This is a genomic window from Brevundimonas sp. 2YAF1 (genome assembly GCF_052114745.1).
Classification (GTDB): domain Bacteria; phylum Pseudomonadota; class Alphaproteobacteria; order Caulobacterales; family Caulobacteraceae; genus Brevundimonas.
This window is the reverse complement of the sequence record NZ_JBFRFI010000001.1, coordinates 1-56,813: the sequence shown is the minus strand read 5'-3', so window position 1 is coordinate 56,813 and position 56,813 is coordinate 1. Positions and strand designations below refer to the sequence as shown.

At 67.4% G+C, this 56,813-nt stretch carries 50 protein-coding genes (1 of these 50 running past the window's edge); 28 read left to right on the top strand and 22 right to left on the bottom strand.

What is annotated here, in order from left to right:
- The 4 genes from AB4Y68_RS00250 to AB4Y68_RS00235 all read right to left on the bottom strand — a co-directional run.
- Nucleotides 1–303, bottom strand: the 5' end (the start) of a protein-coding gene (locus tag AB4Y68_RS00250; RefSeq protein WP_441453002.1) for a tetratricopeptide repeat protein. The gene continues 477 nt to the left of window position 1, outside the view; 303 of the gene's 780 nt are visible here — the first part of the coding sequence; it begins with the start codon at nt 301–303; its stop codon lies beyond the left edge, outside the window.
- Nucleotides 304–448: 145 nt separating this feature from the next.
- Complete coding sequence (locus AB4Y68_RS00245) at nt 449–868, bottom strand: hypothetical protein (RefSeq protein ID WP_441453000.1); 420 nt, start codon at nt 866–868, stop codon at nt 449–451.
- Complete coding sequence (locus tag AB4Y68_RS00240) at nt 858–1,415, bottom strand: RNA polymerase sigma factor (RefSeq protein ID WP_441452999.1); 558 nt, start codon at nt 1,413–1,415, stop codon at nt 858–860. The genes AB4Y68_RS00245 and AB4Y68_RS00240 overlap by 11 nt, the downstream gene beginning before the upstream one ends.
- A gap of 24 nt (nt 1,416–1,439) precedes the next feature.
- The gene (locus tag AB4Y68_RS00235) at nt 1,440–1,823 is read right to left on the bottom strand and encodes a DUF6249 domain-containing protein (RefSeq protein WP_441452997.1); all 384 of its coding nucleotides are present in this window, start codon (nt 1,821–1,823) and stop codon (nt 1,440–1,442) included.
- A 199-nt stretch (nt 1,824–2,022) separates the two neighbouring features.
- Between AB4Y68_RS00235 and AB4Y68_RS00230 the strand changes: the two genes are divergently transcribed.
- Nucleotides 2,023–2,262 (top strand): DUF2188 domain-containing protein, encoded by a 240-nt coding sequence (locus tag AB4Y68_RS00230; protein WP_441452995.1) that lies wholly within the window; start codon nt 2,023–2,025, stop codon nt 2,260–2,262.
- Here AB4Y68_RS00230 and AB4Y68_RS00225 read toward each other — a convergent pair.
- Complete coding sequence (locus AB4Y68_RS00225) at nt 2,259–2,609, bottom strand: ArsC family reductase (protein WP_441452993.1); 351 nt, start codon at nt 2,607–2,609, stop codon at nt 2,259–2,261. The two genes, AB4Y68_RS00230 and AB4Y68_RS00225, sit on opposite strands and share 4 nt — an antisense overlap.
- Nucleotides 2,610–2,815: 206 nt before the next feature.
- Between AB4Y68_RS00225 and AB4Y68_RS00220 the strand changes: the two genes are divergently transcribed.
- Nucleotides 2,816–3,061 (top strand): hypothetical protein, encoded by a 246-nt coding sequence (locus tag AB4Y68_RS00220; protein ID WP_441452992.1) that lies wholly within the window; start codon nt 2,816–2,818, stop codon nt 3,059–3,061.
- A 199-nt stretch (nt 3,062–3,260) separates the two neighbouring features.
- Here the strand turns inward: AB4Y68_RS00220 and AB4Y68_RS00215 are convergent, their stop codons facing one another.
- Nucleotides 3,261–4,988 carry a radical SAM/SPASM domain-containing protein gene (locus AB4Y68_RS00215; RefSeq protein WP_441452990.1) on the bottom strand — a complete coding sequence of 576 codons (1,728 nt, stop codon included), beginning with the start codon at nt 4,986–4,988 and terminating at the stop codon, nt 3,261–3,263.
- A 249-nt stretch (nt 4,989–5,237) separates the two neighbouring features.
- Between AB4Y68_RS00215 and AB4Y68_RS00210 the strand changes: the two genes are divergently transcribed.
- Complete coding sequence (locus AB4Y68_RS00210; RefSeq protein ID WP_441452989.1) at nt 5,238–5,885, top strand: glutathione S-transferase family protein; 648 nt, start codon at nt 5,238–5,240, stop codon at nt 5,883–5,885.
- A gap of 9 nt (nt 5,886–5,894) precedes the next feature.
- Here AB4Y68_RS00210 and AB4Y68_RS00205 read toward each other — a convergent pair whose 3' ends face one another.
- Entirely contained in the window at nt 5,895–7,154 is a 1,260-nt protein-coding gene (locus AB4Y68_RS00205; protein WP_441452987.1) for a hypothetical protein, read from the bottom strand.
- A gap of 78 nt (nt 7,155–7,232) precedes the next feature.
- A complete protein-coding gene (locus AB4Y68_RS00200) occupies nt 7,233–8,567 on the bottom strand; it encodes an Hsp70 family protein (protein WP_441452985.1) in 1,335 nt (444 codons plus the stop codon).
- 101 nt (nt 8,568–8,668) lie between these two features.
- Between AB4Y68_RS00200 and AB4Y68_RS00195 the strand changes: the two genes are divergently transcribed.
- The 12 genes from AB4Y68_RS00195 (at nt 8,669) to AB4Y68_RS00140 (ending at nt 24,426) form a co-directional block, all read left to right on the top strand.
- Nucleotides 8,669–9,844 carry a DNA cytosine methyltransferase gene (locus AB4Y68_RS00195; RefSeq protein WP_441452984.1) on the top strand — a complete coding sequence of 392 codons (1,176 nt, stop codon included), beginning with the start codon at nt 8,669–8,671 and terminating at the stop codon, nt 9,842–9,844.
- Nucleotides 9,845–9,875: 31 nt separating this feature from the next.
- The gene (locus AB4Y68_RS00190) at nt 9,876–13,505 is read left to right on the top strand and encodes a hydantoinase B/oxoprolinase family protein (RefSeq protein ID WP_441452983.1); all 3,630 of its coding nucleotides are present in this window, start codon (nt 9,876–9,878) and stop codon (nt 13,503–13,505) included.
- Nucleotides 13,506–13,547: 42 nt separating this feature from the next.
- A complete protein-coding gene (locus AB4Y68_RS00185; protein ID WP_441452981.1) occupies nt 13,548–14,282 on the top strand; it encodes a DUF969 domain-containing protein in 735 nt (244 codons plus the stop codon).
- Nucleotides 14,279–15,250, top strand: a complete 972-nt coding sequence (locus AB4Y68_RS00180; RefSeq protein WP_441452979.1) for a DUF979 domain-containing protein — start codon at nt 14,279–14,281, stop codon at nt 15,248–15,250. The genes AB4Y68_RS00185 and AB4Y68_RS00180 overlap by 4 nt, the downstream gene beginning before the upstream one ends.
- Nucleotides 15,247–16,272, top strand: a complete 1,026-nt coding sequence (locus AB4Y68_RS00175) for a DUF2891 domain-containing protein (RefSeq protein WP_441452978.1) — start codon at nt 15,247–15,249, stop codon at nt 16,270–16,272. Before AB4Y68_RS00180 ends, AB4Y68_RS00175 begins: the two co-directional genes overlap by 4 nt.
- 353 nt (nt 16,273–16,625) lie before the next feature.
- Nucleotides 16,626–17,594, top strand: coding sequence for a UDP-glucuronic acid decarboxylase family protein (locus AB4Y68_RS00170; RefSeq protein WP_441453793.1), 969 nt, complete (start codon nt 16,626–16,628; stop codon nt 17,592–17,594).
- 162 nt (nt 17,595–17,756) lie between these two features.
- A complete protein-coding gene (locus AB4Y68_RS00165) occupies nt 17,757–19,106 on the top strand; it encodes a glycosyltransferase family 2 protein (RefSeq protein WP_441452976.1) in 1,350 nt (449 codons plus the stop codon).
- 13 nt (nt 19,107–19,119) lie between these two features.
- Nucleotides 19,120–20,256 (top strand): NAD-dependent epimerase/dehydratase family protein, encoded by a 1,137-nt coding sequence (locus AB4Y68_RS00160; RefSeq protein WP_441452974.1) that lies wholly within the window; start codon nt 19,120–19,122, stop codon nt 20,254–20,256.
- A 93-nt stretch (nt 20,257–20,349) separates the two neighbouring features.
- Nucleotides 20,350–21,075 carry a cellulose biosynthesis protein BcsS gene (gene bcsS, locus AB4Y68_RS00155; RefSeq protein WP_441452973.1) on the top strand — a complete coding sequence of 242 codons (726 nt, stop codon included), beginning with the start codon at nt 20,350–20,352 and terminating at the stop codon, nt 21,073–21,075.
- Between the two features lie 229 nt (nt 21,076–21,304).
- Nucleotides 21,305–22,417 carry an endo-1,4-beta-xylanase gene (locus tag AB4Y68_RS00150; RefSeq protein ID WP_441452972.1) on the top strand — a complete coding sequence of 371 codons (1,113 nt, stop codon included), beginning with the start codon at nt 21,305–21,307 and terminating at the stop codon, nt 22,415–22,417.
- 123 nt (nt 22,418–22,540) lie between these two features.
- A complete protein-coding gene (locus AB4Y68_RS00145; RefSeq protein WP_441452971.1) occupies nt 22,541–24,052 on the top strand; it encodes an HWE histidine kinase domain-containing protein in 1,512 nt (503 codons plus the stop codon).
- Nucleotides 24,049–24,426 carry a response regulator gene (locus AB4Y68_RS00140; protein ID WP_441452970.1) on the top strand — a complete coding sequence of 126 codons (378 nt, stop codon included), beginning with the start codon at nt 24,049–24,051 and terminating at the stop codon, nt 24,424–24,426. The genes AB4Y68_RS00145 and AB4Y68_RS00140 overlap by 4 nt, the downstream gene beginning before the upstream one ends.
- Here the strand turns inward: AB4Y68_RS00140 and AB4Y68_RS00135 are convergent.
- The 5 genes from AB4Y68_RS00135 to AB4Y68_RS00115 are packed head-to-tail and all read right to left on the bottom strand — an operon-like array spanning nt 24,413 to nt 32,369.
- On the bottom strand, nt 24,413–25,999 hold the full coding sequence (locus AB4Y68_RS00135; RefSeq protein ID WP_441452968.1) for a phytoene desaturase family protein: 1,587 nt from the start codon (nt 25,997–25,999) through the stop codon (nt 24,413–24,415). The genes AB4Y68_RS00140 and AB4Y68_RS00135 overlap by 14 nt on opposite strands.
- 36 nt (nt 26,000–26,035) lie before the next feature.
- Nucleotides 26,036–29,506, bottom strand: coding sequence for a class I SAM-dependent DNA methyltransferase (locus AB4Y68_RS00130; RefSeq protein ID WP_441452966.1), 3,471 nt, complete (start codon nt 29,504–29,506; stop codon nt 26,036–26,038).
- Between the two features lie 57 nt (nt 29,507–29,563).
- The gene (gene hutI, locus AB4Y68_RS00125) at nt 29,564–30,775 is read right to left on the bottom strand and encodes an imidazolonepropionase (RefSeq protein ID WP_441453792.1); all 1,212 of its coding nucleotides are present in this window, start codon (nt 30,773–30,775) and stop codon (nt 29,564–29,566) included.
- Nucleotides 30,775–31,665, bottom strand: a complete 891-nt coding sequence (locus AB4Y68_RS00120) for an agmatinase family protein (RefSeq protein WP_441452964.1) — start codon at nt 31,663–31,665, stop codon at nt 30,775–30,777. The genes hutI and AB4Y68_RS00120 overlap by 1 nt, the downstream gene beginning before the upstream one ends.
- A gap of 5 nt (nt 31,666–31,670) precedes the next feature.
- Nucleotides 31,671–32,369 (bottom strand): UTRA domain-containing protein, encoded by a 699-nt coding sequence (locus AB4Y68_RS00115; protein WP_441452963.1) that lies wholly within the window; start codon nt 32,367–32,369, stop codon nt 31,671–31,673.
- 96 nt (nt 32,370–32,465) lie between these two features.
- Here AB4Y68_RS00115 and hutU point away from each other — a divergent pair, with 96 nt between their 5' ends.
- From hutU to AB4Y68_RS00100, 3 genes are all read left to right on the top strand, one after another.
- A complete protein-coding gene (gene hutU / locus AB4Y68_RS00110) occupies nt 32,466–34,133 on the top strand; it encodes a urocanate hydratase (protein ID WP_441452962.1) in 1,668 nt (555 codons plus the stop codon).
- Nucleotides 34,134–34,137: 4 nt separating this feature from the next.
- Complete coding sequence (gene hutH / locus AB4Y68_RS00105) at nt 34,138–35,670, top strand: histidine ammonia-lyase (protein ID WP_441452960.1); 1,533 nt, start codon at nt 34,138–34,140, stop codon at nt 35,668–35,670.
- Between the two features lie 67 nt (nt 35,671–35,737).
- A complete protein-coding gene (locus AB4Y68_RS00100) occupies nt 35,738–36,244 on the top strand; it encodes a hypothetical protein (RefSeq protein ID WP_441452959.1) in 507 nt (168 codons plus the stop codon).
- A 22-nt stretch (nt 36,245–36,266) separates the two neighbouring features.
- Here AB4Y68_RS00100 and AB4Y68_RS00095 read toward each other — a convergent pair whose 3' ends face one another.
- Genes AB4Y68_RS00095 through AB4Y68_RS00085 form a run of 3 tightly spaced genes read right to left on the bottom strand, consistent with a single transcriptional unit; the run spans nt 36,267 to nt 39,974 of the window.
- Entirely contained in the window at nt 36,267–37,028 is a 762-nt protein-coding gene (locus AB4Y68_RS00095; RefSeq protein ID WP_441452958.1) for a peptidase, read from the bottom strand.
- Nucleotides 37,029–37,086: 58 nt separating this feature from the next.
- A complete protein-coding gene (gene fni, locus AB4Y68_RS00090) occupies nt 37,087–38,118 on the bottom strand; it encodes a type 2 isopentenyl-diphosphate Delta-isomerase (protein ID WP_441452956.1) in 1,032 nt (343 codons plus the stop codon).
- An 8-nt stretch (nt 38,119–38,126) separates the two neighbouring features.
- A complete protein-coding gene (locus tag AB4Y68_RS00085; protein WP_441452954.1) occupies nt 38,127–39,974 on the bottom strand; it encodes a PPC domain-containing protein in 1,848 nt (615 codons plus the stop codon).
- Nucleotides 39,975–40,076: 102 nt separating this feature from the next.
- Between AB4Y68_RS00085 and folD the strand changes: the two genes are divergently transcribed.
- From folD to AB4Y68_RS00060, 5 genes are all read left to right on the top strand, one after another.
- Entirely contained in the window at nt 40,077–41,000 is a 924-nt protein-coding gene (gene folD / locus AB4Y68_RS00080; protein ID WP_441452952.1) for a bifunctional methylenetetrahydrofolate dehydrogenase/methenyltetrahydrofolate cyclohydrolase FolD, read from the top strand.
- A gap of 140 nt (nt 41,001–41,140) precedes the next feature.
- Nucleotides 41,141–41,839 (top strand): LemA family protein, encoded by a 699-nt coding sequence (locus tag AB4Y68_RS00075; RefSeq protein WP_441452951.1) that lies wholly within the window; start codon nt 41,141–41,143, stop codon nt 41,837–41,839.
- 6 nt (nt 41,840–41,845) lie between these two features.
- Nucleotides 41,846–42,688, top strand: a complete 843-nt coding sequence (locus AB4Y68_RS00070) for a TPM domain-containing protein (RefSeq protein ID WP_441452949.1) — start codon at nt 41,846–41,848, stop codon at nt 42,686–42,688.
- Nucleotides 42,688–43,374, top strand: coding sequence for a TPM domain-containing protein (locus AB4Y68_RS00065; protein WP_441452947.1), 687 nt, complete (start codon nt 42,688–42,690; stop codon nt 43,372–43,374). Before AB4Y68_RS00070 ends, AB4Y68_RS00065 begins: the two co-directional genes overlap by 1 nt.
- A gap of 74 nt (nt 43,375–43,448) precedes the next feature.
- On the top strand, nt 43,449–44,189 hold the full coding sequence (locus tag AB4Y68_RS00060; RefSeq protein ID WP_441452945.1) for an endonuclease/exonuclease/phosphatase family protein: 741 nt from the start codon (nt 43,449–43,451) through the stop codon (nt 44,187–44,189).
- Here the strand turns inward: AB4Y68_RS00060 and AB4Y68_RS00055 are convergent.
- Complete coding sequence (locus AB4Y68_RS00055; protein WP_441452943.1) at nt 44,174–45,658, bottom strand: phospholipase D-like domain-containing protein; 1,485 nt, start codon at nt 45,656–45,658, stop codon at nt 44,174–44,176. The genes AB4Y68_RS00060 and AB4Y68_RS00055 overlap by 16 nt on opposite strands.
- 151 nt (nt 45,659–45,809) lie before the next feature.
- On the opposite strand from AB4Y68_RS00055, the gene AB4Y68_RS00050 reads away from it, so the two are divergent.
- The 3 genes from AB4Y68_RS00050 (at nt 45,810) to AB4Y68_RS00040 (ending at nt 49,433) form a co-directional block, all read left to right on the top strand.
- On the top strand, nt 45,810–45,989 hold the full coding sequence (locus AB4Y68_RS00050; RefSeq protein WP_441452942.1) for a hypothetical protein: 180 nt from the start codon (nt 45,810–45,812) through the stop codon (nt 45,987–45,989).
- A 146-nt stretch (nt 45,990–46,135) separates the two neighbouring features.
- A complete protein-coding gene (locus AB4Y68_RS00045) occupies nt 46,136–48,721 on the top strand; it encodes a tipN (RefSeq protein WP_441452941.1) in 2,586 nt (861 codons plus the stop codon).
- Nucleotides 48,722–48,839: 118 nt separating this feature from the next.
- Nucleotides 48,840–49,433 carry a hypothetical protein gene (locus tag AB4Y68_RS00040; RefSeq protein WP_441452939.1) on the top strand — a complete coding sequence of 198 codons (594 nt, stop codon included), beginning with the start codon at nt 48,840–48,842 and terminating at the stop codon, nt 49,431–49,433.
- A 22-nt stretch (nt 49,434–49,455) separates the two neighbouring features.
- On the opposite strand, the gene AB4Y68_RS00035 is transcribed toward AB4Y68_RS00040, so the two are convergent.
- Nucleotides 49,456–50,616, bottom strand: coding sequence for an MFS transporter (locus AB4Y68_RS00035; protein WP_441452937.1), 1,161 nt, complete (start codon nt 50,614–50,616; stop codon nt 49,456–49,458).
- A 49-nt stretch (nt 50,617–50,665) separates the two neighbouring features.
- Between AB4Y68_RS00035 and AB4Y68_RS00030 the strand changes: the two genes are divergently transcribed.
- The gene (locus AB4Y68_RS00030) at nt 50,666–51,037 is read left to right on the top strand and encodes a DUF423 domain-containing protein (RefSeq protein ID WP_441452935.1); all 372 of its coding nucleotides are present in this window, start codon (nt 50,666–50,668) and stop codon (nt 51,035–51,037) included.
- 31 nt (nt 51,038–51,068) lie between these two features.
- The gene (gene pip / locus AB4Y68_RS00025; protein ID WP_441452933.1) at nt 51,069–52,043 is read left to right on the top strand and encodes a prolyl aminopeptidase; all 975 of its coding nucleotides are present in this window, start codon (nt 51,069–51,071) and stop codon (nt 52,041–52,043) included.
- 429 nt (nt 52,044–52,472) lie between these two features.
- Here pip and AB4Y68_RS00020 read toward each other — a convergent pair whose 3' ends face one another.
- The 4 genes from AB4Y68_RS00020 to AB4Y68_RS00005 are packed head-to-tail and all read right to left on the bottom strand — an operon-like array spanning nt 52,473 to nt 56,701.
- Nucleotides 52,473–52,961 (bottom strand): DUF6173 family protein, encoded by a 489-nt coding sequence (locus AB4Y68_RS00020; RefSeq protein ID WP_441452931.1) that lies wholly within the window; start codon nt 52,959–52,961, stop codon nt 52,473–52,475.
- Nucleotides 52,962–52,989: 28 nt separating this feature from the next.
- Nucleotides 52,990–54,141, bottom strand: coding sequence for a rod shape-determining protein RodA (gene rodA, locus AB4Y68_RS00015; RefSeq protein WP_441452929.1), 1,152 nt, complete (start codon nt 54,139–54,141; stop codon nt 52,990–52,992).
- A complete protein-coding gene (gene mrdA, locus AB4Y68_RS00010; RefSeq protein ID WP_441452927.1) occupies nt 54,138–56,186 on the bottom strand; it encodes a penicillin-binding protein 2 in 2,049 nt (682 codons plus the stop codon). The genes rodA and mrdA overlap by 4 nt, the downstream gene beginning before the upstream one ends.
- Nucleotides 56,183–56,701, bottom strand: a complete 519-nt coding sequence (locus AB4Y68_RS00005) for a hypothetical protein (RefSeq protein ID WP_441452925.1) — start codon at nt 56,699–56,701, stop codon at nt 56,183–56,185. Before AB4Y68_RS00005 ends, mrdA begins: the two co-directional genes overlap by 4 nt.
- Nucleotides 56,702–56,813: the final 112 nt, after the last annotated feature.

Below are 56,813 nucleotides of genomic sequence, written 5' to 3'. Positions count from 1 at the left end.
GATTCCCGCCTGCTGCATCAGGGCCAGCGCCTTATAGGCGCCGTTGCCCGACTGAGCGGCTTCGGCGAAGGCGGTGTCGGCGCCCGACGGATTGTTGGCCTGAAGAGCCTCCATGCCGCGATCATAGGCGGCAGAGGCCTTGTCGGCCTGGTTCGTCACATAGCTCTGCCAGCCCCACCAGGCCAGGGCGGCGACCAAGGCGACGACCAGAAGGCCCGCCAGGATCGGCAGCCAGGTGCGCGCCAGACGCTTGTATCGATCGGAGCGAAGCTCCTCCTCGACCTGTTCGAAGACATCAACCACGAAACGTCGCCCCAAAAACCGCTGCCAAGACTGGCCTCTAAACCGGCGCGACCCTAGAGGGTCGTCGTCGCGCCCGCAACGCAGGCGTTACGCCGCGACCGGCTTTTTGCAGCAGTAGGTCGCGACTTCGGCAGGAAAACGGCGGTCAGATTTCCTGAGACAGTTTCACGACGCCCGCCGCCAGCAGGGCGACCAGCACCCCGGCCGTGGCCCAGAACAGCTGCATTCCGCCCATGGAACCCAGGTCCATGCCCGTCAGGCCGAGCCGATCCATCAAGGACTGTATGGCCAGACCGCCGTCCACCCCGGCCATGGACAGCCCATGCGCAGCGGTCTGGGCCGCCGCCGGCGAGGACGGCGCCGCGAGATTGAAATCGACGCTGAGAACCTCGCGAACGGCGATGACGCCGCCGACCAGGCCCGCGACCGACAGGGCCGCCGTCCTGAACCGCGAGGTCCTGGACAGTTTCGCCGCCACTCCCGCCTCGAACTGAGCCGAATCGGCAAGGGCCGGCGCGCGCGCGAACAAGCGCTCGATGACAGGGTCGAACTCGTCAACCGACATGGGACGCGCTCCCGTGAGCAACCGGTTCCGGCTGGAGCCGGGCCCGAAGTTTATCCAGACCACGCTTGACATGAGATTTCACCGTTCCAAGCGGCAAATTAATGGCGGCCGCGATTTCGGGATGAGAGAGGCCTGCGCCATGGCACAGGGAGACGCACAGCCGCTCCGGTTCGGTCAGCCCCTTCATCGCCTCGTCCAGATCCATGCGACCGGCGCTGTCGACGTTGGGCGCGATCTCGTCATTCTCGACCTCGGCCACATAGCGGGCGTCCTTCGAGCGACGTTTCAGATACAGTCGCGCCGCGATGCGCTTGATCCAGGCGCCGAACGTCCCCTCGCCCCGAAACTCGGCGCATTTCTCGAACGCCAGCAGAAAGGCGTCCTGGGCCACGTCGTCGGCCAGGGCGGGTTGCGCCCCCATCCGACGCAGCAGACCGCGCACCGCCGGGCTGTGGCGACGCACCAGTTCCCCGAACTCGCGCCGCCCGCCCGCCGCCGACAGGGCGGCGAGTTCGACGTCGTGCAGATCGCGCAAAGCCTTGGCCATGACGGTCTCCCCTCCCCGCCGCCCTCAGCCCTTGTTCTTGTTGAAGAAGCTCAGGACGATGAAGGCCAGACCGATCATGCCCGGGATCGCGGCGACGCCGCTGATCGGATAGAAGGCGTCCATGTCGGCAAAGCTGATCGCATAGCCGAGGATGGCGATGCCCACGCTGACGGCCAGCAGGATGACGCCGACACGCAGGTCGCGGGCGGCGGTCGCGGGCGGCTTGATATTGTCCTTGCTCAGCGAATCGATGACCTCGGGCGGCAACGGCTGACCCTTTTCGATCGCGGCGCGCAGGGTCGCCTGCATCTCCTTGCGCTCCTTGCTCTTGAGCCAGGCCGGCACGACCACGATCGCGATGATCATGATGAACGGCGCCAGAGGAATGAGAACTTCGAGTCCGCGCATGGGTTTCGCCCCTTATTGAACAGTGGAGCCGAGCGTGACGCTGCGGCCTTCTGATCACAAGAGGCGATGATCGGCCCGATCAGATGCAGGATCGCGCATGAACTCTTTGTAAGGCGCGGCCCGCGTCACCACAGCGTGACTCGACAGCGCGCCGCCGCGGGTCAAGCGTCTGGCGGGCTTTCAACGGACAGGGCTTCTCATGACCCAGATCACCTATCGCATCGTTCCCCACGACGGCGGCTGGGCCTACAAGCTGGGCGACAGCTTCTCGGAGACCTTCGCCACACACGACGCCGCGCGCGCGGCCGCCGTCGCCGTTTCACGCGAGCAGCAGGTGCCCGACCGCACCTCATGGATCGAATACGAGGACGCTTCGGGCCAGTGGATCACCGAACGCGCCGACGGCCACGACCGCCCCGCGACCGGGGTCGAGGATTAGCCGAAGACTTCCGCGTAGCGTTCAGGCTTGAATCCCACCAGCGTCCGGCCGTCGCCCAGGTCCAGCACTGGCCGCTTGATCATCGACGGCTGGGCCAGCATCAGGGCGATCGCCTTGTCGACGTCGATCTCCTGACGATCCGCCTCGGGCAGCTTGCGGAAGGTGGTCCCGGCCCGGTTCAGCACCGTCTCCCAGCCATGCGCGTCGATCCACCGCTCCAGATCAGCCCGGTTCGCGCCGGAGACCTTGTAGTCGTGGAAGGCGTAATCGACGCCGTTCTCATCCAGCCAGACGCGGGCCTTCTTCATCGTGTCGCAGGCCTTGATGCCGTGAAGGGTGATGGTCATGCGGCGCTCCCTCGCTTTGCCGAGGGCCGCGATCTGACATCGGGAGACGGAGGGGTCAAATTCCGCTGTCTGGCTTGAAGCGAATATCCGCAGCGCCCCCCATGGCGGACGCTGGCAGCGTATGCTCTCCTTCCCTCATGGCCCAAAACGCACAGTCCAGGGAGGTCATTTTTGAGCACGCCGTTGGCGTCTTGCGCAGAGTTACGATGTCCGAGGCAGAGCCCATCACCGAGGCCACCGAACTGTTCTATGATCTAGGGCTCGCCGGCGAAGATTTTGCTGAAGCTGTCGAGGGTATAAGAGCGCCCTACGGGACAGACTTCAGTCAAATGGACTTACGTCGCTACGGTCCGGGCGAAGTGTACGACCCCGGTTTCGATATCGTGCGGGATTTCCGCGAATGGCGGGGGGAAACGTACCTTTCGCAGCCTGACTCTCGCCAGCTTGATTGATGCAATCCAGGCCGGATCGTGGAACGACCGCTAACCACCCCGGACCGACCTTCTAAACGCCCGCTTCCAGCCGTCGAGCTCGATGTCTGCTCTACGGCGCTAAAGTGGGCCGGACGCGACCCAAAGCTGACCTCCAACGCCACAGACGAACCGCGCAACAGTCAACGGGCTCTGCCAGCCCTTCGCGCCGGTAGGGACGTCATCCCTTGATCCTGATCGAGGACGCCCCGCGGAATTCGAGGTCGAGGCCACGCGCCCGGACCCGGAACTCAAGCGGCACGTAAGCCGGTACGTCGAAACTGATCGTGAAAGGCTGACCGTCTGTCGGTCTAGCAAACCGGCGAACTGCCAGGGTGCCAGAGGGCGAAACTACTTCAAGGACCAGCCGGGAACGGGGTTCGCCCCTGAGTTTGGAAATGTCGAAGGTGAGGCAGTATCGCCCCGGGTAGAGGGGTTTGTATGGCCCAAATACCGTCGCCTTGGGGCCCGATGTGAATGGCGCTCGCAACAACTTCAGCCACGACCGACGCGCCTTCACGCGAAAAATGTCAGGGCTTGCGTCCACCAAGCCACGAGCCTGAAATTCCCGCGGTGTGAAAGCACGGCGAGCGTCGCTCTCTTTCAAGCGCTCGGAGACGAGCGAGAGAATGGAAGTCTCGCAATCGTTTTTACAGGATGCGCAGGTCTCGATCTCGTTCCAGCGCTTATTGTTAAGAATATCTGCTGCTCTCTGTCTTCCAGCGTTAGACAGGACTTCACGAACACTTTCCTTGGTCAGATCCCCGATAATTGTTCGGCGGTGGAAATCTTGGCAGCAAGTGACCACAGTCCCGTCCCAGTCGATGACGAGATCCGCCAGAATGGTCGGCGAGCAACCTGTAGCAACGGGCGCGAGCGCCGCATCTTCGAAGGCGTCGGCCTGACCGCCCCGATTCATCAGATAGGAGTAGAATGTGGAGCCCGCTCCACGCCCCTCCCACAGATCTCTTAGAGCGGCCATCTCGTGCAGATTGCGCTTGTGCACCGGCGAGATGATTCGAACCGGCTTGCCTCTCCGGTCTTCGATAAGCTGTTCCACCCGAGGAGCCGTCCGCGCCAGCTTAAGTGGACGCATCGAGGCATTATAGACTTCAGAGGTCACGCCTTCGACGTGAACGACCACGTCGTCAGCGTAGGATAAAGCCTCTCTGTGTTTGTCGGACTCATAGACGCCGGCATTTGTCGACGGGCAGATGATGGCCCTTGGCAAGCGCCTACGCACGAGCCGCATGCGCTCAAGGAATAATGGATCTGAAAGAGGATCGCCGAATAATCCGAACACCACGCCGCCGCTGAAACCCATCTCGGCCAGCTCGTCGACGATCCTTTCAAACAAGGCCATGTCCATGAAGCCTTTGGCCTGGGTTTTTGAATAGGCCTTGTTTGTCGGGCAATGGAAGCAGTTGGCGTTACAGACTGCCGTCGTGCCAAAGATGACCGACTTGGGCACCATCTCGTCGAGATCAAACTGCGGGAAAAACCGGAAGAGCGCCTCGTTCCCTTCGTAACGTTGCACGGGGGCTTGAGTGATGAAACGAAGATGCGTCATTCGGGCGTAAGCCGAGGCTTCACCTTCCAGAAAGATGCTAGCCGCCTCACTTAAAGAGAAGGTGAGAGTCATGGCATCCGCTTTGGACGCGGCCTCCGGCTCAGAAGTATCCAATGTCGCCTGAGCTAAAATTTCTCCTGTTTCAGACACGGCTGTGAGGCTTATAAACTGACGCCCGGCCTGCCTGGGCAGCATAACCTGCATCCGCAGGGTGTTTGGACCAGTTCCTAAGTTCAGCGTCTCCCTGCAAAAAACGCCGCCCGCCGCGGCACTCTGAGCGGGTGTCAAATCGTCATTAAGGCGCGCAGATGGATTGAGGCCGCCACGAAATGACTGCACCGGTATTCTCCAGGAGATTGAGGGCGAGGTTTTCGGTAACAGTGTATTTCGAAAGAGCCAACCTTTCGATGGCCTGCCGCGCCTCTACGTCCACCGGCGTCCGATGGGTTAAGCGACCAGCAGACTTTGAAAACCGGTTCCTTTGGCGACAGCCGGGGCCGCTCTGTGAACCCGCGATGTCCGCTCCCCACCCCCGGCGGACATTTTGAACGTCTGCAGACGAGCAACAAGGTTTGGAAGGACACGCGCATGAAGCTCTACGCCCACCCCTTTTCGTCCTACTGCCAGAAGGCGCTGATCGCCCTTTATGAGAACGACACGCCGTTCCAGTTCAGACTGCTGGAGGACGAGGCGTCCTTCGCCGAGTTGGCGGCCTTGTGGCCGATCGGGAAGTTTCCGGTGCTGCAGGACGGGAAGCAGAGCGTGTTCGAGGCCACGTCGATCATCGAGCATCTGGCCGTGCTTCACCCCGGCCCGGTCCGCCTGATCCCTGACGATCCCGCCGCCGCCGTCGAGGTGCGGATGATGGACCGGGTGTTCGATAACTATGTCTCGACGCCGCAGCAGAAGCTGGTGGCCGACGTCCTGCGGCCCGAGGCCGACCGCGATCCCTACGGCGTGGCCGAGGCGAAGCGGCTGCTGGAAACGACCTACGCCTGGCTGGACGGCCGACTAGCGGGGCGGGAATGGGCCACGGATCACGGCTTCGGCCTGGCCGACTGCGCGGCGGCGCCGGCCCTCTTCTATGCCGACTGGTCGCATCGCATCGACGCGCGGTTCGAAACGCTGAGGGCCTATCGCGCTCGACTGCTGGCCCGCCCGTCCGTAACGCGGGCGGTGGACGAAGCCCGCCCCTATCGCGCCTACTTCCCGCTGGGCGCGCCGGACCGGGACTGATCTAACCGGCTAAATCTTGTCGAAACCGCCGCCCGCTGCAACCATCCCGCCGGAGATGCGCAGGCTGTCGATGGACCCGTGCTGTTCGATGGGGGCGACGCCGGCGCCGTGGGTTTTCAGTCCGCCGGCGATGTCGATCTCGCGGGCCGAGCCGCCGGGTTTGATACTCAGGGCGATGGCCGACAGCGTCACCACCACGCCCTTGACCAGGGAGGGGCCGGTTCCGCCAAAGGTCTCGATGCCGCGCCGCACCAGAAGTCGGCCGATCGGCTGGCTGATCTGGATGCCGACCGCCCCGTCCGCGCGGGTCACGACCCGGTCGAACTCGGCCGAGCCGACTGTCCCCGTATAGACGTTGAAGCCCCGCGCGCCCTGACCAAAGGTCTCGATCGTCGCATTGACCCTCAGTTCGTGCACCGTGCCGAAATTGACGAAGCCTATGCCGCTGGGGCCGTAGGAGGTGATCTTGTCGTCGGCGATCCAGCGATCGACCACGCCCCAGTTGTCCAGAACCATGTCGTTGACGCCATAGGTCACGACCGGGCCGCGATTCCGAACCAGATCGACGTGCGCGCCATAGACGGTGAAGACGCCGCCGGTGATCTGATCCGGCGTGCCGGGGGCGATGCCGCCGTCGCTATAGACGGCATTGGTCTCCAGCCGGCTGACCGCCAGACGCCCGCCGGTATCGCCGGCCCCGCTGACGAAGACGCCGCTGCCGCGCACCGGGGCGCCGTTGCGGCCCACCGAGATGCCGACCAGATCGGCGCTGACCACGGCCTCCTTGTCGACCTGCATGTTCCACAGGGTGAAGGCGCCCTGCAGGACATAGACGCCGTAACCGTGCGGCCGGTCGGTTTCGGCCCGCGCATCGGCGGCGATGATGTCCAGATCATGCACCTCGACATGGCCGCCGCGCACCTTGTCACGCGCCAGGATCTGCACCCGACCGATGGTGGTGACGCCGTGCAGTTCGATCCGGCCCAGGCTGAAGACGGAGGTGTCGTTGAAGATCGCCCGCCGATCCGGCGCGACGGTCAGGCGAATGTCGTGCACCCGGTTGCCGGTGGTCAGCCGCAGCCCGTCGGCGCCGTCAGCAAAGGTGATCGACGCGCGCCCGTCGTCCCCGCGCAGCGACTGTCCCGGCGACAGGGTGATCGAGGGCGCGTCGGTCAGTGCGCCGCTCACGACGATGTGGCGGGTGCTGCTATCTCCGGTCGCGGCGGCCAGTTCCTCGACCGTCGCGACGATCGTTTCGAAGATGCTCATCTCACGCCTTTCGATGCGGTCAGCGCCGCCCCGGCTTGCCGAAACTCACGCCCGCAATCGAAGGTTCCCGAGCGGGGATCAAGCCGCCGCCGCGACCCCGGCCCGCTCGCTCCACAGGTCCAGATCAGGCTCGCGCCCGATCAGGGCCAGGCCCGAGGCGATGGATTCGAACTCGCCGCCGGTCTCGATACGGTCAGCGCCGAAGCGGCGGATGAAGATGTCGCGCACCGCCGGCACGAAGGAGGTGCCGCCGGTCAGGAAGACGCGGTCGATCTGCGCCCCCTCCAGGCCGGACTGGGCCATGGCCTCGTCCACGGCGGTCTCCATCGCCTGCAGTTCCGGCGCGATCCAGCCCTCGAACTCGGCGCGCTTGACCGGCTTCTCGATCCGCACCGATCCGGCGAGGAAGGAGAAGATCGCCTCCTCGTCCCGCGACAGGGCCTCCTTCAGGCCGGAGACGGAGCGGTAGAGGGCATAGCCGTGGTTGTCGTCCAGCACCTCGATCAGGCGCGCGATCTTCTCGGGCTCCAGCGCCGTCGAGGCCAGGCCGCGAATGTCGCGCATGTCCTTGGACGCCCGCAGCAGGGCCAGTTGGTCCCAGCGCGCGAAGGCGCTGTAGTAGCGTTGCGGGATCGGCAGACGATTGTCGAAGGCCCGGTACAGGCTGCCCTTGCCCAGTTCTGGCGAGACCAGCTGGTCGATGATCCGATAGTCGAAGGCGTCGCCCGCCACGCCGACACCCGACCGCGCCAGCGGCGTCGAGCGCAGGGCGCCGCCCGACCGCTCGAACCGCACGACGGAGAAGTCGCTGGTGCCGCCGCCGAAGTCGGCGACGAGGACATTGGCGTCCTGTTTCAGTTCGCGCGCAAAGAAGAAGGCCGCGCCGACGGGCTCATAGGCGTAGCGAATGTCGGTGAAGCCCAGACGGGCGAACGCCGCCTCATAACGCTCCAGCGCCAGGGCCTCGTTGGGATTGCCGCCGGCGAAGGTCACGGGACGGCCGACGATGATGCGCGGCGGCAGGTCGTCCATCGCCCCGTCGGCATGGTGCTTCAACCGCAGCAGGAAGGCCGAGAGCAGATCTTCAAAACGATAGCGGCGGTTGTCGATCCGCGTCTCGGTAAAGGCGGCGCTGGCGGCGAAGGTCTTGAACGACTGGATGAAGCGGGTGTCCAGCGGGTCCTCGACATAGGCGTCGATGGCCCAGGGCCCGGCCTCGATCACCCGCTCGGGCGAGCCCCCGTCGCGCGCCTCATGCAGTTGGAAGCTCAGCGCCGAGCGGAAGGCGAACAGGTCCCTCTCGTCCGCCTGGAACCGCACCAGGGTCGCCGGGCCGTCGCCATGGGTCAGCGACACCACCGTATTGGTCGTGCCGAAGTCGATGCCGATGGTGGCGGGCGTCGCGGACGTCATGGGAGAACCTGCGGGGAGAGGGGCCGGGGTTCGTAGTCCCCTGCCCGCTGGCGTCAAGAGCGAGCGTGGAAATGGACGCCGGCCTGGGTCACAGTGCCGGGATGCGCGATTCGTCCCCCTCAGCCCCCAGCTTCTATGAGTTCTTCGCCGGCGGCGGCATGGTCCGCGCTGGTCTCGGGCCGGACTGGACCTGCCTGTTCGCCAATGATTTCGACGCCAAGAAGGGCTTCTCCTATCAGGCTAACTGGGGCACGGGCGGCGAGCTGACGGTCGGCGACATCCGCGCCCTGGACGCGGCGCAGCTGCCGGGGTCTGCCGATCTGATCTGGGGCTCCTTTCCCTGTCAGGACCTGTCGCTGGCGGGCGCTGGGGCCGGGCTGGACGGCGAGCGATCCGGCACCTTCTATTCCTTCTGGAAGCTGATCCACGGCCTGATCGCAGACGGCCGCGCGCCCCGCATGGTGGCGGTCGAGAACGTCTGTGGCGCGCTGACGTCCCATGGCGGCAAGGATTTCGAGGCCATCTGCCGCACCTTCGCCGAGGCCGGCTATCGCTACGGCGCCCTGGTCATCAACGCCGACCGGTTCGTGCCCCAGTCGCGCCCGCGCCTGTTCATCATCGGCGTCCACGCCGACGTGGAGGTCGCCCCCGAACTGCTGTCGCCTGAGCCCATCGAACCCTTCCATACCCGCGCCCTGCGTCGCGCCGTGGGGAACCTGCCCGAGGCCGTGCGCGAGCCCCTGCTGTGGTGGAACGTGCCGACACCCGAGCGGCGCATGGCTGTCTTCGCCGACATCATCGAAGAAAAGCCCGACAGCGTCGCCTGGCACACTCAGCTCGAGACGAAAAAGCTGCTCGACATGATGTCGCCGGTCCATCTGGCCAAGGTTGCGGCGGCCAAGCGCGCCGGGCGGCGCATGGTCGGCGGCGTCTATCGCCGGACCCGCGTGGATGAGACCGGCGCCAAGGTCCAGCGCGCCGAGGTCCGCTTCGACGACGTGGCCGGCTGTCTGCGCACCCCGGCGGGGGGCTCCAGCCGCCAGGTCATTCTGGTGGTCGAGGGCCGCCGCATCCGCTCGCGCCTGATCTCGGCCCGCGAGACGGCGCGTCTGATGGGGCTGAAGGACAGCTATGTCCTGCCCCGGCAATACAGCGACGCCTATCACCTGACCGGCGACGGAGTGGCGACGCCGGTCGTGCGGCATCTGGCGGAGCATATCTTCGAGCCGCTCGTTCACGGCGTGGTCGCCGCTATCGACGGCGCACAGGCCGCCTGACTGCGGCTTTCGATCGACAGGACGAGCGAACATGACGGCGTGGCGTTTCTGGATTGATCGTGGCGGCACCTTCACGGACATCGTGGCGCGCGCGCCGGACGGGGCGCTGCAGACCGGCAAGCTGCTGTCGGTTAATCCCGAGCAGTACGCCGACGCCGCCGTCGAGGGCATTCGCCGCATCCTTGGCGCGCCCGCAGGACCCCTGGCGGCGGGGCTGGTCGATGAGGTGCGGATGGGCACCACGGTGGCGACCAACGCCCTGCTGGAACGCAAGGGCGAGCCGACCCTGCTGGCCATCACCGCCGGCTTTGGCGACGCGCTGCGGATCGGCTGGCAGGCGCGGCCCGAGTTGTTCGTGCGGCATATCGTTCTGAACGATCAGCTCTATGACCGCGTGGCCGAGATCGACGAGCGGGTGACCGCCGACGGCGCGCTGGATCGCCCGCTGGACGAGGCCAAGGCGCGGACCGACTTTGCAGCGGCCTATGCGTCTGGGCTGCGGGCCATCGCCATCGTCCTGGTCCACGGCTGGCGCTTCACCGCCCATGAGACGCGGCTGGCCGAGATCGCCCGCGAAGTCGGGTTCGAACAGGTTTCGGTCAGTCATGAGGTCGGGGCGCTGATCAAGCTGATCGGGCGCGGCGACACGACCGTGGCCGACGCCTACCTGTCGCCCATCCTGAGGGCCTATGTGTATCGGGTCGGGGCCGACCTGGGCGAGGCGACGCCGCTGCAGTTCATGCAGTCGTCGGGCGGACTGACGGCGGCCGACGCCTTCCGGGGCAAGGACGCCATCCTGTCGGGACCGGCGGGCGGCGTGGTCGCCATGGCCGAGACGGCGAAATCCGCCGGCTTCGACCGCGTCATCGGCTTCGACATGGGCGGCACCTCGACCGACGTATCCCACTTCGCCGGAGACTATGAGCGGACCTCGGACGCCGTGGTCGCGGGTGTGCGACTGCGCGCGCCGATGCTGAGCATCCACACCGTGGCTGCCGGCGGCGGCTCGATCTGCCGCTTCGACGGCGGGCGGCTGCGGGTCGGGCCGGAGTCCGCCGGGGCCGTGCCGGGACCGGCCGCCTATCGTCGCGGCGGGCCGCTGACGGTGACCGACTGCAACGTCATGCTGGGCAAGCTGAGCCCCGCCTTCTTCCCCGCCGTCTTCGGTCCCCACGCCGATCAGCCGCTGGACGCCGAGGCGGTGCGAGCCAAGTTCGAGGCCATGGCCGCTGAGGTCGCGAACGCGACGGGTCGAGCCACAACGCCGGGTGCCCTGGCCGAGGGTTTCGTCACCATCGCCGTGCAGAACATGGCCGAAGCGATCCGCTCGATCTCGATCCAGCGCGGCTATGACGTGACCCGCTATGTGCTGAACTGCTTCGGCGGCGCGGGCGGACAGCACGCCTGTCTGGTAGCGGACGCCCTGGGCATGACCAGGGTGCTGCTGCACCCGTTCGCGGGCGTGCTGTCGGCCTATGGCATGGGGCTGGCCGAGGTGCGCGCCATCCGCCAGACGACGGTCGCCGCGCCGGCCACGAGTGATCAGGATGCGGGGCTGGCCGACCGCATCGCCGAACTGGCCCAGGCGGCCCGCGCCGATCTGGAAGCGCAGGGCTTCGCATCCGAGGCCGTCTCGACCCTCGCCCGCGCCGAGATCAAGTTCGCCGGGTCCGACACGCCCCTGACCGTACCCTTCGGCCCCGCCGCCGCCATGGCCGAAGCGTTCGAGGCCCTGCACCGTCGCCGTTTCGGTTTCTTCGCTGACGGCAAGGCACTGGTGGTCGAGACGCTGGAGGTTGAGGCTGTCGGACGCTCGGATCAGGCCCCGACAACGCCGCTCGCGGCCAGCGCCGCCGAACTGAGCGCCGCCGCGCAACTGACCGTCCGCATGGCCGGCGAGGATCGCGACACGCCCGTCTATCGCCGCGACGCCCTGACGCCCGGCGTCGCCGTCGACGGCCCCGCCGTCCTGCTGGAGGACACCGGCACCACCGTCGTCGAGCCGGGCTGGCGCGCCACGGTCGACGCGGCGGCCAACCTGCTGCTGGAACGGGTGGTCGCCCTGCCCGCCCGCACGGCCATCGGCACCGACGTCGATCCGATCATGCTGGAGGTGTTCAACAGCCGCTTCATGGCCTGCGCCGAACAGATGGGCGAGGCCCTGCGCGCCACCGCCTATTCGGTGAACATCAAGGAGCGGCTGGACTTCTCCTGCGCCGTCTTCGATGCGGGCGGTGCCCTGATCGCCAATGCGCCGCACATCCCGGTGCATCTGGGGTCGATGGGCGAGAGCATCCGCACGGTCATCACCTCGCGCGGAACAGCCGCCAACGGTCGCGGCATGAGGCGTGGCGACGTCTACATGCTGAACGCCCCCTACAACGGCGGCACCCACCTGCCCGACATCACCGTCATCATGCCGGTGTTTCTGGACAGCAAGGAAGCAGAAGGAGGCGACGCCCCGACCTTCTTCGTCGCGGCGCGCGGCCACCACGCCGATGTGGGCGGGATCACGCCGGGCTCCATGCCCGCCTCGTCACGCACCGTGGACGACGAAGGCGTGCTGATCGACGACTTCTTGCTGGTGGACGCTGGACGGCTTTGCGAGGCCGAGACGCGGGTCCTGTTCGCCTCTGGTCCCTGGCCGTCGCGCAATGTCGATCAGAACCTGGCCGACCTGAAGGCCCAGGTCGCCGCCTGCACGCGCGGCGCCGATGAACTGCTGCGCATGACCGGCGAGTTCGGCCGCGCGGTCGTCGCCGCCTACATGGGCCACGTTCAGGACAATGCCGAAGAAGCCGTCCGCCGCGCCATCGCCGCCCTGAAGCCGGGGGCCTTCGCCTATGAGATGGACGACGGCGCCGTCATCCGCGTCCGCATCGACGTGGACGCCGCCAACCGCAGCGCGGTCGTCAACTTCACCGGGACCAGCGACCAACTGCCGACCAACTTCAACGCCCCGCTGTCGATCGCGCGGGCGGCGACCCTCTATGTCTTCCGCACCCTGGTGGACGACGCCATTCCTCTGAACGAAGGCTGTCTGAAGCCGATCGAACTGATCGTGCCGGAAGGCTCCATGCTGAACCCGCGGTATCCGGCGGCGGTCGTAGCGGGGAACGTCGAGACCAGCCAGGCCGTGGTGGATGCGCTGTATGGCGCCCTGGGCGTCCTGGCCTCCAGCCAGGGGACGATGAACAACTTCACCTTCGGCGACGAGACGCGTCAGTATTACGAAACCATCGCCGGCGGGTCCGGCGCAGGCCCAGGTTTCGACGGGACCAGCGCAGTCCAGACCCACATGACCAACAGCCGCCTGACAGATCCCGAGGTGCTGGAGACCCGCTTCCCCGTCCTGCTGGAAGAATTCTCGATCCGGCGCGGCTCGGGCGGCGCGGGGCGCTGGCATGGCGGCGACGGGACGGTGCGGCGCATGCGGTTCCTGGAGCCGATGACGGCGGCCATCCTGTCCAACCACCGGCGCGTGCCGCCCTTCGGCGTGGACGGCGGCGAACCGGGCGCGGTTGGGGTCAACCAGGTCGAGCGAACCGACGGAAGCGTCGAGACGCTGGGCGCGACCGCCGAGGCCGCCATGGAACCGGGCGACGTCTTCGTCATCGAGACGCCCGGTGGCGGCGGCTTCGGCGCAAAAGACGCTTCCTGAGCCGACCGAACCGCGCAACCATTCGTTCGGGGAGGACGAACCATGCTGGTGCTTCTGGGAATATTGATCGTGGTCGCGGGCTTTGTCGCCCGGATCAATCCGCTGGTCGTCATTCTGGTCGCGGCGATCGCCACCGGGGTGCTGGCGGCGGTCGGGCCGGGCGTCGACGCGCAGGGACTGCTGACCGCGGGGGTCGACACGATCTCGCGCTTCGGTCAGGCCTTCAACGACAACCGCTACTTCCATATCACCTGGCTGGTCCTGCCGATCATCGGCCTGCTGGAACGGGCGGGTCTGCAAGAGCGCGCGCGCGACCTCGTCACCAAGGTCAAGGCGGCGACAGCCGGGCGTCTGATGCTGATCTACCTGCTGGCGCGTCAGGCGACGTCCGCGCTCGGATTGACCTCGCTGGGCGGACACCCGCAGATGGTCCGCCCCCTGATCGCCCCCATGGCCGAGGGCGCGGCCGAGAGCGAGTACGGCCCCCTGACCGACAAGGCCCGTTTCCGCATTCGCGGCATGGCCGCCGCCACGGACAACATCGGACTGTTCTTCGGCGAGGACATCTTCATCGCCATCGGCTCCATCGTCCTGATCGTCGGCTTCCTGGAGCAGGCGGGCATTCGCGTCGAGGCGCTGCACGTCTCCCTCTGGGCTATCCCCACCGCCCTCGTCGCCTTGCTGGTCCACGGCGCGCGGCTGCTGATGTTCGACCGGCAGGTGAAGAAGGACATGGCCGTTCCGGATGTCGCAGACGACGTGGAGGCCGGTCGATGATCACGCTGGAATACGCCTATGTCGCCACCGGCCTGATGTTCGCGGCCTTCTCCATCCTAAGCCTGCGCGATCCGCTGAACCCGACGCGGTTCCGCAGCGCCCTGTTCTGGGGGCTGATCGCCCTGTCCCTGTTGTTCGGTTCCTGGCTGGGCGGGTTCGGCAACGGGCTGCTGGTCATCGCTCTCGTCATCATCGGCGCGACCGGCAAGCTGGGCGTCGGCCAGCCCGCGACCACCTCGCCGGAACAGCGTCAGGCCAGCGCCGCCCGCTGGAAGAACGCCCTGTTCGTGCCCGCCCTGATGGTGCCGCTGGTCGCGGTCGGAGGGACGCTGCTGGCCAAGCACACGCCCGCCGGGGCCTGGCTGATCTCGCCGGTGCAGACCACCCTGATCTCGCTGGGACTGGGCTGCGTCGTCGCCCTGGTCGCGGCCATGATCTGGTTCCGCCCCCCGGTCATGGCCCCGGTGCAGGAGGGCCGTCGCCTGATGGACTCCATCGGCTGGGCCGCCCTGTTGCCGCAGATGCTGGCCTCGCTGGGCGCGGTCTTCTTGGCCGCCGACGTGGGTCAGGTGGTGGGCGATCTGATCGCGCGCGTCATCCCCATGACCTCGGCCTTCCTGGCCGTCTTCGCCTATTGCGCCGGCATGGCCCTGTTCACCGTCATCATGGGCAACGCCTTCGCCGCCTTCCCCGTCATGACCGCCGCCATCGGCCTGCCCGTCGTGGTGCATCAGTTCGGCGGCGATCCGTCCATCGTCTGCGCCATCGGCATGCTGGCCGGATTCTGCGGGACGCTGATGACGCCCATGGCCGCCAACTTCAATGTCGTGCCCGCCAACCTGCTGGAACTGCCCGACCGCAACTCGCCTTTGAACGGAGTCATCCGCGCCCAGATCCCCACGGCGGCTGTCATGCTGGTGGCCAATATGTTCCTGATGTACTTCCTCGCCTTCCGGTTCGGATCATGACGCAACAGATCGACGCCGCCCTCGCCGCCCGCTTCGCCGCCACGGCCCTGGGCCATGTGACGCGAGAATATCCGAACCACGTGATGCATGTGCTCACCGGGCCGCAGGACGCTCGCACGCCGCGCGACATGCACCCCATCTTCTTCGGCAGCTTCGACTGGCATTCCTGCGTCCACGGCTGGTGGATGCTGTTCACCCTCTATCGGCTGCATCCCCAGATGGCCGAGGCGGCGCAGATCCGCGCCCTGGCCGACGACCTGTTCACCCCGGAAAACGTCGCGGGCGAGGCCGCCTATCTGGCGCGGCCAGAGGCCCGCGGATTCGAGCGCCCCTACGGGTGGGCCTGGCTGCTGATGCTGGCGGCGGAATTGGAACGCCATGACACCGACGAAGGCCGCCGCTGGGCCAAGACCCTGCGCCCCCTGGCACAAGTCTTCGCCGAACGGTTCAAGGCCTTCCTGCCGCTGGCGGATTATCCGGTGCGGGTCGGGACGCACTACAACACCGCCTTCGCCCTGCGGCTGACGCTGGACTACGCCGACGCCCATGACGCCGACCTTGCCGCCCTGTGTCGCGAGGCCGCGCGGCGCTGGCACGCCGAGGATCGCGACTGCCAGGCTTGGGAGCCGTCGCAGGACGAGTTCCTGTCCCCGGCGCTGATGGAAGCGGTGCTGATGCGGCGCGCCCTGCCCGCGCCCGACTTCCAGACCTGGTTCGACGCCTTCCTGCCGCGCTTGCCGGAAGGCCGGCCGGCGACCTTGCTCACACCCGCCCGCGTCAGCGACCGCACCGACGGCAAGATCGCGCATCTGGACGGGTTGAACCTGAGCCGCGGCTGGTGCTGGCGCGAGATCGTCGCCTCCCTGCCGGAGGGCGATCCCCGCCGCGCCGTCGGTAAACAGGCGGCGGCGGTGCATCTGAAGGCCGCCCTGCCCCATGTGACCGGCGACTATATGGGCGAGCACTGGCTGGCGAGCTTCGCGCTGCTGGCCCTGCTGGCGGGGACCGACGCGTCGGAATAGACCATCCGTCGGCGCCACCGCCGCTCGACGGCAGCCTCTCTACAGACGCGCCCCGGCTGCGCCCTGACGCCTGACGACGCCCGGCGAAATCCACTCGCGCGGACCAGTTCCATGCAAAGCGACCTCGGTCGAGCCTCGAAATGCAAACGGAACCCAAGTCCGCACTGTTGGTTAAAAGATTCCTAACGTGCCGCTTTGACTCTTTGAAAATTCGCTTGGCGGGTGAATGAAGTCGTCGAAAACAGATAAACTATTACTATATTGTTGATCACTTGGGGTCGCGAGAGATGGTTGAAAATAGTCATTTCTACAATCGCAATGAAAACTTCAACGAGCCATCTGCGGCGAACATCATGGTCGCCGGCGGCGCAGGCTTTCTTGGATCACATTTGTGCATCCGTCTGATCGAAAATGGCCACTCTGTTTTTTGCCTCGATAACTTCCATACTGGAAGGCCTCAGAACGTAGAACATTTGAAATCTTCGGGTCGATTTAAAATAATAAACCACGACATAAACGACCCTCTGCCAGAAGAGCTTCCAAAAATAGACCAGATCTACAATTTGGCCTGCCCAGCATCGCCGGTTCATTATCAGAACGATCGCGTCAAAACGGCGATGACGTGCTCGCTTGGAACGCTCAATCTTTTGAAAAAGGCCGCCGCCGACAAGGCGCGTTTCTTCCAGGCATCGACATCCGAGATCTACGGCGACCCTGAAATTCACCCGCAAACCGAGAATTACTGGGGCAACGTCAACACGGTCGGCCCCCGGTCCTGCTACGACGAGGGCAAGCGCTTCGCCGAGACCCTGGTGACGGACTTCGGCGCCCAGCATGGGCTGACGACAAGGATCGTACGCATCTTCAACACCTACGGCCCGCGCATGCACCCCGACGACGGCCGCGTGGTGTCCAACTTCATCGTCCAGGCGCTGCTGGGCGAGGACATCACGATCTACGGCAGCGGCGAACAGAGCCGCTCCTTCTGCTTCGTCGACGACCTGGTCGAAGGCTTCGTACGCCTGATGAACGCGGATTCGGACATCGACGGCCCGATTAACATCGGCAACCCGAACGAAACCACCGTCAACCAACTGGCGGAACAGATTCTCGCGATGGCCGGCTCCAGTTCCAAGGTCGTCCATTGTCCGCTTCCGGTGGACGACCCCCGTCGGCGCAAGCCGGACATTTCGCGGGCGCTGGCTCGCCTGAACTGGTCCCCGCAGGTGCAACTGCAGGACGGGCTTTCCAAAACCATCGCTTACTTCATAGAAGAAATGAGTAACAGCGGACGGATACCGACAAGAGCACTCGCATCCTGAGTTCAGAACGACGACGATAAAAGCCACTGGAAAGACGACACTCCAACACGGAAATTCTGGGCGGGCCTTTCGATGCAAACCTACGGAAACAACATTCCCATAATTCTCGTATGGCTATTCGCCATATCCCAGTTGCTTTACCTGGGATGCTTCCTGCTGGAGATGTATTTCCACTCCCTGCGCGTTCAGCGCGTGGACATGGACGACCCTCTGCCCGCGGACGCGGAGCTTCCCTTCATCGTCCTGCTCTATCCTGTGCTCCGCGAGTTGGAGCGCACGATGGAGACGACCTTCACCTCGCTGGCCAAGCTCGATTATCCGCGCAGTCGCTATCGCGTGGTGGCCATTCCCAATGCGAACGACACAGAAACCATCGCCAGCCTTCAGCGCCTGACCAGGGCCTTTCCCTTCGTGGAGATTCTCGAGGTGCCGCCGACCGTCGACCCTCGCTGGGACGTGGTGTGGAACGCCTGGGACGCCAACCCCAAGGTCTATTGGTGGCACCGAGGCAAGCGGGCCGGCGTCAAGGATCTGCCGCCCAAGAAGACCCGGCAACTGATCTACGCCCTGTATCAGGTCGCCGCGACGCACCGCGACAAGACCAATCTCGTCATCGACTATATCGACGCCGACAGCTGCCCGCCGGCCGACCATTTCAAGGCCGCGGCCATCGGCCTTCAGAAATTCGACGTGCTGCAGGCGCGCAACATCGCCGGCAACCTGAACGCCAGCCTGGCCGCCGCCTTCCACGCCTTCGACCACATGACGTGGGACGGCGCCAAGTACGGCCACCTGTCGGACCCGAAACAGCCCTACTGGGTTCTGGGAAAGGGGCTATTCTTCAAAGTCGACGACCTGATCGCTCTCGGCGGCTTCCACCCCTGGATCGCCATCGAGGACCCCGAGGTCGGCGAGCGGTTCTGGAAGAACGGCAAGACCCTGGGCATCATCGACAACTCCCTGATCGAGGAGGTGCCCGAAACCTTCGGCGAAGGCATCACGCAACGGAAGCGCTGGGTCGCCGGCTTCTTCCAGAGCCTGGGCACGCCCCTCAAGGAAATGGACTTCACCTTCGGCGAACGCCTGCGCGCCTGGACGAACTTCCTGCCCTGCATGTCGCTGTGGGTGAACACCCTGGGCATTCCGCTGGGCGTCTGGGCGGCGTGGCGCTTCTTCACCGGCGACAACTACCTGCCCCTGTGGCTGGTGGTGCTGTCGGTGTTCAACATCATCGCCTTCACGATCATGATCGTCGGTCTCTACATGCGGACATGGACGCGCACCGGCCTGGTGCTGGAGCGTACGATCGACCGCATCGGCTACATGCTGATGGTCAATCCGGTATTCTTGATGATCTGGTGGTTCATCTGGATCATTCCGCTGACGATGGGCTTCTTCATGTACCTGACGGACGGCGGACAGGCCTGGCAGCGCACCGAGAAGATCGACGCCAACAATGCGCTCGTGCGGTCCAAGCTGGACCAGTACGGCGTCCTTCGCCACCACCACTGAGCGGACGACGATCATGGACAAGCACATCCTGATCACGGGCGGGGCCGGCTTCATCGGCTCGCATCTGGTCGACGCCATGCTGGCGCGCGGCTATCGCGTCAGCGTCCTCGACAGCCTGTCGCCCCAGGTCCACGCCGATGGCGAGATGGACGCTGACGGTTGGCCGACCTACCTTGATCGGCGCGCGCGCCGGATCAAGGGCGACCTGCTGGACGAGGGCGTGTTCGAGGCGGCGCTGGAAGGCGTGACCCATCTGGCGCATCTGGCGGCGTCGGTGGGCGTCGGCCAGAGCATGACCAACATCGTCGACTACACGCGCAACAACGTCATGGCGGCGGCCGTCATGCTCGAGACGCTGTCGCAGAAGCCGCATACGGTCGAACGCATCGCCGTCGCCTCCTCGATGTCGATCTATGGCGAAGGCGACTACATCCGCCCCTCGACCCACGCCCATGTCACGGCGGACATCCGCCATCACGCCCAGTTGGAGGCGCGACAGTGGGAGATCATGATCGACGGGGAGGCGCTGGAACCCGTCCCCACGGCGGAAGACAAGCTGCTGCAGCCCAATTCGATCTATGCCGTGAACAAGCGCGACCATGAGGAGATGTTCCTCGCGGTCGGGCGGGCGCTGCAGATTCCGACGGTCGCGCTACGCCTGTTCAACGCCTACGGCTCGCGTCAGGCGCTGAGCAATCCCTACACCGGGGTCGCCGCCATCTTTATCGCGCGCCTGCTGAACGACCAGCCGCCTCTGGTGTTCGAGGACGGCCGGCAGATGCGCGACTTCGTCCACGTCCAGGACGTGGCGCGGGCCTTCGCCACCGTTCTGGACAGCGACCGCGAGACCTGGGACGTGTTTAACGTCGGCAGCGGCACCCCGATCTCGGTCAATGAAATCGCCGCCATTCTGGCCCGATTACTGGGAAAGAACATCGCGCCGGAAGTGCTGAACCGCTACCGCGTCGGCGATATCCGGCACTGCTTCGGCGACATCTCCAAGATCGAACAGACCTTCGGCTTCAGGCCGGAGCGCGACATGGAGACGGGCATGGAAGAGCTGATCGCCTGGGTGTCCCGCACCAAGCTCCCCGTTGATCGCAGCGCGGAAAGCCTGGCCGAGCTGACACAGGGGAAATTGGTCGTCTGAAAGTGTTAACCAAAATAATCCAGCCTATTTGAAGCGCCTTCCTCTGCGTCGCCCAAAACACGACGCGCTCGATACTTTCGTTAGGGAACGTTCATGACCGACCACCCCCGTCGCATCGCATCGAAAACGTCACTCGCAGCCGCCCTGGTCGCGCTCGGCGCGGCTGGCTGGTCGGGTACCGCTGCGGCGCAGAGCGACGTGACGGTCTTCGCCGGCGGCAAACTGGATGTCGCGGATTCGGCCTATGCGGGAGCCACGGTGGGTCTTCCGGGGTCCGCCGACCACAAGGGCCTGGCCCTGCGCGGCGCGATCTATACCGGCAGCTACGATTACCGCAGCGGGCCGAGAACCATCGACGCCGACTTCACCGGCGGTCAGGCGGAACTGATCTATCGCTTCGGCTCGGGCCCAACCTGGGGCAGCCTCGGCCTGGGCTATCGCTACGTCGACACCGACCTCAGCCCCGGCGATCCCGGTAACCGCCGCAACGGCGGCCAGGGCGAAATGATGATCAGCACGGACGGCGGCCACGTGGCCGGCCCCTGGCGGGTCGAATGGTATGGCTCCTACGGCTTCCGCCTCGACGACTACGACGCCCTGGCCAGCCTGACCCACACGGTCGGCTCCTCGGGCCGCCTGCGCGCGGGGATGGAGATCGGCGCCGACGGGGATTCCAACTACAGCGCCTATCACGTCGGCCCCGTTCTGGGCGTCAAGATCGGCGACCAGTCGGAATTCCAGATCTCGGTCGGCCTCAGCGACGGCGACAATCGCGGCGCTCAGGCCTATGGGCGCTTGGGATATTATCGCAGTTTCTGATCGCGACCACAGGACTGAACCATCGCATCGACCTCGTTCTTCTGACGAGTTCCAAGCTTAGCTTTAAAACAGTTCGCCAAATGGCGACTTCATTTCCGCCTTAAAACAACCCATCGACAATCGTTAACCCGGCGTTATCTCCGGGTGGATTAATGATCACGCTTACTCTTCTCCGCGACTTGAGAAGGTTAGGCGTAGTATGCTGACGCTTCCATCACGACGATCCGTATTGGCTGGCCTCGCACTAGCGCCGACGCTGGCCGTCGCGCCTCACGGCGCCTGGGCCGTGCCCGAGGGAGAAGGCGCCGCTCTGCCCGACGCATCGAACACGCCCCCCTCCCTGTCCCGCGCCGCTCGAAGCGGCGGACGCTATTACGGCGCGGCGGCTCGCGCCGATCATCTACGCGACGACAAGGCGCTGCGCGCCGCCGTCTTGCGGGATTGCGAAGTGCTGACCCCCGAAATCCATCTGAAATGGAACTCGCTGGAATGGCGCAAGGGACAGTTCAACTTCGCCCCGGTCGACGACTTGCTGGCCTTCTCGGACCAGAACGGCCTGCGCGTCCGCGGCCATACCCTGCTGTGGGATCAGAGCACCCCGGATTGGGCCAAGCGCGAAATGCTGGAGCAGCGCGACTGGCGGCTGATGTCGGACCATTTCTCGCGCGTCCTGGGCCGCTATGGCGCGCGCATCGACGAGTGGGATGTAATCAACGAGCCTATCGACACGGAGGCGGGCGCCCACGATCTGCGCCGCAACACCTTCTTCAGCGCCTTTGGCCCGACCTATGTCGAGCGCGCGCTGGAAGAGGCGCGAACCCACGCGCCCCAGGCCCATCTGGTCGTCAACGACTATGGTTTCGAATACGGCAATCCGGTCGACACGGCCCGACGTCAGGCCTTTGTCGCCCTCGCACGACGTCTGCGGGCGGCGAACGTCCCGCTGGACGGCGTAGGGGTCCAGGCCCACCTGGACCTGTCCAAGGGCCCCATCGACAAGGCCGGCCTGCAGGACATGACCCGGGCGCTGATCGACCTCGGCCTCGATGTCACCGTGACCGAACTGGACGTCAAGGAATCGGAAGCCGGCGCCTCCACTTCCGCTCGCGATCAGAGGGTCGCAGACGAGACGCGACGCTACCTCGACGTCATGCTGGCCTTTCCCGAGGTGCGCGGCGTCGTGACCTGGGGCCTGACGGACAAGTTCTCCTGGCTGACCGAACACGGCGATGATCGCGTCCGCGCCGCGCATGGCGTCAATCGCGGCCTTCCCTACGACGAGACCTACAGCCCCAAGCCGATGTACTGGGCTCTGGCCGACACGCTGCGCGCCCGCGCGTGAGGCGCCTGGGCCGTTCGGCGGCCCTCAAACGGCGCCACCGCTGGACAAAACCACGGTTTTTGCGTCAGGAACACGCACCCTTTCGCTGCGGCTCGCGTTAGGGGAGCGGAATCGGGGGATAGAGTGCGGATACTCGCCAAGACAATCGACCTGGTCGCAGCGTTCGACGCGTCGCCTAATCCCTACATGCTGCTGGACGACCAACTCCGCTACGCAGGCATGAATCAGGCCTATCTGGATGTCACCCACAGGCGCCGAAGCGACCTGATCGGTCGCCCGGCCATGGAGATGTTCGACGCGGGGCCGGGCGAGGAAGCCACGGAAAACGCGCGCCAGCTTCTGGCGTCCTTTCAAAAAGTTCTGGAGACCGGCGAAACCGACCATCTGGCGGTGCTCCACTACGCCATTCCCGTCCCCGGCTCCGACGGCGAGGTCGTTTATGAGGACCGCTACTGGAGTTGCAGCCACACGCCGATCAAGGATGACACAGGGCGCGTCACCCACATCCTCCAGCACACCAACGACATCACCGAACTCGAGAAACTGCGTCGGCAGGTCGCGCGGCAGCGGCCCAGCGAAACTACGTCAGCCCTGGACTCCATGATCGGCGGCGGCGTGTTTCGTCGCGCCATGACGGTTCAGGCCCACAACAGGCGGCTGGCGAACGAACGCAAGCAACTGCTGGACATGTTCATGCAGGCGCCCGGCTTCGTCGCCATCCTGAATGGGCCGAACCATGTCTTCCAGCTGGTCAACGGGGCGTTCAGCCAGATGATCGGTCATCGGGACGTCATCGGAAAGCCCGTGCGCGAAGCGCTGCCGGAACTCTCAGGTCAGGGCTATTACGACTTCCTCGACGACGTTTACGCCACCGGCGAACCCTTCCACGGGCGGCAAAGCGCGGTTCAGTTGCAACACACGCCCAACGGGCTGCTCGAGACCCGGTATCTCGACTTCATGTATCAACCGATCCGCGATCAGGCCGGCGAGATCGTCGGCATCTTCGTCCAGGGCCACGACGTCACGGACACGGTGGTCGCCGCCGAACGTCAGAAGCTGATGATCGACGAACTGAACCACCGGGTGAAGAACACCCTGGCCACCGTCCAGTCGATCGCGATGCAGACCGCGCGCTCTCACGAAGACCCGACGTCGTTCGCCGAGACCTTCCAGTCGCGGATCCTGGCCCTCTCCCACACCCACGACCTGCTGACGCGAAGCCATTGGGAGGGCGCGGACCTGCGGGCCGTTCTGGAACATGAGACGGCGGCGCACGGCCCCAACCGCCTGTCGCTGAACGGTCCCAATGTCGCTCTGGACCCCTCGACCGCCGTTTCGCTGGGCATGATCTTCCACGAACTGGCGACCAACGCCGCCAAGTACGGCGCGCTGTCGACGGGCGAAGGGCGCGTGCTGGTGGACTGGTCGGTCGCCGACCTCCACGCCCCGCGCCTGGACATCCATTGGCGCGAGACCGGCGGCCCGGCGATCTCGACGCCGGATCGGCGCGGCTTCGGCAGCCGACTGATCGAGCGCAACGTGCGGCATGATCTGGCGGGAACAGTCGAACGTCACTATTCAAGCGACGGCTTTACGGCGGAAATCTCCATTCCGCTGACGAAGGAAACAGAATGACGAACGCCCTGCAGGGCCGGCGGGTGCTGGTCGTCGAAGACGAGTCCCTGGTCGCCATGCTGCTGGAAACCATTCTCGACGACATGGGCTGTTCGGTCGTCGGCCCCGAATCCAATGTCGACGACGGCTTGAGAGCCGCCACCGGCGAGGCGTCTCTGGACGCCGCCCTGTTGGACGTCAACGTCGCGGGCCGCGAGGTCTTCCCCATCGCGGAGGCGCTGAGGGCCCGGGGCGTGCCCTTCGTCTTTTCGACCGGTTATGGCGAAAGCGGCCTGCCCGAGCACTGGCGCGGCCACCCGACGATTCAGAAGCCCTTCACCGAGAGCGCCATCCGCGACGCCCTGATGACGGTGCTGAACATCAGCCTGGCCTGATGTCTTTCAGGATGGCGCGGGCCGCGTTGTGGCCCGGCGCGCCCGTCACCCCGCCGCCAGGATGGGCGCCGGAACCGCACAGATAAAGCCCGGGCACCGGCATCCGGTGATCAGCGTGGCCCAGCACGGGCCGGGCGCTGAACAACTGATCCAGCGTCAGCCGACCGTGGAAGATGTCGCCGCCGATCAGGCCGAAGCGCCGCTCCAGATCACGCGGCCCCAAGGCCAGCCGCCCGACCACCGAGGCCTTGAAGCCCGGCGCATGGGCCTCGACTGTCTCGATCATCAGGTCGGCTACCGTGTCGCGATGTTCGTCCGCCAGATCCGGCGAGACGTGCTGGCAGAACAGGCTGGCGACGTGCTGGCCCGCCGGCGCCAGACTGTCGTCCAGGGTCGACGGGATCAGCATCTCGACGATGGGCTTTGACGACCAGCCGTTCAGACGCGCCTCGGCGTGGGCGCGGTCCATATAGGCGAGCGTCGGCGCGATGATGATGCCCGCCGTCAGGTGATCGCCCGCCCCCGGCAAGGCCGTGAACCGAGGCAACTCGGACAGGGCCACATTCATACGGAAGGTCCCCGAACCCGAGGCGTAGCGGCTCATCCGCTCGGTGAAGTCGGCGGGGACCACGGCCGGATCGACCAGCCGGTCGAACAACAGACGCGGGTGCAGGTTGGACACGACGGCGCGGGCGCGGACCACGTCGCCCGCCTCGGTCACGGCCCCGACCGCCCTGCCCTTTTCGGTCACCACCTCGGCGACGGGCGCGTCCAACCGGATGTCGACGCCCTGCTCGGCGCAGGCAGCGGCCATGGCCTGGGTGATGGCTCCCATGCCGCCGATGGCATGGCCCCAAGCTCCCTTCTTTCCGTTCACCTCGCCGAAGACGTGGTGCAGCAGGACATAGGCCGAGCCGGGCGTATAGGGGCTGGCGTAGTTGCCGACGACGCTGTCGAAGCCGAACAGGGCCTTGATCGGATCGCTCTCGAACCAGCCGTCCAGCCAATCGCCCGCCGACTTGGCGAACAGGTCCAGCAGGTCGCGCTGCGCCGCCATGCCCAGCCCCGAGACCCGCCGCCCCAGCGACGCCGCCTTCAGCATCTCCGGCAGGGCCGCCAGCCAGCCTCCCTCGACCACGTTCGGCGGCGTGGTCAGGATCAGATCGCGCAGGATGGCGGCGACCGTCTCCAGCCGCGCCTCGTAGTCAGGCAGGCGCTCGGCGTCGCGGGTCGAGAACTTGGCCACCTCGGCCTGGGTCCGCCCTTCGCCGGTCAACAGGTAGCGACCGTCGTCGAAGGGCAGGAAGTTGGCCGCCCGCCGCTCCACCACCCGCAGCCCGTGGCGCGGCAACTCCATGTCGGCGATGACGCGCGGGTTCAGCAGGCTGACGGTGTAGCTGGCGGTCGAGTTGCGGAACCCGGGATGGAATTCCTCGGTCACCGCCGCCCCGCCGACGACGCCCCGCCGTTCCAGCACCGTGACCTTCAGCCCGGCCCGCGCCAGATAGAAGGCGCAGACCAGCCCGTTGTGGCCGCCGCCCAGAATGACGACGTCCGTCTGTGATTGCGTCATGCCGTTCGCCCCCGATTCCAGACGCGAACGCTAGCATCAGACTCGGCGCGGCGTGAACCATCCCTCCTGGGTGCGCTGCACCGACCCCGCCACGGCCAGAACCGCCAGCGTCTGTTCGATGCGATCCTCCATCCGTCGCCCCCGACGGCCGCCGAACCGGGCCGCCAGGGCACGCGGGCCGACAGGGACGCCTTCCTGCCTTAGGGCGTGCAGCAAGGCCGAGGCCATGGCCCCCGGCGCCTCGGGCAGGGGCGGCAGGCTGACCGCCGCGTCCAGGGTCGCCTCGATCTGGACCGATCGCCGGGGCGTCTTTACCCTGCCCACCTGGAACTCGGGGCGCAGGAAACGCACCTCGCCGCGCGCCTCCTCGACCGCGCGCTCCCGGTTCAGCGCCACCAGTCGCGCCATCGCCTCCTGCGCGGACAGGTCCGCCGCCCAGCCATAGGCGCCCAGCACCGCCGCATCCAGCCGTTGATGCAGATGATCCAGCAGACCGACGCACCCCGCCTCATGCACCCCGCGCTCCGCCTCACTCAGGGGCGCGTTCCTCGTCCTGCGCGTCCGAGCGTTGTAAAGGCCGGTCATGGTCAGGAAGGAATGGCGAGCCAGAACTTGCGTCCGTAGTTCATCGATTTCCTCGGCCAGGGCCGCAATCTCGGCCCCCGCCCTCCCCGACAGGTCGGGAAAGGGAAAGGCGTCGAAACAGGCGCCCTTCGTGTAGATGGGACGATCCTCCAGCGTTCCGCCCTGCGCCAATGACCAGTCGACGTGCAGGCGCGACGACAAAACACCCAGCACTTCCGGCCGATCGGATGCGACGCAGACCAGCCGATTGTCCGGCAGGATGTCCGCGTCCAGGAACCGGAACCAGCGATGCTTGGCGGTTTCGACGGTGGCGATGTAGCGTCGCAAGCCTTCCAGCGCCGGACGCAATTCCCGGCGCGGTTCGCCGAATATCCACCAGTTGTCGCGATAGGCGGCCCGGTTGTTGCGGTCCCGTGCCGGCTTCACCGTCTCCAGCAGGTGCTGGAAGATCGCCGGATGCCGCCGCCGCACTTCGGCCTCCTCCCAGCCGAACAGGTCGATGACGTTCACCCCGCGAGGCCGGTCCGCCAGATCCCGTCCGTTGCGATAGGCCCGGATCGGCGAGATCGCCTCTACATCCGACGCGGACAGCAGGGCCATCGCCCGATCCGGCGCAACGATGAAGCCGGCGCCGTGCAGCTTGACCCCCGGGGACGACAGAAGGGCGTTGGCTTTCAGTTCGGCGGCTCCGGTCACATCGAGGCCCAGGGTCAGGCCGGCGGAAATCACGCCACGTTCCTCTCGGACGACGATCTCCGGCGCGTCGGTGTGCAGCCCCGCCTCCGACATCACCGTCAGCAACCGCCCCTGGCCGTTCGGCTCGCCGCGTTCGGCCACGGTCATGGCGATGCGGACGGCGGCCCGGTCGCCGCCCTTGATCCACGGGTGATCCGGCACGGCCAGGACCAGCCGCATCGGCGGCGCGCCCTTCAGATAATGCTCCAGCACCCGCCGGGAAAAGGTCTGGGTGATCGAGTTGGTGGTGATGAAGCCGAAGCGTCGCAAGCTGCTCGCCTTGACCGTCAGGATGTCCGCAGCCCGACCCCACCAGGCCGTCACCAGATCGGCTGAACGAAACCGGCCCTGCCGCACCTGCCACAGGGCGTCGACATAGCCGTCGCCTAGTTCCCGCCTCAAATCCTTGCCGCCGAGGAAGGGCGGATTGCCGATGATGAAATGGACATCCGGCCACGGCGTCGGGCGCGGGTCGATCAGGCAGACCACCTCGCGTTCCTCGGCCACAGGAAACAGGACCGGCGCGCCGCCGTCCTTGCGCCGCGGCCGCGAGCGGGTGACGGGCCGTCCCGCGGCATCCCGCACCAGTTCCTCGCGCGACCAGGTCACCAGGGCGTCGGTCTGCCGGATTTTCTCGAAATTACGCAGGATCGGCTCGGACGGCTTGGCGTCGCCATAGATTCGGAAATGCCATTGCAGATAGCCGATCCACATCACCATCTCGGCGATCCAGGCGGCGTAGGGGTTCTTCTCAAGTCCCCAGAACTGTTCGGGACTGACCGTGTGCCCATCCAGCGCCAGCAGGCCTTGCGACTCGCCCATTTCGGCCAAGACAGCCAGAACCTCTCCCTCAAGTTCTTTCATCAACCCCATGGCAACATAGAGAAAATTACCCGTGCCGCAGGCCGGATCCAACACGCGGATGCGACAGAGATCGCGGTGGAAGTCTCGCACCATCCGCCGCGCCCCCTTGTGGTCGCCCGCCATGAACAGGCCGATGGCGCTGGCCTCGGCCGCCTCCCAGTCGGCGCGCAACGGCTCCATGATCGTCGGCTCGACCAGACGTTCGACATAGGCGCGCGGGGTATAATGGGCGCCCAGTTCCGCACGCTCGCTCGGAACCAGAGCCTGTTCCAGCAAAGTCCCGAAGATGGCCGGTTCGACCGACGCCCAGTCGCGCTGGGCGGCGGCGATCAGAGCCTCAAGCTCGTCTTCGTTGATCGGCAGAGCGGCGGCGTGGCGGAACAGGCCGCCGTTGAAACGCCTCAGCGTCTGACGAATGGCCGAGCAATGCCCGCCCTCGTCCATGCGCCGAAAGAAGTCGCCCGCCCCCAGATGAAACTGAGCCGCATGGCCGCGATAGCTTTCCAGGAAGCGCCGGAACCCCTTGTCCTCGATCAGGCCGACGCTGTCGGCGAACATGGCGAAAATGCACTGCATGACAAACAGGGCCGTCTGATTGGCCCGCGCCGCCTTGGCCACTGGGTCAGGCCGCCCGTCGGGGCCGGTCGGGACGCGGGCGCCGATCGAGCGCACCAGCCAGGCCAGACGAGCGGCGATGTCCGTCGTCACCTCGGCCACGCGGGCGGCGGGGTCCAGACTCATCGGATCGCCCCAGACGCGCTTCAGCCGATCCCGCACCGCCGCGTCGCGCAAATGCGCCATCTCGATGCGGTAACGAGCGCGGTCGGGAAACGGGGCATAGGCCTTTCCCTGCCGCCCAAAGTCCGACCACAGTTCGATGGCCCGCCCCACGTCCACGACGACGATGAAGGGCGGCCATTCGTCCAGCGCCTTGGCGTAGTTCTCAGCCTGGCGCTTGGCGTTGCGCATCAGGGTTTCGAGCGCGCTGGGCGAAGCTGGCGCGGCCTTGCGCCCGCGACCGCCGAACAGGGCCAACTGAGGTTGCGGGTCCAGCGCCCCGCCGGCCCCTCGCTTGCCCGACTGCTTGGCCTCCAGCACGAAGGCGCCGCGTCGATAGCAGTCGATATAGCCGGGGTGGCTGCCGCCGTCCTCGTGCAGAAATTTCACCGGCCGCTCGAAACAATAGTCGAGATCGCCGGTCCGTTCGTCGTCCGGTGCGGCCACGCCGATCACTCGGCACAACTGGGCGATGAAGGTCTGATAATGCGCCCGCTCGCTGATCGGCGCTTCGGACCAGCGGCGAATGAAGTCGTCTGCATCCATGGATTGTCGGCCTCCCCGCCAACAACCCTAGATTAGGATAACGGCGGAATGCAACTCTTAGGAGATTGCGCCGCCGAGGTAGCGCCGGTGCAGCAGCGGCGCGCCCAGCCAGTAGCAAAGCTCGGCCGGGCGGCTGATGTCCCAGACGGCGAGGTCGGCGGCCTTGCCGGGTTCGATGGTCCCGACCTCGTCCTGCAACCCCAGGGCGCGGGCGGCGTGGCGGGTGGCCCCGGCCAGGGCTTCCTCAGGCGTCAGGCGGAACTGGACGCAGGCCAGGTTCAGCGCCGCCGTCATCGAGGCGACGGGCGAGGTGCCGGGGTTGCAGTCGGTGGCCACCGCCATGCGAACGCCGTGCTGGCGCAGCAGTGCGACGGGCGGCGCCTGGGTCTCGCGCAGCATCAGGAAGGCGCCGGGCAGCAGGACCGCTGTCACGCCCGCCTCGGCCATGGCCTGAACGCCCGGCTCGGTCGTGTGCTCGATATGGTCGGCGGACAGGGCGTGATAGCGGGCGGCCAGAGCCGCACCGCCGCCGTCCGACAACTGGTCGGCGTGCAGCTTGACCGGCAGGCCCAGTTCCTCGGCCTTGTCGAACAGGCGGGCGACCTCGTCCGTGGTGAAGGCGATCGGCTCGCAATAGGCGTCGACGGCGTCGACCAGACCCTCGGCGTGGGCGGCGGGCAGGATTTCGTCCACAGCCTTGTCCACATAGGTCGCGCGGTCGGCCTTATGCTCCGGCGGGACGGCGTGAAGGCCCAGGTAGGAGGTGCGGACCCGCACCCCGGCCTCGCGCCCGATGCGACGGGCGACGCGCAGCATCTTCAGCTCGCTGTCGTGGTCCAGGCCATAGCCGGACTTGATCTCGACCGTGGTGACGCCGGTGGCCTTCAGCCCCTCCAGACGCTTGCAGGCCGAGGCGTAGAGGGCGTCCTCGGACGCCTCGCGCGTGGCCTTGACCGAGGAGACGATGCCGCCCCCGGCGCGCGCGATCTCCTCATAGGTTGCGCCCTGCAGCCGCTGCTCGAACTCGCCCGAACGGTCGCCGCCGAAGACCAGATGGGTGTGGCAGTCGATCAGGCCGGGCGTGACCCAGCGCCCGCCCAGACTGTCGGTTTCCACAGCCTTGTGCACAGGCAGGTCCGCGCGCGGCCCGACCCAGGCGATGCGCCCGTCCTTGATCAGGATGGCTGCGTCCTCGATCGCGCCATAGGGGGCGCCGCCCTCGGTCATGGCGGCGACGTGGCAGTCGGTGATGAGGCGGTCGGCGAGGATCATCGCGCGGCCACTCCGCTGAGGATTTCGCAGAACCAGCGTCCGGCGGTCAGGGAGCCGAGGTCGCCAACTTCCAGCGAGGGGTCGTATTCGGTCAGGTCGACGGCCCGGACCTTGGGATGGGCGCCGATAACGCGCGTGGCGTCGAAGAAGTCGTGGATAGACACCCCGCCGGGGCGGGCGCCGGGGCTGGCGGGCCACTGGCTACGGTCGATGACGTCGATGTCGAAGTCGACGTAGATGACCTCGCACAGCGCCGACAGCCGCTCCAGTTCCTCGGCGACGACGACGGCCAGACCGCGCTCGCGGCACTCGCGCGCCATGCGGACGCTGATGCCCGCCGCCTTGGCCTTTTCGTGGGCGCGGCGGGTGTTGGCGAAGGGGGCCAGGCCGACCTGGCTGATGCGCTGTCCGTCTAACCCATCGTCCAGCAGGGCCTGGATCGGATTGCCGTTGGTCAGGCCCTGATCCGTGTCGCGCAGGTCGAAATGGGCGTCCAGCGTCAGCACGCCGACGCGGTCGAGGCCGAGCGCATGGACGCCGGGCCGGGTGATGGCGTTGTTGCCGCCGACGAGGATGGTCAGGGCGCGGTGGGCTTGGGCCGCCACCGCGTCGCGCACGGGCTCGAAGGCGTCGAACGGCGAGACGGCCTTCAGCGCCACGTCGCCGGCGTCGTGGACCAGAACCTCCAGCTCCAGCTCCGTCTCGACGTCATAGGTGGACAGACGCGGCAGGACGGCGCGCAGGGCTTTCGGGCCCAGGTCGCAGCGGCCCGGCGTCAGCGAGCGCTCGTTCAGCGGCGCGCCGATCAGGGCCACGGGCGCGTCGGGATGGTCCCCGACCAGAGCCCCGACGGAGCGCCAACCGAGGGCTTCAGACGGTTCGCTCATCAGGGTCATCCTTTGGTCGGAGAAAAGCGGGCGACCAGATCATAGGCCGCGCCGGGGAAGGTCTGCCACGCCCAGGTCACGCCCTGACCGTCGCGCCAGGTGCGGCGCTCCAGCCGCAGACAGGGCGCGCCGTCGGCGAGACCCAGATGCGTCGCCGTCTCATGGTCGGCGCCGACGGCGGAAATCCGATGCTCGGCCTCGGTCCAGGGCATGTGGGCCAGCAGCCAGCCGCCGGGCGGCTGGGCCGTAAAGTCGGCGGCCTCGGCCTCGGGCGCGGCGGTCAGGGAGATCAGACGGCGCTCGAAGACAAAGGGCAGGTCGTCGGCCAGATGCAGGGTTTCCAGCTCGACCACCCGCTCGCCCAGCCCCTCGTCGGGCCGCGCCGGGCGGACGATCCGGCCCAGCAGGCGGTGGGAATAGGTCAGCCCCCTGCCCTCGACCTCGGACTGAATGTCGGGGATGGCGACCAAGGCGGACGAGTGAACCGGTGGATGGGCCACCACCGTCCCGGCCCGTCTGCGCCGCACCACCAGAGCCCGCGCCGACAGGTCCGTCATAGCGCGCGACACCGTCATCCGGGCACAGCCGTATTCGGCCATCAGCTCGGCCTCGGTCGGGATGCGAAAACCCGGCCGCCACTCGCCCGAGGCGATGCGGCGCTCGATGTCGCCGGCGATCCGTCGATGAAGCGGCTCATGATCCATGAATCGAAACTGCCTCTTGCACGCGATAATGTCTAGACATAACACTCCTCCAAACACGACGGCCCAACCCGCACTCTGGGCCGCATGGAGGAATCGATGAGCGCCACGCCCAACACCCGCATCATCCGCAGCCCGCACGGCGCTGAAAAGACCGCCAAGACCTGGGCCGCCGAAGCGGCCATGCGGATGCTGATGAACAACCTCGATCCCGAGGTGGCCGAGCGTCCCGAGGACCTGGTCGTCTATGGCGGCATCGGCAAGGCGGCCCGCAACTGGCAGGCCTTCGACACCATCGTCGAGCAGCTGCAAAAGCTGGAAGCCGACGAGACCTTGCTGGTCCAGTCGGGCAAGCCGGTCGGCGTCTTCCGTACGCACGAGGACGCGCCGCGCGTCCTGATCGCCAACTCCAACCTGGTGCCCAAGTGGGCGACCTGGGAGCATTTCAACGAACTCGATCGCCAGGGCCTGATGATGTACGGCCAGATGACGGCCGGGTCGTGGATCTACATCGGCACCCAGGGCATCGTTCAGGGCACCTATGAGACCTTCATGGAGGCGGGTCGCCAGCACTATGGCGGCGACTGGTCGGGCAAGTGGATCCTGACGGCGGGCCTCGGCGGCATGGGCGGCGCCCAGCCTCTGGCCGCGACCATGGCCGGCGCGTCCTGCATCACCATCGAGTGCCAGCGCAGCCGCATCGAGTTCCGCCAGCGCACCCGCTACGTCGACGTCATGGCCGAGACCCTGGACGAGGCCCTGGCCCTGCTGGAGCAGTCGTTTAAGGACAAGAAAGCGTTATCAATCGGTCTGCTGGGCAACGCAGCTGACCTTTTGCCTGAAATGGTCAAGCGTGGTGTTCGCCCCGATCTGGTGACGGATCAGACCAGCGCCCACGACCCCGTCAACGGCTACCTGCCGTCCGGCTGGACCGTCGCCGAGTGGGAGGAAAAACGCGTCAGCGACCCCGCCGCCGTCGAGGCCGCCGCGCGTCAGTCGATGGCCGTCCACGTTCAGGCCATGCTCGACATCCACGCCATGGGCATCCCCACCGTCGACTATGGCAACAACATCCGTCAGGTCGCCTTCGACGAGGGCGTGAAGAACGCCTTCGACTTCCCCGGTTTCGTGCCTGCCTATATCCGCCCGCTGTTCTGCCGCGGCGTCGGGCCGTTCCGCTGGGTCGCCCTGTCGGGTGATCCCGAGGACATCCGCAAGACGGATGCGGCGATGAAGAAGCTCTTCCCCGACAACGCCGGCCTGCACCGCTGGCTGGACATGGCCAGCGAGCGCATCGCCTTCCAGGGCCTGCCCGCGCGCATCTGCTGGATCGGTCTGGGCGACCGCCATCGCGCCGGCCTGATGTTCAACGACATGGTGGCCTCGGGCGAACTGAAGGCCCCCATCGTCATCGGCCGCGACCATCTGGACTCAGGCTCCGTCGCCAGTCCGAACCGCGAGACCGAGGCCATGATGGACGGCTCGGACGCCGTGTCCGACTGGCCCCTGCTGAACGCCCTGCTGAACACGGCATCGGGCGCGTCCTGGGTGTCGCTGCACCACGGCGGCGGGGTCGGGATGGGCTATAGCCAGCACTCGGGCGTCGTCATCGTCGCCGACGGCACGCCGGAAGCCGCCAAGCGTCTGGAGCGCGTCCTGTGGAACGACCCGGCCACCGGCGTCATGCGCCACGCCGACGCCGGATACGAAATCGCCAAGGACGCCGCGCGCGCCAACGGCCTGAACCTGCCCTCGCTGGACCTGTAAGCCTATGACCACCACGATTGAAATCGGCGCCGCGCCGCTCACCCTCGCCCAGCTCCGCACGGTTCTGGCCGGCCCCGTCGCCGTCAGCCTGACGGATGCCGCCTGGACCAATGTCGAGAAGGGGGCGGCCACCGTCGCCGCCATCCTCGCCGAGGGCCGGACGGTTTATGGCATCAACACCGGCTTCGGCCTGCTGGCCAACACCAGCATTGCGCCGGAAGACCTTGAAACCCTTCAGAAGAACCTGGTCCTCAGCCACGCCTGCGGCGTCGGCCCGCTGCTCAGCGACAACGTCACCCGCCTGCTGATGGTGCTGAAGATCGCTTCGCTGTCGCGCGGCGCCTCGGGCGTGCGGCGCGGGACGCTGGAGGCGCTGATCGCCATGGTCAACGCCGAGATCCTGCCCTGCATCCCGTCCAAGGGCTCGGTCGGCGCCTCGGGCGATCTGGCCCCGCTGGCCCACATGAGCTGCGTCCTGATCGGCGTCAGCGAGGCCCGCTATCAGGGTCACACGCTGGACGCCGAGACCGCGCTGTCCAAGGTCGGGCTGAAGCCCGTCGTCCTGGGTCCCAAGGAAGGCCTGGCCCTGCTGAACGGCACCCAGTGTTCGACGGCCCTGGCTCTGGCCGGTCTGTTCGCCACCGAGGACGTCTTCGCCGCCGCCATCGCCGCCGGCGCCCTGTCGGTCGATGCGCTGAAAGGATCGGACGCGCCGTTCGATCCCCGCATCCACGCCCTGCGCGGCCAGCCGGGTCAGATCGAGGTCGCCGCCGTCCTGCGCGGCCTGATCACCGGCAGCGCCATCCGCGAGAGCCACCGCGAAGACTGCGCCAAGGTGCAGGACCCCTACTCGCTGCGCTGCCAGCCGCAGGTCATGGGAGCCATCCTCGACGTGATGAGGAACGCCGCCGCGACCCTGCAACGCGAAGCCAACGCCGTGACCGACAATCCGCTGGTCTTCATCGACGACGGCGACGTGATCTCAGGCGGCAACTTCCACGCTGAACCGGTTGCTTTTGCAGCGGATCAGATCGCCATGGTCCTGTGCGAGATTGGCAATATCTCCGAGCGCCGCACCTCCATCTTGGTCGATCCCAAGATGAGCGAACTGCCCGCCTTCCTGGTCAAGGAGAGCGGCCTGAACTCTGGCTTCATGATCGCCCAGGTGACGGCGGCGGCCCTGGTGGCCGAGAATCGCATGGTCGCCCATCCGTGCAGCGTCGACACCGTGCCGACCAGCGCCAACCAAGAAGACCACGTCTCGATGGCCACCCACGGCGCCCGTCGCCTGCTGGACATGGCCGAGAACGCCGCCACCGTGGTCGGCATCGAACTGCTGGCCGCAGCCCAGGGGTTGGAGTTCCACCGCCCCCTGACCAGCTCGCCGCAACTGGAGCAGGCCTACGCCATCGTGCGCGAGGCCGCCGCCCCCTATACCTCCGACCACTACTTCGCGCCGGACATCGCCCGGGCGACGGACGGGGTGCGGGCCGGTCGCTATCGCGGCTTCGCCGGCGACCTGCTGCCCTCGGCGTGAACCGCATCAGGCTCTCAACGCTTTAAGTCATGTGCGGCGCTTCCCGCGCATGACCGGAGCGATAGAGATGAAGACGCTGGCTTTGGCCGGTCTGGCTCTGGGCCTCACGGCCGCGGGGGCCGGCGGATGGGCGGCGTGGAACTCGACCGCCATCGCTCATCGCGATGCGGGCCACGGCGTCATGAGCGTGGAGGTCGTGGCGCCGCCGACGGAACCGGATCTTCCGCCGGGCTCCATCATGGCGGTGGGCGAGTTGCGGAACGGCTACGTGCATGACCCCGCGCGCCTGCAGCCGCCCGCCATCCTCGACGCCGAGTATGAAGCCTATCTGGACGACGCCTGGCTGGAGCCCCCGGCGCCGGCAGGGCCGCCCCCGCAGGACTACCGGAACGGGCTGGTGTGGGTGTCGCCCCGCCCCGCGACGCCTGTCCGACTGGAACCCGACGACTACAGCTTCGGCTTCGATCAGCCCCTGCCGGAACAGGCGCCAGACCCAGCGGATCGATTAGCCCATGTGAGCCTGTCGGATACGGTCGATTCCTCGCCCCTGTGGGACGAACGCGGCCTCGACTGAACCCGCCGAGGCCGCCTCGTCATCAACGCCGGGTCGAAACGGTCAGGGTGTAGTCGCCCTCTTCCGAGGCGCCGAGCGTGTTGGCGCGCACCGAATAGACGCCGGGGCTCAGGGTCTGGATGATCTGGGCGCTAGTTCCGCCGCCGCTGTCATCGTCCGAGGCCAGCGCATCGCCGTCGCACTGCGGGCCTTCGTAGAGGGCCAGATAGGCGTCGAAGTCCGCGGAATCGAGGCGAACAGCCACGCTGCCCGCGCGCGCGATCGACAGGGCATAGCAGTCGTAGAAGGAGCCGTCGTCGGCGCGGCGGTCGCTGAACTCCAGTCGGCCCGAACGGCTTTCGCCCACCGAAATCGGCAGAACCTGGGTGGTCGGGCGGATCCGCTCGCCCGACGAGACGCGCAGTTCATAGCGGCCGGTCTCGCCCTCGCTCAGGGTGTTGGCCTTGATGATCCACAGGCCGCCGCCGGAGGCGAAACGCAGTTGCGAGTTCGTGCCCATGTCCGGGCCGTCGTCGTTGGTGATCGAGGTGTCGTCGCAGTCCGCGCCGGCGCCGGCCGACAGATAGGTGTCGAAGTCCGACGAGCTGAGCGTGACCGTATAGGCTTCGTCCGGGTTGGTCTGCACGACGTAACAACGGTAGTGCGAACCGTCGCCCATGCGAGCGTCCTTGGCGGTGAAGTTGCCCTGCACCGTCTGACCGGGGCGGATGGTGCTCTGGGCCGAGGCGCCGCCGGCCACAGCCAGGGCCGACGCCAGGACGGTCGTCATCAGAAGGGCGCGCATGGGGGGAGGTCTCCGAATGTTGAACGTCGCCTGTAGCGTGACGCCCTAAACGATTGATTTATCTCGACGCTAGCAGCGGCGCTCGCTTGAGCGCGCCCAGATTGGCGGCGTTGGTGCAGAAGCAGACGGTGCGCAGTTGCCGGATCACGGTCTGGAAATGCTCGACCACCGCCTCGGTCGAGACGGTCGCGGCCTGAATGACGCCCGAGGCCATGCCGACCACGTCGGCGCCCAGCCGGATGGCCTTGGCGACATCAACGCCGTCGCGGACGCCGCCCGAGCCGATGATCAAGGCCTCGGGCAAGGCGTTGCGCGCCTCGGCGATGGCGCGAGCCGTGGGGATGCCCCAGGCGGCGAAGGCGGCGGCGTGGACCTTGTCCGCCGGATCGGTCGCCCGCTCCCCTTCGATCAGACCCCAGTTGGCGCCGCCGGCCCCGGCCACGTCGACGCCCGCCGCCCCCATGGCGATCAGGCGCTGGGCGGTCACAGCCGATATGCCCGCGCCGGTCTCCTTGACGATCACCGGCGCGTCCAGGCCCCGAATCAGGGCCTGAAGCGCGGCGCCGACGCCCCACCAGTCGCGGTCGCCCTCGGGCTGACAGGCTTCCTGCAGGGGGTTCAGATGCACCACTAGGGCGTCAGCCCCGATCATGTCCAGCGCCCGCCGGGCCTGGTCCAGGCCAAAGCCGCGCGTCAGTTGGGCCGCGCCGATATTGGCCAGGAGCACCGTGTCCGGCGCCCGGTCGCGTAGCGAGCGATCCAGCCCGCCTGTCGCCCCGCCCTCGATGGCGGCGCGCTGCGAGCCGACCGCCAGGGCGATGCCCAGGTGCTGCGCCGCCTCGGCCAGCCGGGCGTTGATCGCCTCGGCGCGCGCCGGCCCGCCGGTCATGGCGCTGATCAGCAGGGGCGCCTGCAGACGCCGTCCCAGAAAGTCGGCGCCCAGGTCGATCTTCGCATGGTCCAGATCCGGCAGGGCCTCGTGCACGAAGCGCCAGTCGTCGAAACCACTGGCCAGGGCGTGCCGCCCGCCGCCCGACAGCACCACGTCGAGGTGCTGGTCCTTGCGGCCTAGGATCAGGTCGTCGCTCATCGGGACCGTCAGGGCTGACGCTCGAGCATCAGGACATAGTCGCCGGTCGAGTTGGGTCCATAGCTGCGGGCGCGGACGACGTAGGTTCCGTCGCGCGGCGCGGTCCAATTCAGCCGGGCGTGGGTGTCCGACAGGCTGTCGTCGTCCTCGGCCAGACTGCGGAAATCGCCGTCCTTGTCCTCGCCCACCTCGACCACCGCGTCAAAGGCGGCGGAGATCAGGGTAAAGCGCAGCTTTTCATCGGCCTTGGCCTTGAACCGGTAGGCGTCGAAACTGATCCCGTCGTCGGTCACAGCATCGCTCTCGGTCAAAGAACCGCGCGCCGTCGCGCCGACCAGCAGGCTGCCAGGCGACGGTTCGGGACCCCGGTCGACCAGTTCCAGCGAATAAAGCCCCTTGCCGTCCTTGCCATAGGGCGAGGCGCGCAGGACGTAGTCGCCGGTTTCGGGCAGGGTGAAGGTCAGGCGGGCGTCGGTTCCCTGGCCCAGACCGTCGTCGTCGCTAGCCAGGGCCTCGAACTCGTCGCCGGCCGCGCCGATCTGCAGCAGGGCGTCGAAATCGCCGGAGCGCATGATCGCCTGGATGCGCCGCCCCTCCACCCCGTTGAAAACATAGTCCTCGGACAGCCGACCTTCGTCGTCGATCGCGCCGCCCTCCTTCAAGTCGCCCTGCACTGTCTGACCGAAGGCGATGGCGGTCGGCGGCGGCGGCGGGGCCACCTCCTCCAGCTTCAGGTCATAACGGCCCATGCCGTCGGAGAAGGTCCGGGCTTCGACCAGATAGTCGCCGTCCTCGGGCAGGGTGTAGGTCAGGCGGGCGTTCAACGCGCCGCCGCTGTCGTCGTCGGTGGCCAGACTGTTGTGGTTGGCGTCAAACAGTTCAAGGTAGCTGTCGAAATCGTCGGAACTCAGGCTGATCGCCACTCGCTGCCCGGCCCGGCCGGTGAAGCGGTAGAGGTCGGCGCGCGCCCCGGAATCGCTCCGGGCGCTGTCCGCGGTCAGGCGGCCGTCGACGTTTTCACCGATCGTGATCGTGCGAGCCGTTGGGGCCGGCGGGCCCTGTTCCAGAGACAGGCGATAGCCGCCCTCCCCGCCGCTGCCCGCCGAAGTCGCCTGAATGACGTACTCGCCCGCCTGCGGCGCGGTGAAGACCAGGTAGGAGTTCAGCCCCTTGCCCGCGCCGTCGTCGTTCTGGGCCAACTCCACGAAGGAGCCGCCGATCATCCGGCCGATGCGCAGGACCGGGTCGAAATCGTCCGATTCCAGCAGGACGGCGACCCGCTCTCCGGCCCCCGCGCGGAAGGCGTAGGCATCGAAGATGTTGCCGTCATCGTCCTCGGCGTCTCCGCTCGTCAGGCGGCCCGAGACGTCTCGGCCGACGGAGATTCGACCGGGCCGGGGTTGGCGCGGCGCGGCCCGCTCGCTGAGCGCCAGCGTGTAATTACCGGTCTCCAGCCCCGAATAGGGCCGAGCGCGAACGATGTAGACGCCTTCGCTCTCGGGCGTGAACCGCAGGCGGGCGTTCGAGCCGCTGCCGGCCCCGTCGTCGTCCGTGGCCAGAGGCTCGCCCGACGTCCGGCCCTCGGCGTAGATCGCCAGATAGGCGTCGAAGTCGCTGCTGCGCAGTTCGGCCTGCAGCCGCTGCCCCGCGTGCAACTGCACGCGGTAGTCGTCGTAACGATAGGCGTCGCTGCCACGGGTCCGCGCATCTCCCTCGTCCAGCCGGCCCCGGATCTCGGCGCCGATGCGGGCGTCGGCGGCTGCCCGTTCAGAGGATTGGGCCAAGGCTGAGCCCGTCGACAGCAGGGCGACGACGCTGACCGCGGCGAACAGGGCCCCGAACTGAGAATGACGCATGAAAACCTCTTTGCTGGCGCCATCATAGACGCCGAACCGCAGCGGCTGTAAATCGCGGCCACGCTTTCCAGTTCCCGCCCAGTCCCCCCTATGGAGCCGATCATGGCTGAAGAACTCGCCCGCGCCTCGCTGATCGACGGCAAGGCCTTCTCGCAGACCCTGGTCGAGCGCGTCGCCGCCGCCGCCGCCCGGCTGGAGGCCGCCCACGGCGTGACGCCCGGCTTGGCCGTGGTCATCGTCGGCGAAGACCCCGCCAGCCAGATTTACGTCCGCAACAAGGGCGAGACGACGCTGAAGGCCGGGATGCGGTCCGACACCCACCGCCTGCCTGACACCACGACGCAAGCCGAGTTGCTGGCCCTGATCGCGTCGCTGAACGCCGATGCGGGCATCCACGGAATTCTGGTTCAGCTGCCGCTGCCGAAACATATCGATTCGGCCGCCGTCCTCGGCGCCATCGACCCGGACAAGGACGTGGACGGCTTCCACGTCGTCAACGTCGGGCGTCTGGCGGTCGGCCTGCCCGGTCTGGTCCCCTGCACGCCGTTGGGCTGTCTGATGCTGCTGAAGGATCAGTTGGGCGACCTGTCGGGGCTGAACGCCGTCATCGTCGGGCGCTCCAACATCGTCGGCAAGCCGATGGCGCAACTGCTGATCGGTGAAAGCTGCACCGTCACCGTGGCCCATTCGCGCACCCGCGACCTGCCGGCCCTGTGCCGCACCGCCGACATTCTGGTCGCCGCCGTGGGCTGGCCCGAGATGATCAAGGGCGACTGGATCAAGCCGGGCGCGACCGTCATCGACGTCGGCATCAACCGCGTCCCCTCGCGCGACCCGGTCAAGGCGGCCGAGGGCAAGACCCGCGTCGTCGGCGACGTGGACTTCAATGAGGCGGTCGAGGTCGCTGGGCGCATCACCCCTGTCCCCGGCGGCGTCGGCCCCATGACCATCGCCTGCCTGCTGGCCAACACCTATACGGCGGCCTGCCGTTCGGCAGGGGTGGCGCCGGAAGACCTGAACGGCTGAGACTTCCCCCACTCCCGCTCATCCCGGCGGACGCCGGGATGAGCGGTTCAGGTTGCGAAAAATCCAGCCCTTGAAGCGGAGCCTTTCCGCTCCGATAGTCTTTAGCGGATCAGCGATCCCTTGATCGCCGGAGGATCTTTATGGCTGGATTTTCGCCCCGTCTCGCGGCCGTCGCCGCCGTCGTCGTCCTGACCCCCGCCGTTGGGGCTTGCGGCTACAACACCATTCCGACCAAGCAAGAGCGCGCCCAGGCCGCCTGGGCCGATGTCCAGAGCCAGTATCAGCGCCGCTCCGACCTGGTGCCGAACCTGGTGGCGACGGTTCAGGCCGCGGCCATTCAGGAACGCACCACCCTGACCCAGGTGATCGAGGCCCGAGCCAAGGCCACCAGCGTCAACGTCGACGCCTCCAGCCTCAGCGACCCCGCCGCCTTCCAGAAATACCAGCAGGCCCAGGGCGAACTGTCCGGCGCCCTGTCGCGACTGCTGGTGACGGTCGAGGCCTATCCCCAGCTTCAGGCCAATCAGAACTTCCTCACGCTGCAATCTCAGCTGGAAGGCACCGAGAACCGCATCGCCGTGGCGCGCCGCGACTACAACGAGGCCGTGCGCGACTACAACACGTCCCTGCGCACCTTCCCGACCGTGATCTGGGCCAAGACGCTGCAGAGCGGCTCCAAGCCGATGCAGTTGTTCACCGCCACGGCCGAGGCCCAGAGCGCGCCGACCGTGAACTTCAACCTCGGCGTTCCGGGCGCCCAGCCTGGAGGGAGCGCTCCCGCCGTCACGCCGGGCGCCGCGCCGACCGCCGTTCCCGCTCCCGCCCCGGCGGCGCGTTAGAACGACATGAACCGCCCCGCCCTCGCCTTGGGGGAAAGGCCGGCGCCCGGTCTGATCCGGGCGCTGCTGCTTTCGCTCGCGCTGCTGGCGGTTCTGCCCGGCCTCGCGCGGGCCGCGGACATCCAGTTCCCAGCCCTGACGGGCCGCGTGGTGGACGACGCCAATCTTCTGACTCCGGAACAGGAACAGGCCCTGACCGGCAAGCTGGCGACGCTGGAACAGCAGACCGGCGATCAGTTGGTGGTCGTCACCTTGCCTTCATTGCAGGACCAGCCGATCGAGGACTACGGCTATCGGCTGGGCCGCGCCTGGGGCATCGGCTCCAAGGAGAAGGATAACGGCGCCCTGCTGATCGTCGCTCCGGTCGAGCGCAAGGTGCGGATCGAGGTCGGTTACGGCCTGGAGGGCGTGCTGACCGACGCCCTGTCGGCGCAGATCATCCAGAACCAGATTCTGCCGGCCTTCCGCACCGGTGATTTCGCCCAGGGGATCGATGCGGGCGTCGACGCCGTCATCGGCCAGCTGCGCCTCGACCCGGCTGAGGCCCAGGCCCGCGCCCAGGCGGCCAAGGCACCGCGACCGAAGGCGCCGGTCGGTCCGGCCATCCTGGTGGGTCTGGTCTTCCTGTTCCTGTTCATCGGGCTGATCCGCGCGGCGGCGTCGGGCGGACGGCGGCGCGGAAGCGGTCGCGGCGACGGGGTCACCCCCATTCTGATCTGGGCCGCCAGCGAGGCCCTGCGTAATCGCGGCGGGCGCGGCGGCTGGGGCGGCGGCGGCGGATTCGGCGGCGGAGGCTTCGGCGGAGGCGGCGGCAGCTTCGGCGGCGGCGGCGCTTCGGGGGGATGGTGATGCAGTTCACGGACGACGACCACGAACGCGTGGCCCGCGCCATCGCGGCGGCCGAGGCCCGCACCTCTGGCGAAATCTTCTGCGTCGTCGCTCGACAGGTCTCGTCCTATCGCGACGTCAGCCTGGGCTGGGCGGCGGCGGCGGCCTTGCTGCTGCCCCTGGCGCTCATTCCGCTGAAATTCGATCCGTCCTGGTTCCCCGGTCTGGGCGACGCATGGGAGACCTCCCATTTGGCGGCGCTCGACATCGCCATCGGCCGCGCCCTGTCGGCCTATGCCGTGGTGCAGGCGGCGGTCTTCGTGACCGTGTTCCTGATCACTTGCATCCCTCTGGTTCGTCGCTGGGTGACGCCGCGCAGCGTGCGCCGGGCGCGCGTGCGACGCGTGGCGGTGCAGCAGTTCCTGGCCCATGGCCTGCACACCACCGACGCGCGGACGGGCGTCCTGATCTTCGCCGCCCTGTCTGACCATCAGGTCGAGCTGGTCGCCGACGAGGGCATCCATTCCCGCGTCGACCCCGAACTGTGGGGAGACGCGGTCGCCGCCCTGAGCGCCTCCATGCGCGCCGGCGATCCGGTCGAGGGGCTGGAGCGCGCCATCGCCTTGTGCGGCGACGTGCTGGCGGAACAGTTTCCACCCCGGTCCGCTGATATCAACGAGGTTCCCGACCGGCTGGTTGTCATCTAGGCCTGATATCGGGAATCCGGCGGCGGCGCGTCCAGCGCCGCCCTCGTCTCCCCGTCGCCGCCCGGCAAGGACCCATGCCCAGACTTCTGACCTATAATGTCCATCGTTGCGTCGGCGTCGATCGCAAGCTGGACGTGGCGCGCATCGCCGCCGTGATCGCGGGACTGGAGCCGGACATCGTCTGCCTGCAGGAGTTGGACGTCGGTCGCGCCCGTACCGGCGGCGTCGATCAGGCGAGCGCCATCGCCCAACGTCTGTCGATGAGCTTCCGCTTCCATCCGGCGATGAAGGTCGAGGCGGAACTGTACGGCGACGCCATCCTGACCCCGCACCCCGAACGGCTGATCCGCGCCGCCGCCCTGCCGACCCTGCCCAATCTGCGCGGACTGGAGCCGCGCGGCGCCCTGTGGTCGGCGATCGAGTTCAACGGGGTGACGCTAAACGTCGTCAACACCCACCTGGGTCTGGTGCCGCGCGAGCAGCGCCTGCAGACGGCGGCCCTGGTCGGGCCGGAATGGCTGGGCGATCCGGCCTGCACGGGGCCGACCATCCTGACCGGCGACTTCAACGCCACCTCGATCACCCGCCCCTATTACGCCCTGACGCGGCGGCTGGCCGACGCCCAGCGCGAACTGGGGCTGAAGCCCTCGGTGAAGACCTTCCCCTCCAGCTTCCCCGCCATCCGCATCGACCACTGCTTCGTCAGCCCCGAAATCAGGGTGACGGGCGTGATGACGCCCTTGCATCCGCTGGCGCGCGCCGCTTCGGACCACCTGCCGCTGGTGATCGACTTCGAGTTTCAGCCCCCCGTCTGAGGCCCTGTCTGAGCGCCCGTGATCCGTGGCCGGTGCGAGCGGTTCTGGCGCTTCCACGGCTGCCAGGCGTCGGAGGACGAGCCGGGATCGCCCAGTTGCCATTCAGCGATCATCCGCTGCGCGGCGTTGGGCGGGTCCGAGCCCAGAGCCGTCATCCGATCCGCGCCGAAGGTCTGAACCGCCTGACCGACCGAGCCCATCACGCCCTCGACCTGGGCGAAGTCCTCGCCCGATACGCCAAGGAAATGGCCGATGGAGCGTTGACGAAAGCGGCGAACAGCCTCGCCCCCCTCCTCCGTCGTCGGCTCGGCCGCCACGTCGCATTCGGTGTCCAGACCCAGCGAACGGTTGTTCAGATTGGTCGAGCCGATCCGCAGCAGCCGGTCGTCGATGATCGACATCTTGGCGTGAACGATGATCCGTTCGCCCTCGACGGTTCGGGGACTGAAGGCGAAGAAGCGGTTGTATTGGTCGGCCTGCTCCAGCCGATACAGGACCTCGGCGCGGGCCGTGTCCATGGTCAGGCTGTCGAACCAGCTGGGGCTGCGCCCGGTCGAAACCAGCACCACTTCCGGCCCGTCCGGCTCGGCCAGCCGCTCGGCCAGGGCGGCGGCAATGGTCGGTGAGGTGAAATACTGGTTCTCCAGATAGATCAGCCGCTGGGCCCGGCGGATCGATTCCAGATGCAGCGCCTCGTTCTCGCGCACCTCGGGCCGCCCCCGCACGCGCGGCTCGGTGCGGGCCACGCCGACGGTCACGTCGCTCAGGACCGCCTCGACGCCGTCCGGCCAGGGATCCTCGTCCGTCTCGTCCGGCAAGGTCCGTTCCCAGGTGGCGCGGAACCAGCGCTCGCGCGCCAGGTCGCCCAGGGCCATCGCCGCGGGACCGTCCAGAACACACATCACCTCATGCCGGGGCGAGCTGAACAGGCCTGACGGCTGGCAGCGGCGCGGATCGTTATCCAGATGTTCGTCCGTGTCCCAACGGTCGGTGGCGATGTCGCCGCCGCCGCAGAAGGCGACCTTGTCGTCGATGATCACCACCTTCTGGTGATGGCAGGCGCCCAGGATGCCGGGCTTGTCGAGCCTGAACTCGACCGTTCGCTTCCGGAACCATCGCTGCGCCCGGTGCGGATAGAAGCCCTGCGAGGCGGCGATCAGCAGCGGCGATTTCCAGATCAGCAGCCGGACGTCCAGTTCGGGCTTCTCGCGCACCAGCATCCGCAGCTGATGGCCGATCTCGCCGCGCCGGTCGGTCAGGTGCGAACTGGGGTCCAGCCGGGTGCGCGGGTCGAACTGCCAGCCCAGCACGACGATCGACTTCTTCGCCTTCGCCAGCGCCGAGGCCAGGGCGTCGAAATAGGCGTTGTTCTCCATCAGCGGCGTAAAGCGATGCGCCGTCGCCACGCGCCAGCAGTCCCGCCCCGGATCCAGCAGACTGCCTTCGTAGCTGTCGCCCCATTCTCTCATCTGGCCAGACTGACTGATTCGCATGACGAGCCTATGCGCCGGGCCCGCAAGCTTGACGTTCGACGCCCCGGTTCGTTCCATTCGCCCCGCCGTGCAGCTTCACAATGCCGCCGCATTGTAAACAGAGCCGTGTTCTGTCATTGTATGCGCCATGCAAATGCTGCTCGAAATGCTGGCTGGCCTGATCGCGCTGCTCGCTGCGGCGGCGCTGTCGCAATTCGGCGTCGATTTGCATGCCCCCCGCCAGTCGGAACGGGAAATCCAGCGCGTGCAGGACTGCAAGGACGCGCCCGCCGCCAGCATCGCCGTCGCCGCCCCGCGCGGCTGCTGACCCGCTGGCCTGACGGACCTCATCGCCGATCTCCTTTCGAATCCCTGCCCGTGAGCCTTTGCGCGGCCGGATCGAGCCGCTAGGGTCTCATCCCTCCGCGCGCCCTCGCCGCGTTTCCGGCGAATAGTGATCGAGAACGACGCCCCATGAAGTTCAGCCATCGGCCGCCGCTCAACCTTTCCGACCCCGAACCGGGCGAAGATCAGGATGAAACCATCCCCTCGATCACCGAGGAGGCGCTGGAACTTGCGCCCGAGCTGCAGCCCGAGCCTCAGCCGCAGTCTGAACGCCCGATGTCCGAGCGCCGTCGGCGGCGTCTGATGGAGGAGCAGCGGCTGGCCGAGCAGCGCGCCGCCGCCCTGCACGCCGCCGCGCCCGATCTGGCGCCGCTCGCCGTATCGGCCGACGCGCCGCCGGCGCCGCTGGACACGCCCGCCCCGGCCTCCATCTCTGTGCGCAAGGCCGCGCTTGCGCCTAGCGGCAACGCCTATCTGATCGCCGGCGTCGCCTCGGCCCTGTGGATCGGCGGCGTCGCGTCCTGGTTCGCCTATGAATTCGGATCGGGCGCGGTCCAGTTGGAGCCGCTCAGGCTGGCCGTCTATGCCCTGATCGCCCTGGCCCCCGCCGGCCTCGCCATCATGCTGGCTCACGCCGTGCGGCAAGGCGCCGGCCTGGCGCTGGAAACCCGCCGAGCCCGTGACATGGCCGACGCCCTGATCGGCCCGACGGCGCTGGCCGCGCATCAGACCGGACAGGTGCTGACGTCCTTGCGCGGCGACATCGATCAGGCCGCCCTCGCCGCCGAGCGCGCCCGCAACGACATGGCCCTGCTGCGCGAAGCGCTGGTCGAGGAAACCGTCCGCTTGAACGAGGCCGCCGAATCCGCCGGCCGCACCGCCCGTCGCCTGGCCGACCAGTTGGGTCGCGAACGCGAGCAGTTGGGCGCCCTTGGCCTACAGTTGGATGGCCAGGCCACCGGCGTCGTCGATGCGGTCGAGCGTCAGTCGCGCATGGTCGTGGACGCCTCGGATCTGGCCCAGACCCAGCTTCGCGAGGCCGAAGCGGCGCTGGCCGCCCGCGCCGCCGACCTGGCCGCCGCCGCCGGCGAGGCCCAGGACGCCGCCCGCGCCGCCGCCGACGACCTGGCCCGCCAGACCCTGCGTCTGGAAACGGCCGGCAGCGGCGTCGCCGAACAGATCCAGTCGGTTGAGGAAGGCTTGAGCCAGCAGCGCGCCGCCCTGGTCACTGCCGCCTACGCACTGCGCACCGATCAGGAAGACTTCTCGGCCCAGATCGAAAGCCAGCGCGCCCAGTTCACCGAACAATTGTCCCTGACCCGCAGCGCCGCCGGCGAGCTGAACCAGACGACCGGCGACGTCGGCGACGCCATCAAGGCCCAGATCGAGGCCGCCGCCGACCAGTTCCGCGCCCTGGTGGACCTGTCCCAGCGCGAGGCCGACGGCTTCGACCACGCCACCAAGCTGGCGCTCGACCGCTTCGAGGCCCTAGCCGCCGAAGCCCGCGACCTGCTGGTCGAGGAAACCCGCCGCGCCCTGACGGCGCTGCAGGCCACCGCCGAGGAACAGCGCGCTGCGGCCGCTGCCGCCATCGAACAGGCCCAGATCCGCGCCGACCGCCTCGGCGAATCCCTGTTCGACGCCGCGCAGAAGGCCGACGAAGCCGCCGAGGCCCGCATCGACGGCGCCCGCAAGATCGTCAACCAGACCGCCGACATGGTCGACCTGACCGGCGAGAAGGTCGCCGAACGTCTGGAAAGCACGCTGGAACGGATGACCGCCGCTCTGGCCCAGGTCGAGACGGCCGTGGCCGAGATGGACGCCCGCGCCAGCCGCCTGCCGGAAGAAGCCGCCGCCCGCGTCGACGCCGTGCGCGCCTCGGTCGAGGAGGGTCTGGCCGCCCTGACCGCCGCCTCGAAAAAGGCCGCCGAGGACACGGAGACCCTGGACGCCGGTTTCCAGGACCGGGTCCGTCGCAACTACGACATGCTGACCGAGGCCGTCCGCGTCATGGGCGTGGTGTCGGGCGACGCCCCCGCTGCGCGCCGCCGCGAGCTCCTACTGTCGGTCCCGCCGAGCGAGCCTGCCCGCTACAAGCCGCGCCGGGTCGAGCCCAAGCCGGAGCCCCTCCCCGAACCCGCCGCCAAGCGGCCCGAGGAACGCGGTTTCGGCCTGCGTGGCCGTCTGCGGCTGGAGCCGGCCGAGACCGCCTCGGAAGCGCCCGCGCCGGTCCCTGAGAAGGACGACATGCTGGACTGGAACGATCTGGTCGATGGCGTGGATCAGCACGCCGAAGCCGTCGAGGCCCCGCTTGAGCTGGACACGCCCGTCCCCGCCGCGGACCCTGGCGCCCTGGACCCGGGCGCCCTGGGCGACCGGATCACATCGGCGATCCGGCGCATGGGGGTCGATCCCAACGCCCTGCTGCCCCGCGCCCGGATCGAGGAAGCCGCCCGCGCCCTGGCCGCGCATGAACCGGATCGCGCCCGCCAGATCGTGCGCCGCGTCGCCCCCGCAGCAGTGCGCAGCGTGTCCCGCCGCATCCTGGCCGACGCCGAACTGCGCGCCGACGCCGACGCCTACGTCCGCGCCTTCGCCCAGTCGGTGAAGGAACAGGCGCGTCAGGGCGACGCCCACGGCGTCCAGAGCCGGCTGGCGACCGACGAGGGCCGCGCCTTCATGCTGCTGGACGCCGCCATCGGCGACCTCGGCTAGGCGTTGGGCGCCAACGCTGTCGCATTTTGTTCCGGCGGGCTTGACCTCCGCCCGGGTTTGACCGCACCGTCCGGGCGCTGTCGCATTAGTGTCACACAGGGTGGACTCCTTGCTGGATATGGATTTCGGGCTTCGCACCGACCGACGCCCCGCCATCGCCATCTGTGCGTGGGACCCGGCCTTCGACGCCTGGGACCCGGTCGAGGACCTTTCAGGCGAGCCTTGGAACCCCGTCGGCGCGCGCACCTTGCCTGTTGCCGGAAACGCCTCGGCTGACACCCTGGCGGCCCATCTCAGCACTCTGCTCGCCCGCGGCGAATGCAGCGCCCTGCTGCTGGTCGGGCGCACGGCGAATCCAGGGGCCTTCCGCTTGCAGATGCGGGCCGAAAACCGCTGCCTCGACCGCAGCGACCGCCTGGATCGCACAGGCCCGGGCGTCGTCCGCGCCACCGCCGCCGCCGCCGAGATCGTGCGCGACCTGACCGCTGCGGGGCTGAACGCCCTCGCGGCCTCGGACGCCGAGGAGGACGCTGGCAGCTATATCCTTTATCGCATCCTGGCGGACCTGCCCGACGGCCCGGCCTCGCCCGCCATCGGCCTCATCCGCGCGCCTTCGGACGCTTCGAACGCCAAGGTCCAGTCGGCGGTCAAGACGGCGGCGTCTGCGATCGCCCGCCACCTGGCTCCCCTGCCCCGCCCCAGCGCGGCCTGAAGAAGCGCGCGCCGCCTGAGCCTCAGCCGGCGTCCCGCCCTGACCTCAGGGTCAGCCCGGCCAAGCCCCCGACCAGCGCCAGAGCCGCCATCGCCAGGTAGCCCTTCAGGCCGAACGCGTCATACAGCGGCCCCGACGCCGCCGTCGCCAACCCGATCAGAACGCCGGCCGACACCACGGAACTGAGGGTCTGCGCCGCCGTATGGCTGTCGGGTGGCGACAACCGTTCGACGATCTGCACCCCCGCCAGATAGGTCGCGGCGAAGCTGAGCGCGTGCAGGGTCTGCAGCGGCCACAACGCTAACAGCGGCGGCGAAAAGGCCATCAGCGTCCAGCGCACGACCGCCGCCGTCGCGCCGATGCTGAGCACGGCCCGCGGCCCGATCCCGACGCGTCGTCGCCAAGGCTCGACCACCCACATGAAGCCGATCTCGACCAGGACGGAAAAGGCCCACAGCAGGCCGGTCACGCTCTCGGGAATGCCCTGCGCCTTCCAGGCGATGGCCGAGAAGCCGTAGTAGAAGGCGTGCGCCGCCTGCACCGCGCCCACCGCGAAGATGGCGGTCATGAAGACCGGATCGGCGACCAGCCGCCCTAGTCCCTTGAACCGCTCCAGCCCCGGAACCCGCGTGCTCTCGGTCACCCGCTCGGCGGGCAGGACCCGCCACGCTGTCACGGCGATCAGCACTGCGGCGACGGCGATCCAGATGATGATCGCGCACGGCGAGGTCCGGGTCAGCAAGGCCCCCATGCCGACGTTGGCGACCACGAAAGCCGCCGAGCCGCAGCCGCGCGGCAGGGAGAAGTGGAAACCCTCGCGCCGGGCGACCCGCAGCGTCATCACGTCGCTCAGCGGGATCAGAGCCGCCGCCGCCGTGGCCCCGACAAACCAGCAGACGGCCCAGGCGGCGAAACCCTGAACCAGTCCCGCCCCGCCGTATCCCGCCGTCATAGCCAGCCCCAGCAGGGCGATCGGCGTGCGCCTGTATTGGAATCCGTCGGCCCAGACGGCGATGGCCGGTCCCGTGACCAGCCGCCCCAGCATGGGGATGGCCAACAAGGCGCCGATCTCGGCCCCGCTCAGGCCCTGCTCGCGAAACCACAGGCCGGCGAACGGCAGGGTCACGCCGCTGGCGGCGAACAACAGGATGTATTGCAGCGCCATGCGCGGGGCGGACTTCATGGGCGCTGCGATAGCAGACTCCGTCACAGTTGTGGTCTAGACATTAGCCATGAGCCATGACCGCAACCTGCTCGTCTTCGCCGCCTTCAACGGGGCCATGGCCGTCGCTCTGGGCGCCTTCGCGGCGCACGGCGCCGGCCCGGCGATCAAGAGCCTGCTGACCACGGGCGCCCAGTATCAGATTGTCCACGCCGTCCTGGCCGTGGCCTGCGCCGCCTGGGCGACCGGCGGTCGAACCGCGCGGATCGCCGGTTGGCTGGCGGCGAGTGGCGGGTTGATCTTCTGTCTGGCCCTGGCCCTGATCGGCCTGCTCAGCCTGCCCGTCATGGGCGCAGTCGCCCCCGTGGGCGGCGTGCTGATGATCGCCGGCTGGATCGCGCTGGCCGTCGCCGCGTTCCGCTCACACATCGTCAACGCCTGACCGGCCAATCTGAAAACCCCCATTTCCTGACATGGCAATCCTCGTGACCAACACCCTTCGCCGCGACCTCTATCCCGAACTGGAAGCCTATGCGTCGGGCTGGATGCCGACCGACAGCATCCACGAGATCTATTACGAGGAAAGCGGCAACCCGCACGGCGTCCCGGTCATCGTCCTGCACGGCGGCCCCGGCGGAGCGGTCAATCCGGGGATGCGGCGCTATTTTGATCCGGCCAAATACCGGATCGTCATGTTCGACCAGCGCGGCTGCGGCCTGTCGCGGCCCAACGCCTCGCTGGACAACAACACCACCTGGGATCTGGTCGCCGACATCGAGCGCCTGCGCGAGAAACTGGGCATCGACAAATGGGTCGTCTTCGGCGGCTCCTGGGGTTCGACCCTGTCGATGACCTACGCCATCAAGCACCCGGATCGCTGCCTGGCGCTGGTTCTGCGCGGCATCTTCCTGCTGACCAAGAAGGAGTTGCACTGGTTCTATCAAGACGGCGCCTCGATGATCTTCCCCGACGCCTGGGAACGCTTCGTGGCCCCCATCCCCGAAGCCGAGCGCGGCGACCTGATGGCCGCCTATTCCAAACGCCTCCTCGGCGATGACGTCGCCGAGCGCGAACGCTGCGCCGTGGCCTGGTCCAGCTGGGAAGGCGAGACCGTCAGCGTCCAGGGACCGTCGGGCAAGCCGGACAAGTTCGCCGAGCCGGAGTTCGCCGTGGCCTTCGCCCGGATCGAGAACTGGTACTTCACCAACGGCGGCTTCTTCGACAGCGAGAACTGGATTCTCGAGAACATCGAAACCATCCGCCACATCCCCTGCTGGATCGCGCAGGGCCGGTTCGACGTGGTGACGCCGATCTCGGGCGCCTGGACCCTGCATCGCGCCTGGCCGGAAGCGAAGCTGGACATCGTCGGCGACGCCGGCCACGCTTCGACCGAGCCGGGCATCATCGACAGCCTGGTGCGCGGCACCGACTGGGCGGCTACCTTATAATCCCATCATCCCGGCCCAGCGGCGAAGCCGCGCCGAGCCGGGACCCGCCCAAACGCCGACGCTTCCTGCGGTCCCGGTTAACGGCTGCGCCGTTTCCGGGATGACGTTGAGCATCAGCCAACGCATCCGCGACCACCAATCCCTTGCCCCACAAGGGATCAACCCTCCTCGACCGCCCATATGCGCGCCCTGATCTCAAACCCGTGCACAGTGATGACCGGTCTTTGACAGCCCCATCCGCCGCCTCGCCGCCCCAGGCAGGCCGCTCCCCTCTTCACCGCCCCTCCGGCTGCGGCTTATTGCACCAATTGCACTGTTTTTTTCGCCGCACGGTGCAATGAGCGCGCCCTTCCTCGCCCCATAGCAAAGCCCGGCGTCCGTGGCGGTCCCGGCTGGGCGCGGCTTCGCCGCTGGGCCGGGATGACGCGTTTATAAGGTCGCCGCCTTCGGATTGGTCTTCTGCACCATTTCGCTGAGTTGGAAGCCGATGCGGCGCGCCTCGCGCTCCTCCGGCTTCCGGATCGCGGCGAGCACCACGTTGATCTGGGTGTAGTGCTGGATCAACCGCACCGGCTTTCCGTCGGCGTTGCGGCCAAAGAAGATGATCAGGTCCGGCCCCCAGAAGCCGACGTCCATGATCTGCATCGTGCCCTCGCCCGGCAGGCCGACGACGCGGGCGCCGATCTCTTCGTCCTTGTCGAGGTTGGCCTCGAACTCCTCGATCAGTTTGGACAGGCGAACGAAGGCCCATTCGGCGGGATTGTTCCGCATGCGGACACCCTCGGCCAGAGCCGCTGCCTCATTCTTGGGATCGCCCATCACCGGCTGTGGACAGGGCGTGTCGCCGCAATCCGAGAACATGGAGGGATCGGCCTTAGGAATGGCGGCGGCTTCAGCGTCGGGCGTCTCGTCGGTCATGAGACCAGCCTAACGCCTGAAACTGCGATTAGAACAGCCCGTGGCCCTTGGGCAGTTCGTCGTAGCGGTTGACCCGCACCGCCATGACCAGGCCGAAACCGATCATCACCGTCAGCATCACCGTGCCTCCATAGGACAGCAGCGGCATCGGCACGCCCACGACCGGCGCCAGACCCATGACCATGGCCCCGTTGATCAGGACATAGAGGGCGAAGGTCGCCGTCACGCCGGCCGCCGCCAACCGCCCGAAATGACTGTGCGACAGCGAAGCGATGCGCAGGGCGATCAGGATGATGGCCGCATAGCAGAGCAGCAGACTGAACGAGCCGATGAAGCCGAACTCCTCCGACACCGCCGCGAAGATGAAGTCGGTCTGCTTCTCGGGCAGGAATTCCAGCTGGCTCTGGCTGCCCAGGCCGAAGCCCTTGCCGAGCAGCCCCCCCGACCCGAGGGCGATCTTGGACTGCAGGATATGATAGCCCGTGCCCGAAGGGTCAGCCTCGGGGTTCAGGAAGGTCAGCACCCGGTGGCGCTGATACTCGTGCATCCCGAACATGATGTAGGGCGGCACCAGGGCCAGCGCAGCGCCGCCCACGGCCCCGATGATCTTCCAGCTGAGGCCCGCGACGAACATCATGGCCGCACCGGTCAGGCCGATCAGCATGGCCGAGCCCAGATCGGGCTGGTGCGCCACCAGAAGGAAGGGCGCGCCGATGATGGCGACCGGGTAGATCAGCTTCCAGCTGAATTTGGCGTCCTGAGCCGAGGCGCCGTGATACCAGCGGGCCAGCGCCAGAACGACGCCGATCTTCATGATTTCAGAGGGTTGAATCCGGGTCACGCCGATGTCCAGCCAGCGCGTCGCCCCCATGGCCGTGTAGCCGAACAGTTCGACGCAGACGAGCAGGAACAGGGCGATGAAATAGACCGGCCAGGCCAGCCTGAACCACCAGCGCAGGCTGACCATGGCCAGCACCAGCATCAGCAACAGGCACACGCCGTAGCGGATCAGGTGTTTGGCGGCCCACGGCTCCCACGACTGTTTGCCGACGGAATAGAGCATCAGGCCGCCGACGCCCGACACCAGGGAGATCAGGAACACGAAGCGCCAGTCGATCTGGCTCAGTTTGACCGACAGTCGCTCGCGCTCGCCGGGACGGGACAGGGCCGAAGCGGTCATCGCGGCTCCGCAAGATAGGGGCGAGGCCCGGTGGAGGCGACGGGCGCGGCGGGACGCGGCGCGGCGGTTTCGATCTCGGGCTCGGCCGGGGCAGCGCCGAAGTCGGCCTCGTCCGCCGTCACGGGACCGGTGGGTTCGGGCGGCAGGGGCCGTTCGATCCGCGCGCGCATCTCCGGGTCCTTGAGCAGGGTCGTGCGCATGATCTCGCGGGCGCGCGGGGCCGCGGCGGTCGCCCCGCCCATGCCGCCGTGTTCGACGATGATAGCGATGCCGTAACGCGGCTCGTCTACAGGAGCGAAGGCCACGAACAGGTTGTGGTCCTTCAGCGCCCAGACGTTCGATTTGCGTGACCCGGTGCCGTAGTTGCGGACCTGAGCCGTGCCAGTCTTGCCCGCCATCTGGATGTCGCCCAGCCCCAGTTGGCTCTGCCGATAGGCGCCGCCGGACCGGTCGTTGGCCACGGCGATCATGCCCTGACGGACGATCTCGAGGTGCTCGCGCGAGAACGGCAGATCGGGCGTCTCGGCGCCGCTGGGCCGCTCGACCCCGCCGACCGACTTGATCAGGCGCGGCTGCAAGGCTTTACGCGCGTTGGCGAAGCGCGACACCATGACCGCCAGTTGCAGGGCGGTGACATTGACGTCCCCCTGCCCGATGGCCACCGACAGGGTCTCGCCGGGGAACCAGACCCGCGACTCGGGATTGGGGTTGCGCTTGTTGTAATTCGCCTTCCAGGCTCGGCTGGGAATGCTGCCCGTCTTCTGATTGCCGACCCCGATGTCATAGGTCTGCATGAAGCCGATCTTCTTGGCGACTTCCTGGATTTTGTCGACGCCCGCGCGATTGCACATGTGATAGAAATAGACGTCGCACGAGTTCTTGATGGCGTCGTGCATAGTCTGGGGCCCATGGCCCCGATGGTTCCAGCAGCGGAACGTCCGACCGCCGTAGTGATAGCCGCCGGTGCAGACGACCCGCTCGGCAGGATTGACCCCTGCCTCCAGCAAGGCCAGGGCCGTGGTCAGCTTGAAGGTCGAGCCTGGGTGGAAGACCCCGCCGATCGCCTTGTCCAGCAACGGCTTGCGCTCATACTCGCTCAGCGCCTTGTAAACCTTGCTGGGCACGCCGCCGACGAACATGTTCGGGTCGAACGACGGTGCCGAGGTCATACACAGGATGTCGCCGTTGCGGCAGTCCATCACCACAGCCGCGCCGCTCTCGTCGCCGAACACCTCCAGCGCCCGATTTTGAATGTCGGCGTCGAGCGTCAGCACCACCTCGTCGCCCGGCACGGCGGGGCGCGAGCCGGCGATGTCCTCGGCCACCACGCGGCCGCGCGCATCGACCTCGACCCGGTTGCCGCCGGCGACGCCGCGCAGTTCGGGGTCCAGCGCCTTCTCCACGCCCGACCGACCGATGCGGAAGCCGGGGTTGAACAGGATCTGAGGCGGCTCCTCGCCCTTGTCGCGGATCGCCTTGACGTCGCGGTCAGAGACCTTGGCGACATAGCCGATGACGTGGGCGAACGACCCGGCGAAGGGGTAGTAGCGCGCCTCGTTCATGTCGGCCATGACGCCCGGCAGTTCGGCGGCGTGGAGATTGACGCGCGAGAACTCGTCCCAGCTCAGGTCGCTCTTGACCGGCACGGGCGAGAAGCGCGGCGCGGCATTGACCTCGCGGATGATGGTGCGGCGACGCTCCAGCGTGTCGGGCAGAAGCCGCCCCAGAAGGTCCAGCGTCTGATCCAGATCCTTGGTCTCGTCACGCACGACCAGAACGCGAAAACTGGGCCGATTGCCGGCCACGACCACGCCGTTCCGGTCCTTTATCAGGCCGCGCGGCGGCGGGACCAGACGAAAATTGAACTGGTTGTTGGTGGCGAGGGTCGCATATTCCGCAGCCTTGACGATCTGCAGTTGGGCCAGCCGCCCCGTCAGCGCCGTGATCCCCAGCGCCGTGGCTCCGCCGAGCAGAAAAGTGCGCCGCAGGAACGAGCCCTGTCGCTCATTCACATCCGAAAAGAAGATATGGGGTTCGCTGCTCATCGGAATCGCACGTCGGCGTCGTCAAACCGCTGGATCAGCCAGTCCGCCAGGGGGAAGAGCAACAGCGTCGGCACGACCTGGCCCAGGACGGCCAGGATGTTCGGCGAATTGCCTGCGTCCAGCGTAACGATCGTATAGGCCAGGAAGAAGGCCAGCCCGGTCGAGGCGGCGTAAAGGGCGAACAGGACGATGGTCGCCTGCCCAGCCAGGAAGTTGGCGGCCAGCAGGATCGCGCCATAGATCGCCAGCAGGCTGATCGGCCACAGGCCCAGCGGCCCGCCCCAGAACAGGTCCAGAAACAGGCCAAGCCCGAACAGAACCACCGGGGCCAGCATCGACGGCCGGATCAGCGGCCAGGCGAAGGCCAGGACGATCGGCAGGACCGGCTCAGGCAGGGTCAGGTCGAACAGCCGCAGCGGTACCGCCAGCAGCACCGTGACCGCAATGGCCGTCAGGGCCGGATAGACGATCCATTGCAGCGGGCCGACGACGCGGACCGTGATCGCCCGTCTCACTCTGCCGCCCCCGCGGGGGTCGGCGGCGCATCGGGAGCCGACGCGGCGGGCTCGGCCGGCGCAGGCGAGGACGGTCGGGGCGCTGCCGGACGCTGCGCGGCGGGGCGCGACG

Excerpts from the sequence above, each read along its gene's own strand:
- AB4Y68_RS00070 (WP_441452949.1), top strand. The coding sequence starts at position 41,846 with ATGAACCGCCCCGCCCTCGCCTTGGGGGAAAGGCCGGCGCCCGGTCTG.
- AB4Y68_RS00190 (WP_441452983.1), top strand. The coding sequence starts at position 9,876 with ATGACGGCGTGGCGTTTCTGGATTGATCGTGGCGGCACCTTCACGGAC.
- AB4Y68_RS00220 (WP_441452992.1), top strand. The coding sequence starts at position 2,816 with ATGTCCGAGGCAGAGCCCATCACCGAGGCCACCGAACTGTTCTATGAT.
- AB4Y68_RS00120 (WP_441452964.1), bottom strand. The coding sequence starts at position 31,665 with ATGAGCGAACCGTCTGAAGCCCTCGGTTGGCGCTCCGTCGGGGCTCTG.
- AB4Y68_RS00115 (WP_441452963.1), bottom strand. The coding sequence starts at position 32,369 with ATGGATCATGAGCCGCTTCATCGACGGATCGCCGGCGACATCGAGCGC.
- folD (WP_441452952.1), top strand. The coding sequence starts at position 40,077 with ATGGCTGAAGAACTCGCCCGCGCCTCGCTGATCGACGGCAAGGCCTTC.
- AB4Y68_RS00225 (WP_441452993.1), bottom strand. The coding sequence starts at position 2,609 with ATGACCATCACCCTTCACGGCATCAAGGCCTGCGACACGATGAAGAAG.
- hutH (WP_441452960.1), top strand. The coding sequence starts at position 34,138 with ATGACCACCACGATTGAAATCGGCGCCGCGCCGCTCACCCTCGCCCAG.
- AB4Y68_RS00195 (WP_441452984.1), top strand. The coding sequence starts at position 8,669 with ATGCGCGATTCGTCCCCCTCAGCCCCCAGCTTCTATGAGTTCTTCGCC.
- AB4Y68_RS00135 (WP_441452968.1), bottom strand. The coding sequence starts at position 25,999 with ATGACGCAATCACAGACGGACGTCGTCATTCTGGGCGGCGGCCACAAC.
- mrdA (WP_441452927.1), bottom strand. The coding sequence starts at position 56,186 with ATGAGCAGCGAACCCCATATCTTCTTTTCGGATGTGAATGAGCGACAG.
- AB4Y68_RS00185 (WP_441452981.1), top strand. The coding sequence starts at position 13,548 with ATGCTGGTGCTTCTGGGAATATTGATCGTGGTCGCGGGCTTTGTCGCC.
- AB4Y68_RS00240 (WP_441452999.1), bottom strand. The coding sequence starts at position 1,415 with ATGGCCAAGGCTTTGCGCGATCTGCACGACGTCGAACTCGCCGCCCTG.
- AB4Y68_RS00030 (WP_441452935.1), top strand. The coding sequence starts at position 50,666 with ATGAGCCATGACCGCAACCTGCTCGTCTTCGCCGCCTTCAACGGGGCC.
- AB4Y68_RS00035 (WP_441452937.1), bottom strand. The coding sequence starts at position 50,616 with ATGAAGTCCGCCCCGCGCATGGCGCTGCAATACATCCTGTTGTTCGCC.
- AB4Y68_RS00230 (WP_441452995.1), top strand. The coding sequence starts at position 2,023 with ATGACCCAGATCACCTATCGCATCGTTCCCCACGACGGCGGCTGGGCC.
- AB4Y68_RS00165 (WP_441452976.1), top strand. The coding sequence starts at position 17,757 with ATGTATTTCCACTCCCTGCGCGTTCAGCGCGTGGACATGGACGACCCT.
- hutU (WP_441452962.1), top strand. The coding sequence starts at position 32,466 with ATGAGCGCCACGCCCAACACCCGCATCATCCGCAGCCCGCACGGCGCT.
- AB4Y68_RS00175 (WP_441452978.1), top strand. The coding sequence starts at position 15,247 with ATGACGCAACAGATCGACGCCGCCCTCGCCGCCCGCTTCGCCGCCACG.
- bcsS (WP_441452973.1), top strand. The coding sequence starts at position 20,350 with ATGACCGACCACCCCCGTCGCATCGCATCGAAAACGTCACTCGCAGCC.
- AB4Y68_RS00095 (WP_441452958.1), bottom strand. The coding sequence starts at position 37,028 with ATGCGCGCCCTTCTGATGACGACCGTCCTGGCGTCGGCCCTGGCTGTG.
- pip (WP_441452933.1), top strand. The coding sequence starts at position 51,069 with ATGGCAATCCTCGTGACCAACACCCTTCGCCGCGACCTCTATCCCGAA.
- AB4Y68_RS00210 (WP_441452989.1), top strand. The coding sequence starts at position 5,238 with ATGAAGCTCTACGCCCACCCCTTTTCGTCCTACTGCCAGAAGGCGCTG.
- AB4Y68_RS00085 (WP_441452954.1), bottom strand. The coding sequence starts at position 39,974 with ATGCGTCATTCTCAGTTCGGGGCCCTGTTCGCCGCGGTCAGCGTCGTC.
- AB4Y68_RS00140 (WP_441452970.1), top strand. The coding sequence starts at position 24,049 with ATGACGAACGCCCTGCAGGGCCGGCGGGTGCTGGTCGTCGAAGACGAG.
- AB4Y68_RS00045 (WP_441452941.1), top strand. The coding sequence starts at position 46,136 with ATGAAGTTCAGCCATCGGCCGCCGCTCAACCTTTCCGACCCCGAACCG.
- AB4Y68_RS00055 (WP_441452943.1), bottom strand. The coding sequence starts at position 45,658 with ATGAGAGAATGGGGCGACAGCTACGAAGGCAGTCTGCTGGATCCGGGG.
- AB4Y68_RS00130 (WP_441452966.1), bottom strand. The coding sequence starts at position 29,506 with ATGGATGCAGACGACTTCATTCGCCGCTGGTCCGAAGCGCCGATCAGC.
- AB4Y68_RS00205 (WP_441452987.1), bottom strand. The coding sequence starts at position 7,154 with ATGAGCATCTTCGAAACGATCGTCGCGACGGTCGAGGAACTGGCCGCC.
- AB4Y68_RS00170 (WP_441453793.1), top strand. The coding sequence starts at position 16,626 with ATGGTCGCCGGCGGCGCAGGCTTTCTTGGATCACATTTGTGCATCCGT.
- AB4Y68_RS00100 (WP_441452959.1), top strand. The coding sequence starts at position 35,738 with ATGAAGACGCTGGCTTTGGCCGGTCTGGCTCTGGGCCTCACGGCCGCG.
- AB4Y68_RS00245 (WP_441453000.1), bottom strand. The coding sequence starts at position 868 with ATGTCGGTTGACGAGTTCGACCCTGTCATCGAGCGCTTGTTCGCGCGC.
- AB4Y68_RS00235 (WP_441452997.1), bottom strand. The coding sequence starts at position 1,823 with ATGCGCGGACTCGAAGTTCTCATTCCTCTGGCGCCGTTCATCATGATC.
- AB4Y68_RS00040 (WP_441452939.1), top strand. The coding sequence starts at position 48,840 with ATGGATTTCGGGCTTCGCACCGACCGACGCCCCGCCATCGCCATCTGT.
- rodA (WP_441452929.1), bottom strand. The coding sequence starts at position 54,141 with ATGACCGCTTCGGCCCTGTCCCGTCCCGGCGAGCGCGAGCGACTGTCG.
- AB4Y68_RS00060 (WP_441452945.1), top strand. The coding sequence starts at position 43,449 with ATGCCCAGACTTCTGACCTATAATGTCCATCGTTGCGTCGGCGTCGAT.
- AB4Y68_RS00020 (WP_441452931.1), bottom strand. The coding sequence starts at position 52,961 with ATGACCGACGAGACGCCCGACGCTGAAGCCGCCGCCATTCCTAAGGCC.
- AB4Y68_RS00065 (WP_441452947.1), top strand. The coding sequence starts at position 42,688 with ATGCAGTTCACGGACGACGACCACGAACGCGTGGCCCGCGCCATCGCG.
- AB4Y68_RS00160 (WP_441452974.1), top strand. The coding sequence starts at position 19,120 with ATGGACAAGCACATCCTGATCACGGGCGGGGCCGGCTTCATCGGCTCG.
- AB4Y68_RS00180 (WP_441452979.1), top strand. The coding sequence starts at position 14,279 with ATGATCACGCTGGAATACGCCTATGTCGCCACCGGCCTGATGTTCGCG.
- fni (WP_441452956.1), bottom strand. The coding sequence starts at position 38,118 with ATGAGCGACGACCTGATCCTAGGCCGCAAGGACCAGCACCTCGACGTG.
- AB4Y68_RS00200 (WP_441452985.1), bottom strand. The coding sequence starts at position 8,567 with ATGACGTCCGCGACGCCCGCCACCATCGGCATCGACTTCGGCACGACC.
- AB4Y68_RS00050 (WP_441452942.1), top strand. The coding sequence starts at position 45,810 with ATGCAAATGCTGCTCGAAATGCTGGCTGGCCTGATCGCGCTGCTCGCT.
- AB4Y68_RS00075 (WP_441452951.1), top strand. The coding sequence starts at position 41,141 with ATGGCTGGATTTTCGCCCCGTCTCGCGGCCGTCGCCGCCGTCGTCGTC.